This is a genomic window from Maribacter sp. (assembly GCF_016744255.1).
GTDB lineage: Bacteria > Bacteroidota > Bacteroidia > Flavobacteriales > Flavobacteriaceae > Maribacter_B.
Window position 1 is genome coordinate 21,073 of record NZ_JADGES010000005.1, and the last position, 47,981, is coordinate 69,053.

A 47,981-nucleotide genomic window follows, 5' to 3' on the forward strand; every position below is an offset into this window, starting at 1 on the left:
GTTGTAGCCCATTTAAAAAAACGAACTTAATGAGTCTTTACAGAACATTTAAAACAGATAGACTAATAATTAGACCGACTTCAGAAAAAGATGCCGAATTAATTTATCAATTACTAAATACTCCAAAGTTCATCAAATTTGTTGGCGATAGAAAAATTAATTCAATTAAAGATGCTGAAAAATATATTCAAATTAAAATACTACCACAATTGAAGACTCTTGGATATTCAAGTTATTCTATAATTACAAAGGCTGACGGTTTAAAAATCGGCATTTGTGGGCTTTACAACAGAGATGGTGTAGATGGAATCGATATCGGATTTGGCCTCTTACCTCAATATGAAGGATTGGGATATGCTTATGAGTCAGTACACAGATTAATGAGAGCTGCATTTGAAGAATTCAAAATTAAGGAAATTAAAGCTATTACAGCTAAAGAGAACATCTCTTCCCAACGTCTTTTAGAAAAGTTAGGGTTAGAAATAACAGGTACAACACAACTTCCAAATGATCCTGAGGAATTACTTTTGTATAAAATTGAACATAAAAACTGATTACAACAATAGATATAATTAATACGCGGCTTATTATTTAAGCTAAATTTTCTGTATATTAATAAGGTAATCAAATCTTTAAGGTTTAACATTTTAAAAATAAAACGCAAACAAAAAGTTTTGGCTTAGTGCGAAGTCGGAAGCAAAAACTTCCTTGCTCTCCGCACTAACTTTAGCTCGGGCGTTGTGGCACATTATGAGTCGTCCTGAAATATGAAAGCATATAATATTAAAAACTACGGAGAGCCAAACAAAGTTCTTAAGCTTATAGAAACCGAACAACCTAAACCTAAAAATACCGAGGTTCAGGTTATAGTTCGTGCAACAACAATCAATGATTACGATTGGTGTATTACCACTGGAAAACCTTTTGTTTATCGTCTTTTATTTGGAATATTTAGTCCCAAGAAAAAATTAATGATACCAGGAATGGAGGTAGCAGGAATTGTGGTACAGCTCGGCAGTAATGCTACAAAGTTTAAAGTCGGTGATGCCGTTTACGGGGACATCTCACAATTTGGATTTGGCAGCTTTGCTGAGTTTATATGTATAGATGAGAAGGCACTTGCCCCAAAGCCAGATAACATGAGTTTTGAAGAGGCCACTAGTATTCCACACGCTGCAATGCTTGCTCTACAAGGCCTACGGGATGTAGGAGAGATTAAAAATCATCAAAAAATATTGATCAATGGCGGCGGCGGCGGCGTTGGTTCATTTGGAATTCAAATAGCAAAATTGTACAACACAGATGTTACTGGTGTCGATACGGGTGAAAAATTAAAAGCGATGAAAACTCAAGGGTTTAACAACGTAATTGATTATAAAATAGAAGATTTTACTAAGAGTAATCAACAATATGATCTAATCCTTGATTGCAAGACCAATCGATCGCTATGGAAATTTTTAAAAGTTCTTAAACCAGAAGGAAAATACGTTTCAATAGGTGGCAGATCTAGCAATCTGTTACAAATGCTTTATATGAGTCCGATACTAAAATTATTTAGTAACAAACGTATGCACATGGTTATGTTAAAAGCTAATGAGGACTTAGAATACATCAATGAGCTTTATGAGAACAACAAGATAAATTGTGTTATAGATGGACCTTATACTTTCGACAAAATACCTTGGGCAATTCAACGATTTGGGGATGGCCTACACAATGGTAAAATTGTAATTTCGGTAAACCAACAGCGCCAAAACAAAGAACTGAAATAAACTACCTCGGGGCAATCTCACGAGGTATTCGTAAGAAAACAACCTTAAAATTTCGAGGTAAGCCTCGGAGCATTTAAATCTCAATTATCGAGTAAAAGCAAACAAATTCTTATTTAAGCTGAAAAATGACCATAGAGAGAACCATAAAAACAGATGCTAAAGATGTAACGGAATTAACTATTCGGTCTAAATCTCATTGGAATTATAGCAAAAAGCAAATTGAAGAATGGAGAGAAGAATTAACGATTACAGAAAAGTATATAGACGAAAATCAAATTTTTAAACTAGTTATAGATAAATGTCTTATTGGGTTCTACGCATATCAACCAGAAAGTGAAACCGACATAAAACTCAATTATCTTTTTGTGGACTCCAAATTTATTGGAAAAGGTTATGGAAAAGCCCTAATGGTGGACTTTTTACAACGGATTAAAAATTCTGAATTTAAAAGAGTAATTCTTGATGCTGACCCTCATGCTGAAAAGTTTTATAGTAGATTAGGTTTTCGTGTAATTGGAAAACTAAAAAGCTCCATTAAGGACAGGTTTTTACCAATCATGGAATTGGAAATAAAGCCAACCCGAAACAAAATCTATAAGTAATTCTGAGTTTGGTGTTAAACCCCAAGATTTGTGTACTTTTATAAAGTTGCCAAATTGAAAACTACGCGCGATAGCGAAATATTCAAGATTTGACATTTTAATAACAAAAAAAGAAAACACAAACAAAAAGCTTTGGCTTAGTACGGAGTCGGAAACCAAAATATTTCCTTGCTATCCGTACTAAATTTAGCTCGGGTGTTGGGCATAAACAAAAAATAATGAAAATAATAAACAATACATTTATGCTGCGATTTTCGGTAGCAATTATTTTATTGGCTCATAGTATTCCTGGAATATTTGACAATGGAATAAATAATTTTGGTGATTTATATTTAAACCAAATTGGTTTTGCTCCATTAGGAATACTCTTGGCTTGGTTAATTAAATTATCTCATTTAGTTGCCGCTTTTTGCTTGATCTTTGATAAATATGTAAAATGGGCAAGTATTGTAACAATATTTATATTGATGGCAGGAATTATTTTGATTCATTTAAAAGAAGGGTGGTTTGTAGTGGGAGCTGGAAGAAATGGTGTAGAGTTTAATTTTTTATTAATTTTTGTATTATTGACCATAATGTTTCCTTATGGACTGAACAAAAGAAAATTAAAAGAATAAGTAAATGCCTATGCTCTACAATGATTATAAGTAATTGCTAATTCTCGTCTCTTCTGAAAATTCTTGCCAAATTTTCAGCTCGGTGCGTACTTGTAAATTTAGTATTAACCCACGCAACTACTCATAGCATACATTATGAACCTACTAAAAAATATCAAATAATACGTATGAGAATTATATTAATATTCCCCTTATTGTTAGCAATGGCTTGTTCTAACAAGAACAAATCGAAAGAAATTCCGGCATCTGTTAAAGTCAACGAAAATCTTATTGCAGTTTTAGATACTATTTGGCAAACAGAACAAACACCAATAAGGCTAAGGATTCTTTGATAACTATTTATGGTGCAGAATCAATGAAAGTTAATGAACAACAAGAAGTCTATGAGAAGAACCACACCATTAATGAAAAAAAAGTGACGGATATTCTTGATAAATATGGATGGCCAACAAATAAGAGGATTGGAGAACAAGGTAATTGGACAATTTGTAATGTAATACAACATGCTGACAATGAAATACGACTGAAGTATCTTCCATTAATGAAACAAGCAGTAATAGAAAAAAAGTTAGAACCTAGGTTTTTGGTAAGAGCAGAAGACAGAATTGCAACCGAGGCAGGTGAACCTCAAATTTATGGTGGTCAAATGAAATATTATCCTGAAACTAAAAGCTTTAATGTTTGGCCAGTATATGACCCCGTAAATATTGACAAAAGAAGAGCCGAAATTGGACTTGAGCCAATCGCGAAATTCCTAAAAAATCGATTTAATTTTGAATGGAATTTGAAGGAGCAAATAAAAAGAACCGTAGAGTTTGAAAAACAAAGGCAACATAAAAATAAATAACGAAATACATGTAAAGGCTATATTTCACAAAGTTTTTAGGCTAAATAGTAAGGCTTATGCATATCTATAAAGCCCGTAAAACCTGTTGGATTTTATATTGATAAAAAAGAAAAAATTGCATGGCATGGAAGAAAGCAAACGCTAGTTTCCTCCCATACTGTTCATAGCTAAAGTGAAGCATTAACACCTAAAAAATAATGAAACATTTAACAATTATTTTATTTTTGATTTTAATTAGCTGTAAAAGCAAAACGGAAACAGAAACGGAAAACGGAATTGACAAAACCGTTTATCAAATGTGGAATAACTATACCATATTAAACCCCAAATTTAAAAATAACGAAATCCCAGAATCTTGGTATTTTCATAATAATAAAGAAGATGCAAATCGGCTAGCCGAATTAACTTTAAATGGAAAAAAGAAAGCTTCTTCTGGTTTATATTCTTGGTATAAGGAAGCTAACTCTGATTTACCAAAAATCGGAACAAAACATATTATAACCGATTTTAACGGAAAAGCACGAGCCATAATTGAAATTAAAAAAGTAGATACAATTCCTTTCAATCAAATATCCAAAGGTTATGCAGAAATAGATATGGGAACAAAAATTGAACCGCTCAAAAAATGGAAAAAAGCACATTGGAACTTTTTTGCGTCCGTAATGGAAGAAAACGGAGAGAAACCGACAGAAGAAATGCTAATAGTTTGCGAAAGGTTTGAAACAATTTGGACAGAAAGTACTAATAGCAATAATACCTATAAGTAATATAGAGATTAAATCTTAAAACCAAAGTTTTGCGTATTTTTATGAAGTCCGCAAAATCAGTTTGATTTGACATTTTAGCAGAAAAAAACGCAAAAAAAATCGAGTTATTACGGAGCTGGAAACCAAAATATTCCCTTGTTCTCCGCACTAACTTTAGCTTGGGCGTTATCATTTAAATACTACTATGAAAAAAACATTTAGCATTACTATTCTACTTTTTACCATTTTTCAAGTTTGTGGACAGAATAACAGACTTTTGATAAAAAATGTAAACATCATTCCTTTACACATCAATCAACAACAAAGCAATAGAGACGTTATCATAGAAAATGGGGTAATCAGTCAAATCAGGGAACACGCAGAGAATGACACGACCGATTATGATTTAGGAATAATCGAGGGAAACGGAAAATATCTTATTCCATCCTTCGCAGATGCCCATTCTCATTTTCCCGAAGAAGAAAATTTACAGACATACTTCTTAATGAACTTAATGAACGGGGTTACCACTCTGCGCTCTATGCGCGGCCAAGATTGGCATTTAGAAATAGATAAGAACACTGAATGGACACCTAATTTAATACTCTCCTCGCCCCCAATCTCACGGAGGGATAGTTTAACGGAGAAAATGGCAGACGGATTAATTTCGGGTTACAAAAAATCTGGCTTTGATTTCATAAAGATTCTTTCCGTAAAAGACGAAAACACATTTGACTATTTGGTAAAATTCGCTAAAAACAACAATATAAAGTTAGCGGGCCATTGTCCATCGAATGTCGGAATATTCAAAATATGTGATAGTAACATATACCAAAGTATCGAGCATTTAGGCGGTTTTTTTCAACTTCAAAACAATGCAGAAATCAATTTGGCTATCGACAGATCCATTTCCGCCAATTTATATCACTGCCCGACATTGGACTGGTATTTTACCAGACAAGTTCCCGAGGAACAATTGAGAAAACGAAACGGAACCGAATATTTACCCAAAGAATTGATAAGAGAATGGGAAGATAAAATAACCGCGTACTTTGACAAAACCAAAGAAAAAGAACGAGCAGGCAACAGAGAAGAAAATAAAGATAAATTTCAAAACCGCTTAGATTATTTGGGGCATATTTATCGACAGGGTGGAAAATTACTATTAAGTCCCGACGCATCTGGTATCTACGGTATCCCAGGGTTTGGAGTTCATACCGAAATGGAACATTTCGCCAATGCCGGTATTTCTAATTTTGACATTTTAAAAGCAGCCAGCTATAACTTATCCGAAATGCTGAATTCTGAAAATGACTGGGGTACAATTAAAATTGGGGCAAGTTCGGATTTGGTCTTGCTAAATACCAACCCATTAGAGAACATAAAAAATGCAAAGGACATTAACGGAGTAGTGTTTAAAGGAGTATTTTACTCAAAAAGCAACTTAAAGAAACAATTAGACAGATAAAAAACGATAGTTGACAATGGCTATAGCAGTCATTTACTTAGTAGAAAAGCAGCTTCGGTACTTCCCTTTTTTGTTGCTTATTCTAAAATTAGACGAGTCTGTTCGTAAATAGAACGTTTATCAACGTAACAAAAAAACCATAATTTTTAAAGGTATGGTTTGTCTTTATTAAAGTGGTTTACCTATAAAAAACAAAGCAACTCTCGGGCTTTTTCCTTTTGCCGTCAACACGCAAGAAATTTGCAATATGCGGGTTTGGTGCTTAAACCCCAAGTTTTGTCTATTTTTATAAAGTCAGCAAAATCAATTTGATTTGACATTTTAACAGAATAAAAAAAATAGGCTTAGTGTAAAATCGGAAACCAAAATATCTCCTTGCTATCTGCACTACTTATAGCTAAAAAACGTTATCTCTTATTTAAAAAAAGTATTTTCCCTTAAATCTAAAATGTAAATATTGCAGAAGCATATAAAGTTTTTACTACCATTATTAATTGCGTTGACTTCTTTTACAGGGTTTAGTCAAAAAAACACAACGCTATTAAATGGAAAAGTTAAAAGCATTAAAAATGATGTTTCCAATATATTAATTGTTAACCTAAATTCTAAAAAATCAACGATTACTGATTCTCTAGGAGGTTTTACTATTGAGGTTAAACGGAGAGATTCACTCCAATTTACTGCGGTTCAATATCTAACAAAAAATGTTTTTATTACCGATACAATTTTTAATAAAAATTTAGTTACCATAAACCTTTTAGATAACGTTATTAATTTAAATGAAGTTACCGTAACACCGTATAATCTAACAGGGAAGATTGCCCTAGATATTGAAAGACTTGGCATTAAACCCGCTGTTACTTCGTCATCATTAGAGTTGCCAAATGCAGATATCGAAGTAATGACACAAAGCGAACGATTACTCTTAGAGGCAGATAGAGGTAAATATATACGGCTACAAACATCTGAAGACTATGGAAAAGTAGCTCAGATTCTTGGCTATGCTTCATTATCTGTAATTATAAATACCCACAAAATAATGAACCGTGTTTCTGGTAGAACTAAATCATTCGAAGAAATGGTTGCTCGTGATGAAAATATGGAATTAGAGAAAGAAATCATCACTAAATTCTCAAAGAAAACAATGTCCCAAAATTTTAATATCCCCGAAACTAGCATGGATGCATTTCTTACTTATTGCATGTCGCAAAAGGATTTTACAGAATTATCCAAAGCAAGGAATACAATGGAAATTTGGGAATATCTAAAAGCTAAAAGTATTGACTTTAAAAAGACTGGCACCCCAAATAAGTAGTAACGTTATAAAAAAACAACTCTGTGTTACATCTAAAATAGCACCCTTTCTCTTATTAGTTCGTCTTACAACAACATAATAATTTTAAGATATATATAGAAGAAATAATAAAATTTATTAAACCCTAAAAAAGAAAAACTACACGCAACAATATATAAAACTAATTACTTATTTTAGATTACTTACGAAACAATAAGCCAAAATTTCTTTGCCCCCTCACTACTTATAACTTAAGAGTTGGCACAATTTAAAAACAACTTATGATTAAATATTTGACATTCGGAATATCTATATCATTTATATCTTGGATAATCGGAATGATATTTAATAGTATTCTTATGAAAACTGAATACTACAAAAAATTATCAAACCTGAATTTTATTGAGAGTAAAACTCTGAATAAAAATATTGGGCTTAAATACTTTAAATGGATTGTAAGTAACACCTTTTTCAAATTCTTCAATCAGAAAATTAAGTTGAAAAATAAAAAAACGAAATTGACTGAAATACGAAGAGAAATGACAATTGCTGAAATAAGCCATCTAATCGGATTTATTTTCGTGACTTTTATTGCTGTCTATAAGAGTCTTTCTCACCACTATTTATTCGGGTTGACAATAATGATTGTGAATATTTTAATGAATTTATATCCTTCATTATTACAACAAGAAAACAAAAGACGAATTGACCCGTTGATTAAAAGGCAAGTAAAAAATGTGGGTAACAAAGAACTGATATAAAAGCAAAATATTTATATTTAGCCTAGTAATAAACAGAAATGAGGTGCTTATTAAATCTCCCTACGTTTCTTATACTAATTGTTGGCAGTAATAGCACATGAATCATAAACCTTTATTAGATTACATAAATAAATATATCAACTTAACTGTTGAAGAAGAAGCCATTCTTCTTGCTAAAATTGTTCACAGAAATTACCTCAAAGATCAATATATTGTGCAACAAGGAGATATCTGCAAAAGTGCCAATTTTATTATTTCGGGATGTACAAAAACATTTTATACGAATCTAGAAGGCCAAGAACATATAGTGATGTTCTCCATAGAAGATTGGTGGACATCCGATTTGGGAAGTTTTATTACTCAAAAACCTGCAGATTTTAACGTTCAATGTATAGAGAGAACCCAACTAATTCAATTTACCTACGATAATCTTGAAGAGTTATATATAGAAATTCCGAAGCTCGAACGACTTTTTAGAAAGATTGTAGAGCGTGCTTTTGTAGCCTCGCAAAAAAGAATCATTAGAAATTTTAGTCTTACAGCGAAAGAGCGTTATCTTATTTTCAAAGAGAATTATCCAAAAATTGAACAACGTATTCCTCAATATATGATTGCTTCTTACCTTGGTATCACTAAAGAGTTTTTAAGTAAAATTAAAAACCAACTCATTCACAACCAATAGATGTTAATCTAGTTTAACTTCATTTAATAATCTACTTCATTTTCTGAAATTTTAATGTTTAGGACATTTGTCCTATAATATTTAAAGCTAAAAAAATGAATACATTATTAGAAAAAATTAGCACAATTAATGACATGGTTCTTCAAGGGAAAGCCTTAGAAGCTTTTGACCAATTCTATCATGAAGATGTTGTTATGCAAGAAAATGACAATCCAGTTGTTGAAGGAAAAATAGCTAATAGACAGCGTGAAGAAGTTTTTTTTGCGTCTATTACAGAATTTAGAGGCGCTAATCCTTTAAAAGTAACAATTGGTGAAAATACCACAATGGTAGAGTGGCATTTTGATTACACCCACAAAGATTGGGGCGTTAGAAACTATACACAAGTAGCGGTTCAAAATTGGAAAGATGGAAAAATAATCAAAGAAAAGTTCTATTACGGAGCATAAATTAAATCATTAAACAGATAAAATGAAAAATTCAATTAAAAATATAGCAATAGTTGCAATAGTTGCACTCATAACGTTCTCTTTCAGAACAATAGAGGAAAATAAAAAAGGAATTAAAGTAGAAAAAAGTAGAGTTGTTTGGAAAGGGTATAAAGTTACGGGATCAGAACAAGGAACAATCGCAATTAAATCTGGATTTCTAAACTTTAACGATGGTAAACTGACGGGTGGAGAATTTACTATAAACATGTCTACAATTACCAGTACAGATCAAGAAGGAGAATATAAAGGTAAATTGGAAGGGCATTTAAAATCTGATGATTTCTTTGGAGTTAAAAAATTTCCTACTTCGTCTTTAGTATTTAAGAAAGTTAAATCTACGGGTAAAAACTCGTACAAAGTAACAGGGAACGTAACTATAAAAGGAATAACAAATACTGTTACAATTAATCTTTCCGTTTATGGAAATAAAGCAACTGCTTCGCTAAAAATTGATAGAACAAAATTCGATGTTAAATATGGCTCTGCAAATTTCTTTGACGGACTAAAGGATAAAGCTATTTACGATGAGTTTGATTTAATTGCTGATTTAGAATTTTAAAAATCATGACACACATTACAAGTATATTCGACTTTACAAAGTCTTCAAGTGCAACCAAAACAATTTTATGGTCTGGCTTTATTGCAGGAAACTTAGATGCTATTGCTGGTGCGGTAGTTTACTTTATATTCTTTGGGATGAACCCTATACAAGTTGTTCAATTTATTGGCAGCGGCATTCATGGTCCAACAGCAATAGGTGGAGGTTTATCCATGTTTATTGCAGGTCTTCTTTATCATTTTCTAATCTCTTATGTTGTGGCTGGTATTTATTTCTTGGCCTACTCAAAAATTAAAATACTAAGAGATTATAAAATTGTAATGGGGCTCATTTTTGGTTTAGGAATTTGGCTGATAATGAACTTAATAATACTGCCACAATCAAACATTCCAAAAAGTCCTTTTGATGTAAACTTGGCTATAGTAGGCATTATTTGGCATATGGCTTTAGTCGGTTTGCCTATTGCCCTTATTACATCTTTATATTTTGATAAGAAGGCCTAACCATTATTAGGCAATTCAATTTATAAAATTGAATTTAAATACCCATTCAGTCTATTGATACTTGTACTGATAGACTGAATTTTGAAATAAACAAAGGTGATTTTTAAAAGAAATTTAGTCATTTTTTTTAAACCTCTAACTAAACGAGTATTTAGCTCTTAATAATTAAAAAAATAAAACTTACACAATTGAAACTGCTCCAGAAGCATTGAAAACGTATCAGGAGCATGAACCGTTTTCAAATTCATCTTTCAATACAGAGGAACGTACAATTGTTTGGCTAAACACTAATGTAGAGTAGGAATGTCATTACCGTGCCCCTGCACATATAGGAATCGCTATTTATTCTGCTTTAATTGAAGCTTTAAGAAACAGTCTAACAGTGAAGCAGTGCCAAACGAGAAATAACAAGTTTTAAAAAACACTACGTTAAGCTCCCTTAGAAATCATAGGAGAATTTCTGACTCATGAAAACGTTCCTGCCTAATGAAAGCCTTATTTCATATGTAAAACCTTCATAGCTATAAAAAAATCATAATTCATAAACGGTAGAATCCTTTACAGAGTTCATTACAAACGAGCTATGTATTGTTGAGATCTCTTCAACTACGGAAAGCTTTCCATTTACAAATTCATGAAATTCATTAATGTCATCTGTAACAACTTTTAATAGAAAATCATAATTTCCCGAAACATGATGGCACTCCATTATTTCGGGAAACAAAAATGTTTTATTTTTAAAACTGTCTATAAGCTTCTTTTGGTGTTTTAACAAAGTAACTTGACAATATGCCACTACTTGTTTTCCTATTTTGGTTCTATCCAGGATAGCAACATAAGACTCTATTACCTGTTGTTGTTCTAATTTTTTAATCCTTTCATAAGTAGGCGTGAGACTCAAACCTACCTTACTTGCTATTTCCTTTGTATTTTGTTTCGCATCTCCTTGAAGTTGCATTAAAATTCTTCTATCAATTTTATCCATACTAGATTATTTTTCTATAGCACCATTCACAAAACCATAGAACAGTTTTTTAATACTGTAAAATACCATTTTAAAGTTTTATATTCTATTATTTAAAATTAAATAAATACAAAAAATTAATTAAACTAATTTTACAGTGATATTTAACTTATCCAAAAAATTAATCTTTGACTATGATAGTACCAGATACCCATCAAGATTCGCAAATAGATAAACTTTCACAAAAAATAAAAGAGGCAAGTGATTTATTTTTAGGATATCCTGTATCAAAGGATTTTAACTATTCCAAATTATATGAATTTTTAAAATACCCTATCAATAATCTAGGAGACCCTTTTGAAGATAGTACTTACAGAGTTCAGACGCATGAAATAGAGAGACAAGTTGTTGAATTTTTTGCAAAAATGTTTAGAGCAAACCCTAAAGACTATTGGGGTTATGTGACTAACGGTGGGTCAGAAAGTAATCTTTATGGGTTGTATGTTGCAAGAGAATTATACCCTAAAGCAATGGTCTATTTTTCTGAGTCTACCCATTATAGTGTAAAGAAAAACATCCATTTATTGAACATTCCAAGTATCATTATTCGGTCACAAGAAAATGGAGAGATGGATTATGAAGACCTTGAAAATACACTTCAATTTAATCGACATAAACCAGCTATTATTCTTACAAATTTTGGTACAACAATGAAAGAAGCAAAAGATGATGTTTCCAAAGTTAAAGGAATATTGAAAAAACTAGCTATACAGGACCATTATATACATTGCGATGCGGCCTTATCTGGACCATATGGAGCTTTTATAGAACCTCGCATCCCTTTTGACCTTAAGGATGGAGCAGATAGCATTTCTATAAGTGGTCATAAATTTATTGGTTCTCCAATTCCGTCGGGTATTATCATTACTAGGCGTTCTTTAAGGGATAGAATCGCAAAAGGAATTTCATATATAGGTTCTTTAGACACCACAATTACAGGTTCTCGAAATGGACATAGTCCCATGTTTTTATGGTCTGCTATAAAAAGTATGGGAGAGGAAGGGCTAAAAGCACGCTACCTACATAGTGTAGAGGTGGCTCAATATTGTAAAAATGAATTAATTAAATTGGGGATAGATGCTTGGACAAATAAAGGAGCTATTACCGTTATTTTTCCACAGGTTTCAGAAACCCTAAAAGAAAAATGGCAATTGGCTACTGAAGATGTAACACATATAATATGTATGCCAAATGTAACCAAAAAACAAATTGACGAATTTATAAAAGATATAGTCCAAGAAAAAGAAGCCAACCGCTAACAAGGGGTATAAATAATCGCTCCTACCTACCAACTCTTTAAATTCCGTAGTAATTTTTAGCTTGGGGTATCCTTGCGTTTTTTTTGCTAATTTTAAGCTATTACTAATAGCCAAAGGTACTAGCCAGCACTAAAAACAACTAGGAAAGAATAATGAAAATAGAAACACTTAAAGACCAAATTATTTTAGCAAAAGAAAAAAAGGATTTCAACAGTTTACATATAAAATATTAGAGGTCAGTAGTTTGTTTCTTATTAATCCTGTTTGATAAATTTTATTTCGGTTGACCATTTTTACGATAAAGGTCATTAAAAATGGTATTCTTTCTCTGTAATCGGTTTATTCTAAAATAAAATTCAGTCCGCCATTGCTTTCTACCTGTGTTATGTCATAAGCCTTTGAAACAGGTCTACAGCCCCTCCATTTATCTGTTTTAACCTTGGCTTCTAGACTGATATGATTAACAAAAATAAGTAACTAAAGTTCCTATTTTTAACTACTTATGAGACCAATAAATGGTAAAATTATTGATATAATGGCAATTGTCGGTAGACAAGATTTGAGTAATATCCTTTAAACTTTCGGAATAAAATACTGTTACCACAAAACCCAAAATTAATGCGGTGGTTGGGTGCTAAATTCCAAATTTTACGTATTTTTATAAGGTAGCCAAATCTGTTTGATTTGACATTTTAATAAACCAAAAAATAAAATACAAACAAAAAGCTTCGGCTTAGTGCGAAATCGGAAGCCAAAAAGCTTCCTTGTTCTACTCACTAACTTTAGCTCGGGCGTTGTGTAATAGAACATACAATGAGAAATCTATTTAAAAATTTTGGTATTATAATTATGATATCTCTTTTTTTGAGTTGTAATAAACCCAATGGTAATAACAATCAAAATGATAATGGGCTTTTTACTAAAAACATCGTAGTCGATGGAGTAGCAAGACGATATGCAATTTATATTCCAAAGAATATAGGAACATCACCTGTTCCGTTAATTTTTGAACTTCATGGAGGTGGGGTGTATATTGAAGATATGACTGGCGAAAGTGGACATAAAACGCCTTATAAATTGTGGATGGATCTTGCTGAAACTAAAAAATTTATTATTGTTTATCCAGAAGGAAGGAATGGCACATATAATAAACCGGCCTGGAATGACTGTCGTGGAGACTGTATTGTTAGCTCAAACGCAGACGACGTACATTTTATTGACAGTCTGATTAGTGTAATTTCAACAAATCATAACATTGACCAAGACAGAGTTTATGCATCCGGAACTTCAAATGGTGGTTTTTTGGCTTTAAGACTTGCATCTGAACTTTCAAACAAAATTGCAGCGGTTGCATCGACTGTAGCTGCAATGCCAGCAGTATCGGATTGTAATCAGCCAAGTAATCCCATTTCGATTTTATTTATGAATGGGACAAACGATAATTATATGCCTTATGATGGGGGGTATTTATCAAATCCCCCTAATCCTGACCACGGATCTGCTTTATCAACAGCAGCTTCTGTAAATTATTGGATTAATTTTAACCATACAAACACTATTCCAACAACATATACTTATCCCGACTTAGATAATTCGGACGGAGGAATTATTGAAAAATTTATTTATAATGATGGTAATCAAGGAACGGAAGTTGTTTTTTATAAAATTAATGGCGGCGGTCATTCAGCACCAAGTATTAAAGAAAAATATTCTGCTTTATTCGAACAATATTTTAACAAACAAAATCACGATATTGAAATGACAACAGAAGTTTGGGATTTTTTTAAGAATAAAACATTAAATTAATGGTTACTACACACAACTAAGACTATACGTAATGCGGGTTTTAGAGTAGTTAAATATCCATACAAGTAATAAAATCTAATCGTAAATTAAAAAATAAGTACTATAAAATTCTGCGCTACACATAGCTAAGACGATTTACAACACACTGAACCACAATAAATTATGATATAAAATCTTTCAAAAAGACCATGTTTTATTCAATCTAAATTTACAACAATATAAGAACATGTTGGAGCCTCGATTTAAAAACACCCGAACAGGCACCCTTAAATTAAAACGTTCCATACAAATTGTATCAAAAAATAAACTAGAAGTATTAACCTTTTAAACGCTAAAAAAGGACAACCTATTTTAGGACAATACATGAACATAAAAATTTTAATTGCCTCTTTTATTTATTTTCTATCCTTTAATTCTTACGCACAAAATAGTGGAAAGGACAATATTGTTGGCTCTTTGTTCTCAATGGAATCTAAAATATTGAATGATGAGAGAGAGATTCAAATTTTCTTGCCCGATGGCTATTCAGATTCTAATGTAAGATATCCTGTCCTTTATGTTTTAGACGGACAACGATATTTTTTACACGCTGTGAGCCTTCAAAAATCATTTATAGAATTTAAACAAACGCCTGAATTTATAATAGTTGGAATTTCAAAAAAAAAATCTGATAGAAATAGAAACTTTAGTATTAATTCCAAAAAGTACTTAGACTTCATTAAAGAGGAAGTCATCAAATATGTTGATACCCAATACAGAACGTCTGAAAAACGGATGCTATTCGGTTGGGCCTATGGTGGAGGTTTTGTTATAGAAACGATGACAATCGAACCAGACTTATTTGATGTTTACATTTCAGCAAGTCCATTTCCACTAAAAGAAAAAATAAACAAAATAGATAGCTTTCTTACGAAAAAACCAAATTTTAATAAACTATTATTTTTTAGTTCTGGAACAAATGAAGGTGTAGTAAAAGATGGAACGAATGAACTAAATATACTTTTAACAGACAAAGCTCCAAAAACAATGAATTGGGTTTTTAAAGAATTAGAAGGAGAAGAACATAGGTCTACACCATTCACTACGCTATATCACGGAATTAAGAAACACTTCAACTATTATCCTGAATTACAATTTAATAGCCTTGAAGAATTTTCTAAAACTGGTGGATTATCTTATGTATATAATTATTATCAAAAAAGAGCTACTCAATTTGGGTTTTCAACTGATTTGTCTGATTGGACTATGTTTAGCATAACAAGAAACGCAATAAGGGCAAATGATTTTAAGGAATTTCAAAAATTAATAAATGAATTTAAACCGACAGGATTTATCAGCAGATTAAGAATAACGAGAGCCTGCTCAATTGCCGAATTTTATTTAAAACACAAACGATATGACAAAGCAATTAACTTGTTCTTGTTTTTGGTAGAAAAACATCCGAACTCTGAAAGAGCTCTGAACGGATTAGGAGATACTTACAAAGAGTTAGAAAAAGAAAGCTTAAAAGAAAAACAAAAATAAAACCCACAACAACATATAAAAGGCTTTAAAATACCTTTATGCGCAGCGTTGACATTAATTTTAATAAAAATGAGAACTATTTCTATAAAAAAAATTGCTAGTCTTATCTGTATACCCTTAACTGTAATAGCTTGTCATTCTCCAGCAGATATATCTGGAAAATTAGAAGGCGTAGAAAAGAAAAACATAAAAGTATACCTCATTGAGCCAGAAACTTTACGAGAGGTAGCAGCCTCCTATTTTGCAAAAGCTATAGATTCTGCTGTTGTAAACCCCGATGGTAGCTTTGCATTCTACAATTTACCAAAAATAAAAGAACCTGTATTGTTCCAATTAACCGTACAACCGTCTGGAAAAGCTCCTAATCATTTACTAACAGATGACCCCACAAAGTCTAACTATATGCCTATTTTATGGCAATTAGGAGAGCCACTACAAATCACTGCCAAATGGAGTGAATTTCAAAAAAGCTTTTCTATGGAACACCCATCAGAAAATAATAAAGCATTGTTAAGCTTAAGAGATATTAACGTAAAAGCTTACCAAACCTATCTTGCAGAAAAACATTGGCAAATAGAAGATGGTAGTCAATTATTAGAAAAAGAACACGCTATATTACAATATAAGACCAAACTAATAAATTTTGCAGATAGCACACAGCACCTTATACCAGCATTGGTGGCATTAAGATGGGTAAGTCCTGAGAGTAATTATGAACGCGTGCCCGAATTTTTAGTGAATCAATGTAACAAATGGAAGAAAAAACAACCAAACCATTCCTGGGTAAAACAGCTTTGCAAAGAAAGTAACCCCTCTAATCTACCAGTTTTAATAGGAGATGTTTTTCCTAATCTTAAACTTCCCATGCTAACAAAAGATACACTTACTATTAACAATCTATTAGGAAACAAACTTACTATTATAGACTTGTGGGCATCTTGGTGTGCTCCTTGCCGAAAGGAAAATCGTAACGTTTTAGCACCTATTTGGAATGATTACCATGACCAAGGTGTACAAATTGTTGCTTATGGTCTAGAAAGTAATGAGGCTAGTTGGAGAGCTGCTGTGAAGCGCGATGGTGCTAATCGGTGGTATCATGCATCCGATTTGCAAGGAGATGATGCCTTCTTCTTAAAAAAAATACGCGTTAAGACCATTCCGTCCAATTTTATTCTAGATGATAAGGGCGTGGTTATCGCTAAAAATGTTCATGGAAAAGCTTTAATAGAATTAGTAAAAAATTATATCACAAAGAAATAATAAATTACTACCTATAACATCCCTCTTGGCAACAAGCTCTGAAAATCCAACACTCAGTAAAGCACATTTCATTTTGCTCGTGCCTCACAAATTTAAAAGAGCTTTCATTCCAACGCTAGCAAGTTTTTGGAATAAAGACAGTAGCTAATAGCGTGTATAAAACATAGAGAATATGTACTCTTCGAGAGGTTTTTGTATATTTACAAAGTACGCCAAATTAATAAATGACAATACAAAAAATATTAAATACAACTAAACACAGACCTTGGAAAATGCCCACTGAAAAATGGAAATTTTATCAAGAGTGGAATAATGCAATATTTCTTCATTGGCAAGTAGAATTATCCGAATTAAAAAAGTTTGTTCCCAAGGAACTTGAAATTGACCTTTTTGACGGAAAACCTTGGATTTCGGTTGTTGCTTTTACAATGGAAAAAATAAGACCCAAAAACATACCTTCTTTTCCTCTAATTTCGAATTTTGATGAAATTAATATCCGAACATATGTAAAATCAAATAACAAAACTGGCGTATATTTTTTGAGCATCGAAGGCGGAAAAAGTTTGTCTTGTAAAGTTGCAAAAGGAGTGTCTGAACTTCCATATAGATTTTCAAAAATTAAACGAACTAAAAACCAATACGAATCCAATAACTCAGAATTTAATGACAAATTGAATATTCAGTTTACCATTGGAAAAGGAATTACGGAAAAAATAGAATTAGAAAAATGGCTGACTGAAAGATATGCTCTTTTTCAAGATACACAAAGGTCAATTAACGAATTTGAAATTCATCATTTGGAATGGCCAATTAATGAAATTGACTTGAAAAATTTAAAATTTAATTATTCAAGATTTAACAAACTAATTAAAAACGAACCGAACAAAATTCAATACTCAAAAGGAGTAAAAGTTATTGCATGGGGAAAGAATAAAAAAGAAAAAACGAGCTACAATACCATATAAAATTAATTACTTAAAACACCTTATCATAAATTCCTAATTGACGTAAATGGCAGGCCTAAACCCAACTTAAATTATAAAATAGCACAATCTTACAGATTAATAAAGTGCATAATAGGGACCTTTGAAATATTAAAAAAAGGGTATTGGGTAATTATTACCAGAATATTTTTAGTACCATAAAAGAAGGTCTTAATATACTATTAATTAACCCTGTATTTAACACTCCAGAGCTGAAAGGAATAACAGTAAACCATTCAAATTTTGGTTCGGAATAGATACAACTAGATTTAGATTCTTTTACCCATAAAAAATCTATTAAAACTGCAACATAATAATATTCAACTAATAATGTGGAAAAAAAATCTAAGAAGCTTAAAAATAATTCCTAAAAAGTCTCTTTATATTTCTCTATAATATACTGGGCTGCTTTTACAGGTGAAATCTTAGAAGAAATAATAGCTTTTTCTAACTCTTTTAATTGCTTCGCAATAGCGTCTGAGCCATAGAATAAGTTTTTTAATTCCTCATTAATATTATTATACATCCATTGGATTTGCTGTTGGTTTCTGTTTTTTAAGAAATAACCATTTTCATCTACCAACTCTTTAAACTTTAAAACGGTTTCCCAAACTTTATCAATCCCTATATTTTTAATGGCAGAGGCTGTACTTACTTCTGGGCTCCATCCAGATTCTGACAAAGGAAAAATATGTAAGGCATTCTGGTATTGCCTTTTTGCCAACTCGCTCATTCTTACATTATCGCCATCGGCTTTATTAATGACCACCATATCTGCCATTTCCATGATTCCCTTCTTAATTCCTTGCAGCTCATCTCCTGCTCCTGCTAACATTAAGAGTAAAAAGAAATCTGTCATACCATGTACTGCAGTTTCAGATTGCCCAACTCCTACGGTTTCAATTAAAATAACATCATAACCACCAGCTTCACAAAGAAACATCGCTTCGCCGGTTTTATTAGCTACACCTCCCAGAGTATCGCCAGAAGCAGAAGGGCGTATATAGGCTTCTTCTAAAGTAGCTAATTCTTCCATTCTTGTTTTATCGCCAAGAATACTACCTCTAGAACGCTGACTACTAGGGTCTATAGATAAAATGGCCACTTTATGCCCTAGTGTAACCAAATGCTTTCCAAAAACTTCAATAAACGTACTCTTCCCTACGCCAGGAACACCCGTAATACCAATCCGTATAGAATTACCAGAACTCGGTAAAACTCCTTGTATAATATCTTTTGCTAAAATCTTATCGCTCTCTAAATTACTTTCTATTACGGTAATAGCTCTAGATAAAATAACACGACTTCCCTCTAAAATTCCTTCAATATATTGTTCGGCAGTTAATCTGCTTTTAGCTTTATAATTTTTCATCCTAATGTATGCTCTATTGCATATTTTATACATTTTACACTTAAAAATTCTATTTTAAAAGATTAAATCACTAAAAAACAATCGGTTATAAATCCCTTAAAAAGAACCTTAATTACCTATTAAAGATACCTAAAAATTAAAAGAATATCTTTCTTTTCCCTTTCCGATTTATTAAAAAATAACCACCATAAATTACGATATAAAAAACAAGAAGCAACAACAGAATAAGAGTAAGCTACCTCGAGACAATCTCAAAAGGCATTCATAGGAAAACAACCTTAAAATTTCGAGGCAAGCCTCGGAGCATTTAAATCTCGATTATCGAGTAAACCCAATACAACAAACCCATTGTCTTTCTATTTTGCTTTATCTTTACCGCCTATCTACTTAAAAACAAAATAGGCTTTTGAAAGATATTTTACTTATTACTCCCCCATTTACACAATTAAATACGCCCTACCCTGCAACTGCCTATTTAAAAGGGTTTTTAAACACTAAAAATAAGAGTGTCTACCAAATGGATTTAGGCATGGAGGTTATCTTACAACTCTTCACCAAAGAAAAATTGCAGCTTGTTTTTAATACTGCCTTTGAAAATAAGACTATAGTTTCCGATAACGCACAACGTATCTATGCGCTTAGAGATTCGTATTTAAAGTACATAGCAGATATTATTCGTTTTTTACAAGGGAAAAATCAAACTTTTGCTAGGCTCATATGTACCGACCATTTTCTTCCCAGAGCTTCTCGTTTTAACCAACTCGATGATTTAGACTGGGCCTTTGGAACCATGGGTTTACAAGATAAAGCCAAACATTTATGTACGCTGCTTTTAGAAGATTTATCGGACTTTATAATTGAATGCGTCGATGGTAATTTTGGATTTAGTAGATATGCTGAAAGTCTTGGCCGTAGTGCCAATGATTTTAACGAATTGTATGATGAATTACAAGAAGAAATCACCTTTATAGATGCTATTACTTTAGACCTTCTAGAAGATATTCTGGAAGAAACTAAACCACGAATAGTATGTTTCTCGGTTCCTTTTCCTGGGAATTTATACAGCGCTTTTCGTTGTGCCCAATATATAAAAGCTCACTTTCCTAATATTAAGGTTGCTATGGGCGGCGGTTTTCCGAATACCGAATTACGCCAAGTTACAGACACGAGAGTATTTTCTTTTTTCGACTTTATTACTTTAGATGATGGAGAGCTACCTATAGAATTACTCCTTAAAAACATACTTTTAGAAGGCAATGGTGAAAAAGAATACAAACGCACTTTAGTAGTAGAAAACGGAAAGATTACATACAAAAACTGTAGCCTTCCTGACTATAAACAAAATCAATTAGGAACTCCCGATTATTCTGATCTACTACTAGACCAATATCTTTCTGTTATTGAAATTGCTAATCCAATGCACAGTCTTTGGAGCGATGGCAGATGGAATAAACTAACCATGGCACACGGTTGTTATTGGGGTAAATGCACATTTTGCGATATTTCTCTAGATTATATTAAGCTTTATGAACCTATTACTGCCAATATATTGGTAGACCGTATGGAAGAAATTATTGCCCAAACGGGAGAAACAGGATTTCATTTTGTAGACGAAGCGGCACCTCCGGCATTAATGAAAAGTCTTGCTATTGAAATTATTAAAAGAAAGCTAACCGTAACCTGGTGGACCAATATTCGTTTTGAGAAAAACTTTACCAAAGACCTTTGCCTATTGCTACAAGCATCTGGTTGTATTGCCGTCTCTGGTGGTTTAGAAGTAGCATCGGACAGATTACTTAAACTCATTGATAAAGGGGTTACTGTAGAACAAGTAGCTAGAGTTACGCGTAATTTTACAGAAGCCAACATTATGGTGCATTGCTATTTAATGTACGGCTACCCCACCCAGACCATTCAAGAAACGGTAGACAGTTTAGAAATGGTACGGCAGTTATTTAAAATTGGTGTATTACAATCTGGTTTTTGGCATCAATTTGCCCTAACAGCACACAGCCCAGTTGGTATAAACCCTAAGGATTATGCCATTACACCACATCATAAAAATATTACCTTTGCTAATAACGATGTAGAATTTACAGACCACACAGGCATAGACCATACACAATTTAGCTATGGATTAAAAAAGTCGTTATTTAATTTTATGTATGGAGTAAGCTTTGAATTGCCTTTACAAGATTGGTTCAATTTTAAAATTCCAAAAACTTCCATTCATCCAGATTATATTTATAATGCCTTGGAAAACGAGCTACCAAAAGCTCCTAAACCCCAACAAAAAGTATATTGGTTAGGTACTATACCACAACTTAGTTACCTATCTAAATCTAAAAGAGGAATTACCAGAGAATCGGCGGTATTACATTTTCATGAACACAGAGAATCCTTCTCTATTTCTTTAGAAAAAGAACATGGGGAATGGTTGGTTAACAAATTAGCAGAACTTCAAATCTCTGAAAACAAAGCCATTTCATTCGCTAACCTAAAGACCAACTTTGAGGTTCATTTTGAACATTTTGAGCTTTTTTGGTCTTCTAAAGCCATACAAAAGCTACGTAACAAAGGCTTATTATTGTTTTAATTGTGCTTAAAACAAGGGTATAGCATTTTTAAATTACTCCAAAAATAATTAAATTATCTGCAAAATATTTCTTAATATTATAGTAGACTATTAAAATTTTAACATTAATATTCTTACAAAATTAAATGCTTAATATTTTCTTTAGATGACTACCAAAACACAACTCTACTTTAAAAATGATGAAGAATGGCGTCAATGGCTTTTCAATAATCATCATAACGAAGAGGGGGTTTATTTAATTTTCTATAAAATAGACCATCCTATGGAAAGCATGCGCTGGGAAGAAGCTGTAAAAGTGGCATTGTGCTATGGATGGATTGACAGTACCGTTAAAAGCCTTGGCGATGGAAAAAGACAGCAATATTTTTGTCCAAGAAAACAAAAAAGTGTCTGGAGCAAGCTTAATAAAACCTACATAAAGCAGCTTATTAAAAATGAATTAATGCACGAAAGTGGATTAATAAAAATGAAACAAGCTAAGAAAGACGGCTCCTGGACTGTTTTAGATAATGTTGAAAATGGCATAATTCCTAAAGATTTACGAATAGCCTTTAATCAAAACGAAAGTGCTTTCGTTAATTACTCTAACTTCAGCCGCAGTTATAGAAAGAGTTATCTATACTGGCTCAATCAGGCCAAAAGAGAGGTTACTAGGCAAAAAAGAATTACGGAAATAATTAAACTTTGCTCTCAGAATATAAAATCTAGAGGAAACTGGTAGAACTAACAAAATTGGCTCTTCCTATTATTTTTCCAAGCAACCCAATAGTACATCTTGTAATTTCGTTTTCTTACCTCCTTTTTTTCTTTTGTTTTTGCTATATTTAAGCGACTAATTAATGAAAAAAAATAAATGAAAAAATTATTACTCTTCTCCATGCTTTTTGCATCCTTCTCTCTTCTTTCACAAGAGTTTAAAATGGATCTAGTACAAGACTTAAAACCAAGGAATATAGGCCCTGGCGGAATGAGTGGTCGTGTTACTACTATTGATGTTGTTCATAGTAACCCAGACATTATGTATGTAGGTACTGCTTCTGGTGGTATTTGGAAATCTACCTCGGGCGGTATTAAATGGGCTCCTATTTTCGAAAAAGAGCTCACCAGTTCCATAGGTGCAATTGCCATTCAACAATCTAACCCATCTATTTTATGGGCTGGTACAGGAGAAGGAAACCCTAGAAACAGTTTAAACGGTGGATTCGGAATCTATAAATCTTTAGATGGTGGTAAAACATGGAAATCCATGGGATTAGAAAAAACACGCCATATTCATAGAATAAAAATAGACCCTATGAACCCCAACACCGTATATGTTGGTGCTATTGGTTCTCCTTGGGGAGAGCATGCAGAAAGAGGCGTTTATAAAACTACAGACGGTGGTAAATCTTGGAAAAAAATCCTATTCGTAAATAATAAAACTGGAGCTGCAGATTTGGTTATGGACCCTAACAATCCTAACAAACTAATCGCAGCCATGTGGGAACACAAAAGAGATCCCTGGTTTTTTAAATCTGGAGGAAAAGGCAGCGGACTTTATATTACCCATGATGGTGGAGAAAACTGGAAAAAAATATCCGAAGAAGACGGATTACCAAAAGGAGAGCTAGGCCGTATTGGTGTTGCCATAGCTCCAGGAAAAACAGATGTTATTTATGCTCTTATTGAAGCAAAAAAGAATGCCCTTTATAAATCTGTAGATGGCGGTGTTAAATGGAAAAAAATAAATGACAAAGCAGATATTGGCAATAGACCATTTTACTATTCTGAAATTTATGTAGACCCGCAGAATGAAAACAGGGTCTATTCTGTATTTACCTACATAAACGCTTCTGAAGATGGTGGAAAAAACTTTACCCAACTTATGCCTGCATACGGCGTAGCGAATGGCGTTCACCCAGACCACCACGCTTGGTGGATTCACCCTACAAATGGCCAGTTTATGATGGATGGCAATGATGGTGGATTAAACATTACTAAAGACGGCGGAAAAACATGGCGATTTATAGGAAACTTACCTGTAGCACAATTCTACCATATTAATGTAGATAACGAATACCCATACAATGTGTATGGCGGAATGCAAGATAATGGTTCTTGGAGAGGCCCCGCCTATGTTTGGAAAGCACAGGGAATACGTAACAGCTATTGGCAAGAAATTGCTTTTGGCGATGGTTTTGATGTAGTCCCAGATAAAGACGATTCTCAATTTGGTTATGCCATGAGTCAGCAAGGATATGTCTCTAGATACGATTGGAAAACAGGTAATAATTATACGGTTCGCCCTACGCCACCAGACGCAAAAACTAAGTTACGTTTTAATTGGAATGCTGCTATTGGGCAAGACCCTTTTGATAATAGCACCGTATATTTTGGAAGTCAGTTTGTACACAAAAGTACAGACAAAGGTCTTACTTGGAAAGTAATTTCTGGAGACTTAACTACCAATGACCCAGAAAAGCAAAAACAAAGTGAAAGTGGTGGTTTAACTATGGATGCTACTGGAGCAGAAAATCATTGCACCATATTAGTAATAGAACCATCTACGCTAGAGAAAGGTATGTTATGGACTGCATCGGATGATGGCCGTGTGCACTATACCCAAAACGGTGGCGCATCTTGGATAGAGGTCACCAAAAATATAAAAGGACTGCCAAAAGGAGGTTGGATTCCCCAAATAAAAGCATCTAACAAAAACAAAGGAGAAGCGCTATTAATAGCGAACGATTACCGAAGATTTAACTATACTCCATATGCCTATAGAACTAAAAACTATGGAAAAACATGGGAACGCATAGTAGACAACACAGATGTGGAAAGTTACACGCTTTCTATTGTGGAAGATATAGAAAACCCAAACTTGTTATTTCTTGGTACCGATGATGGACTGTATATCTCTTTTAATGCTGGAGAAAAATGGCTAAAATGGACGGAAGGCTTCCCAACGGTCTCTACCAAAGATTTGGTAATTCACCCTAGAGAACAAGACTTGATTATTGGTACTTTTGGTCGTGCAGCATGGGTATTAGATGATATTCGCCCTTTACGAGCAATTGCTAAAAACCCTTCTGTTCTTCAAAACGATATTGCTTTATTTACACCACCAACTGGCTACCAAGCAGCATACCAGCAACCAACAGGCAGTAGATTTGGCGGTGATGCACTTTACAATGCTGAAAATAAAAAGGAAGGTGCTATGATTACCTATTTTCTTAAAAAAGGAAAAAAGAAAGAGGCTCCTAAAACAGATGAAAAGGAAGAAAGCATTACAAAGGATAAAGACTCTATTATAGAAAAGAAGAAAAAGCAAAATGGGGTTCAGAAAAAAGATTCTATACGTTTCACTTTTTACAAGGACACAGAGTTAATACGCACTTTAAAATACAAAACTCCCGAAAAAGCAGGTTTTCATAGAATTTATTGGGGTATGAATGAAAAAGGCCCAGATAGACCTTCTAGGAAAATAGCAAAAAAGGAAAAAGAGCGTGGTGGTCTCAGTGTAAAACCTGGAACATATAATGTAAAAATGGAATATGGAGACCAAATGGCCGAAACACAAATAGAAATAAAAGCAGACCCGAGGCTCAACGTTTCTACCGCTTCTACGAATGAAATATACTCGTATTCCAAAAAAATACAAACGTATACCCAAACAGCAGCTGATGCAGTAAAGCAGTTAGTAGAAAATAAAGAAATAGCTGCTAAATTTCAAAAAGAATTAAAGGCTTTAGATAAAGACAAATACGATGCTCAAATAAAAGCATCTAAGGACATTATAAAAGAAATAGATTCTACTATAGCACTTTATATTGGCAAAGAAGATAAGAGACAAGGTATTACCCGCAACCCTAAAATAAATGTTATGCAACGCATAGGGAGTGCCAGTTATTATGTGGCTACGAGACAAACAGGGGTTACAGAAACTGAAAAAAACCTGATTCAGTTTGCGGAAGAAGATTTATCCTCTGCCTTAAAAAAAACAAACTCCTTTTTTCAAGAAAAATGGATGCCTTATAAAGAAAGTATCGAAAAAACAGAGGCCTCCCCTTTTAAAGAAATTAAAACATTCTCTTTAAATTAAAACACACGGATAAAACATAACATAGAATACAGAAAAAGTTGTTTTGTCAACCGCTTAAATAATATGTACTTTTAGCATAAAAAATTACACTTCATGAAAAAATTAGCCTTTATTACCCTAAGTCTATTAGTATTTGCAGGATACAGTTGCAAAGATGCTAAAAAAGAAAAAGAACAAACGGAAGAAGCTGCATCAACTGTAGAAACAGAACAATATAGCATTGTAAATGATTCTACTAAAGTGAGTTTTGTTGGATACAAAACCACAGAAAAAAAAGCAGTTGGTGGTACATTTACCAAAATAAACATTACCAAAAATAATACTGGAGCTACTGCTATGGAAGCTCTTAATGGAACTACTTTTAGTATTCCCGTAAGTAGCTTATTTACCAATGATGCTACTGGCACAAGAGACCCTAAATTATTAGAGTTCTTTTTTGGTGTAATGAAAGATACAGAACTTATTTCTGGTGTTTTTAAAACCGGAGCAGACAATACTTGCTCTATAGATATAACCTTAAATGGAGAAACTGCGAATATTCCTTTAACTTATGAAACCACAACAGATAACGTCTATACTTTCAATGGTGTTATGGATTTAAAAAACTGGAACGCTTTAGATGCCGTAGCTTCTATCAATAAAGCTTGTGAAGTATTGCATACTGGTGCAGACGGGGTAAGTAAAACCTGGAGTGAGGTAGCCGTAAAAGCAGAAGTTCTTTTAGAAAAAAAATAATATTATAATGTACTCATAGAACAAAAGGCTGCTAATTAGCAGCCTTTTATCTACTACCCTATTTTTATCGAAACTAGTACTATGCAAAGACTTATTGCTCTAAAAAAACATATTGTATTTCTATTTATCGTTTTAGCAGCTATTTCTACTGTTTTACTAGGCTTTCTTAAATTTACTTTTGATTTTGACCAATTTTTTCCGATTGGTGACCCCGATTTAATTTTTTATGAAGAGTTTATAAAAGAATTTGGCACAGATGACAACTTCTTACTTATTGCCATAGAAAACAAAGAAACCGTTTTTGAAAAGGATTTTTTAGAACGCTTTCATCAATTCTCTTTAGATGCTGAAAAGTTTACGTATACTAAAAATAGCTCTTCTTTAACCACGTTATTTTATCCTTTAAAAACCTCTTTTGGATACACTAAAATACCTGTGGTTAACATTCAAGATTCTACCAGATACCTTAAGGATTGGAAAAAAATTAAGCAAGACAGTCTGTTTACCAATACTTTTATTGACACCAAAGGAACCTCTTTGGTAGTGGCTATTGAAACTGAAGATAATTTAGATTACAACAACTGCTTGCTATTTTTAGAGGAAGTCCGCGCTGCCTTAAACAAACACCAATTAAATGAATACCATCTCTTAGGAAGAGCCTATTTTTATGAAGCTTTTGTAGCTATGCAAAAAAGAGAGCTTCTGGTAACTAGTGCCCTTTCTGCTTTATTAGTTCTCTTTGTTTTATTTTTTGTCTACAGAAAAATAGCTGTAGTTGCGCTAGCCTTTTCTTCTATTATAATGGCTCTACTTTTATTCTTAGGGTTACTCTCTATCTTAGGAAAAGAGCTCAACACATTATCTTCCTTTTATCCTATTTTACTTTTAATTGTAGGTTCTGCCGATGTTATTCATATTATGGATAGTTATTTAGAAAAATTACACTTAAACATAGATAAAAATGAAGCAATAATCAGCACTTTAAAAGAAGTAGGCCTTACTACTCTTTTAACCTCTGTTACAACTGCCATTGGGTTCTTATCCCTCATTACATCTAAATTACAACCCATAAAAGATTTTGGTCTAAACTCTGCTATTGGTGTAATGGTAGCCTATGTAACGGTAATCTTTTTTACGAGCGCCCTACTCTTAATCATTAACAAAAAGCATCTTCTGTCTAATAAAAATTCCATGGAGAATTGGAATTTTTACTTACTTAAAGTAAATATATTCACCAAAAAAAATCCACGAGCCATTTTGTATAGCGCTCTTTTATTTGCTGCTATTTGCTATTGGGGTGTTTCTAAAATAAATACCAATTACGAATTTCAGGCTAGTTTTCCAAAAAATAGTGTGCTAGCCGATGACTTTTCTTTTTTCCAAACCAAGTACTCAGGCTTTAGACCTCTTGAAGTCGCGGTGATTGCAAAAGGAGACAACAAAATAACCGATTTTAAAATGCTCCAAGAAATAGACCAAATGGAAGCTAAATTAAAGTCTCTTAAAGATATTCGCGAAGTAACCTCTATAAACCTCTTATTTAAAGGAATTAACAAAGCACACCATCTTAATAAAAAGGAGTTCTTTACACTTCCTACAGACGAAAAAACCTATGCTTTATACAAAAAAGATGTAAATAAAATAGCTCGTAAACAACTGCAAAAATTTGTCAATAACGATAATACAAAAGGCCGTATTTCTGCCAAAGTACTAGATATTGGTACCGATAGCCTTATAAAAGTATATGAGAATTTAAATCGCTATATCACCACAAAAACAGATACTTCTATAGTACATTTTAGACTTACAGGGAAAGGAATGCTATTAGACAAAAACTCTGTATACATAAGGAACAGCCTGCTTCAAGGTCTGGGTTTAGGTTTAATTCTTGTTGGTTTTATTATGGTTATACTCTTTAAAGATATTAAATTGCTAGCCATTTCTTTGATACCTAATATTCTTCCCCTATTATTCGCTGGGGCGCTTTTAGGCTTCTTAGGAATACCTTTAGAGGCTACTATATCCATAGTTTTTGCAATAGTATTTGGTATTGCCGTAGACGATACCATTCATTTTCTTGGGAGATACAAACTATGCCGTTTTAATGGCTTAGATAAAGAAGAAGCTATTGAAAAAACCTTTAAAGAAACGGGTAGAGCTCTTGTAATTACAACACTGCTACTCTTTTTTGGTTTTATGGTGCTAGTATTCTCTATTCATCTTCCAAGTATTACTATCGGACTCTTACTAAGTGCAACCTTACTAACAGCTTTAGTGCTAGATTTACTACTACTCCCCGTTTTAATACGTAAATGGATTAAAAAATAATCTCTTAAAACCCTACAAACACACGCCATAATGACAACAAAAGTGTTAATAAATTTAGATATAATAGGTTTTTACTGCAATAGCTCGAAAAGGAACTAAAACATAAGAAAAGCCTTATATTTTATCTTAATTTGGCAACTTTAAAAAGTTAATTAATATGAACCCTTCATCTGTAGGCTGGATTGGAAAATATTTTCATCTTATAAAAGATGACACTATCCCATTCGCTGGCTTTAGAGACTTATATGGAGAGCTTAAAAAAACGGGGTTCGTATACGGTATAAACATACGAATACCCAGAAAAATAGAAGCAGAACACAAGTTAACAGAAGATGAATGCGCAAAAATAAACCTACTAAATGCATTGTACTACACCTATGTATTAGAAGAAAAAGATGCATCCATTGAAGAATTCATCAGCACTGTAAACCAATTTTACACTTCTTTAGAAATTAACCATGTTTCTTTTTTTGAAAAATTATTAACCACAAATAAGGGCTCCGCTAAGCTCGAAAAGATTATAGAATCCAGAGTTTATTTAGGAGATAATGTTATTAGCAAAACCTTTAATAGCATTATTACTAATTCGTTTTTATACATTGATGTATTAACTTTTAAACATTATTTAAATGACAAAAACAACATTAGAGCTTATGCTCAAAACATAGAATTTATAGCAATAAACATAATTTACCATGCTTTAAATTCTAAAGAAAAGAACAAATCTGATAAAAAATTAGCGCAATTATTTGAAAGTTCTTTGACCTTTATAGATGCTGATAAGCAAAATTTTGATGGTTCTTACAGGGATAGAATTCGTGTAAATCCTGAAGAATGGGAGAACAGATACTATCTAGAAATGGCTTGTTTAACGGTATGGGAAGACAAATCTTTAGACTATAAAGAGTCCGATTTTATTTTCGGAATCGGACAAGATTTAGGTTTTAATGCCAAACAAATCTCTAGATCTATAGAAGAAATAACCTATTTTTTTGATAAGAATTCAGAGGTAATTCCTTTCTTAAAAGACAATAATTTAGCCGTTCAATTTTACGATAGCATGTCTAAAATTGTAAATAAATTAATAATTAGGAACAGTAAAAGGCTGCAAAAAGAGCTTTCTGAAAGTAAAGAATTAGTTGCCTTATTATCTAAATCTACAGTTAAAGATTTAAGTTCTGACGAGAAAAAAAAGGTACAAAATCAGCTCTTAGACATTTGTAAAAGCGTGCCTTCTTTAGCCATATTTATGTTGCCAGGCGGAGCTGTTTTATTACCTATCCTTATTAAACTAATTCCAAAATTACTGCCTTCTTCTTTCGATGAAAATCGTGTAGAATAACACTAAAATACATTTTATTTTTTTTTACTTTTCACAATCTATTCTAACAAATAAAAACAACCAAATTAAATTCTAAAAACAAATAATAAAAGGCATTTTTTTAAAGCACAATGACAAAAAAAAGCTACAAATATGCGCTAGTTTCATGTCATAAATAATTGTATATTTAAATGTACTAAAAAAAGAGATTTTCCTCTCGAAACAGTGTAAAAAAGGCATTATAAGAAAAATCTATAGCTAAATCTAAAATACACTATTCCAGAAGATTAAATACCATTACTCTAACCAAAGCTTAAAGTCTTTTACTTTTTCTCTGCTAACTATAATTTCTTGCTCATTATAGCGATTTACCTTAATCTGAAGCCTAGAATTTGTATACGAAACAATATCTTTTATGTGATTTATATTCACATAAAACTTTCTACTAACTCTAAAAAATGTTTTTGGTTCTAGTTCATTTTCAAGATTCTCTAAGGTAATATCCAAGAGGTAATTTCTGCCATCTGAAGTTGCTGCATAGGTGCCTTTATTTTCACTATAAAAACACTCCACTTCTTCTCCATTTACAATCTTTAAATGCTGCCCTACTCTAGCGGTAAATCGTTTTTTATATTCCCGCTCTAATGGATTTACCAAAAGCTTTTTTATATCCTCAAAATTCAGGGCTAATTTTTCTGGTTCTGGTTTTAAGTCTTTGTATTTTTTTACTGCAACTCCTAACTCTTCATCATCGATTGGTTTTAACAAATAATCTATACTATTTAACTTAAAGGCTTGTAATGCATATTCATCATAAGCCGTTGTAAAAATAATAGCACTTTTAATTTCGATGGTTTCAAAAATCTCAAAAGACAACCCGTCTGATAATTGAATATCTAAAAAAATTAAATCTGGATGTTCGTTATTTTGAAACCATAAAATAGATTCCTCTACCGAATGCAACATTGTAGATACGGCAACTCCCAAATCGTTTAACAATCGAGACAAACGTCTTGCTGCTGGTTTTTCATCTTCAATTATAATTATATTCATGCCTTTATTTTATTTTACTCGAAAGAATCTTCTTCTTTCATTATTTTTTCAATTTGACGGTCTTCCCAATTTTTAATAGAATTGTTTTTAAAAATAAACAACTTAAGTCCTTTAATCAACATTATAAAAGCAATTGTTACAGGCACACTCCATAAGGTCCAATTTACCCAATACAAAATATGTTCATTGTCTAAACCGTGCTCTATGAATATTTGTATAATCCTTCCATTAAAAAGAAATAATAAGACCGTAAAGATGATTAAACGCACTAGACCTACATAAAATTTTCGTAGTTTAACAACCCTCTCTTGGGCTTGAATAAATTTTTCTCGGGTCCTTTTTTTTTCCTCCATTACCTGTATTTTTCGGTCTTTATCTCTTCCTCCTTTATAAACCTCCTAATTTTTCGTTCTTCCCATCCTCGTAACGGCTTCGCTAACTTATTGTTTATATTAAATCCCTGAACAACAACTATTACCCACCAAGCGAAGGCTGTTCCTCTAAAAATCCAACTTACAGATTCTGGTGCTCCTTGTGATTTTACATAAAATGAAAACCACACCATCAATACTGTCGCAAAGGAAACCATAAGGGTAAAAAGGTGCCAATTCTTCAATACCTTTATTTTCTTTTTAACTAATTGTAGTTTTTGATTGTTCATTATCTAAATTTTTCAGATCTACGTTTGTCTTCTTCCATGAATTTTTGAATCTGCTTTTCTTCCCAGCTTTTAAAAAACTTAGGAAATTTATTATGGATACTTAGGCCTTTAAAAAGTACAATTACCCACCAAATTACTGGGCCTATCATTACTGCAAGACTTCCAAATACGGGAGTCCCAATACTTCTTAAATAGGAATTAAACCAAATCATAAAAATAGTTCCCACTACCGCAAAAATTATAAGGATATACCAATGCTTAATAGCTTTTACTTTCTTTTTAGCTAATTGTAGTTTTTGATTGTTCATTATCTAAATTTTTCAGATTCTCGCTTATCTTCTTCCATGAATTTTTGAATCTGTTTTTCTTCCCAATCTCTACCAAAAAATGGGTTTAATGAAAATACTTTTATCGTATGGAAAAACAATCCTATTCCCCAGAAAACCCAAATTGCAAATGTTCCGAAATCAAAAAAAGCTTCACTAAATGATTCTCCATTGTTTATGTTTCCTATAATCTTTGATACTGATATAAAGGTATTAACAGCTAAATAAGCAGTTAAATGCCCGTAATACCCTTTTAAATCGGCTACACGCTTTTTTGCTTTACGTAGCTTTTCTCTCTGACTTTCTTCTTTTATTTCCATAAGTCATTTTTTTTATCCTCGTTCATGTATTCCTTAATCTTACGTTCTTCCCAGTTACTACTAAAAAAGGTTCCGTAACCAAAAACTTTAACAGCCTGAAAAACGAGTCCTATTCCCCAACCAAAAGCTGCCCATAAAAACCAAGGGTGGCGCCATTCATCTGTCCAATAATTTACTCCTGCTAAAAAAAGAACAAACACAAAATAAGAGATTAAACTGGTGTAAAATTTCTTTTCCTCTGCAACTCTCTCCTTTGCTTTTAAATACCTATTTTCTTTATCTAAGTTATTCATACGATTGCTTTTTTATTTACTTCAAACTTCCTAAAAAACACCGCGATATTTAAATATAAGTTTCTGAATTGTTGTGTTTTAGGCATGAGTTGTAAATAATCTAATCTTCATTACCCATATACTCTCTAAGCTTTCTTTCTTCCCAACTTTTCCCCCATAAAGGGTTGTATCCAAAAACCTCCATACCATGTACTACAACTCCAAACCCCCAACCTGCTGTTGGGAAAATTGCCCATGGAAAACTCGTTGTATTGTAATTTAATATAGTAAGCATTGGTATTATGATACAATACGCTATTAGGTTGCCATAAAAACCTTTAATTGCTTCTACTTTTTCTTTCGCTTTCTGGTACCGTTTATCTTCCATATAGGATTCTTGAACTTCCATAACCGTAACTTTCTTAGTAAGCATAGGTAGTTGCACACTAAAAACAGATGCCTCGTTATCTATTCTCACCCTTCTATCTGTTAAAATTGCGTAGCGTTCCTGAATATTTTTAAGTCCCACTCCGCTACTTTTTTTAACCACTCTTTTTTCTTGTATATTATTTGTAACACACAAGTCCCCATCCTCCTCAAACACCTTAATTCGCAAAGGTTTTTCTGCAGTAACCACATTGTGTTTTACTGCATTTTCTAGTAATAATTGTAATGATAATGGCACAATTTTGGCTTCGGGGTCCGTGCAACAGTCGGGAATTTCTAGAATAATACTATCTTCAAATCGCATTTTTAACAACTTTATGTAGGTATTAGCAAAATTCAATTCCTCGTCTACAGGTACCAAATCTTTGTTTTTTTGTTCTAGAACATAGCGATACACTTTAGAAAGTGAGGTGGTAAACTTTTGCGCCTGGTATGGATCTTCTTCTATTAGGCTTGTTAAAACATTTAAGCTATTGAATAAAAAATGAGGATCTAGTTGGTTCTTTAAAGCATCAAACTTTGCGGAGGCCGTTCCTGCAATTATCTTTTGCTCTTTAACTTTATTCTCCTGCCTGTACTTATAAAACCATATAGCATAAAAAATTAATGCGATAGCAGTAGAAATAAGCATAGAAATCTTATAACTGTTAATACTCTGTTCATTTAAAAAATCTAAAAAAGACATCTCATAAACAAAAACAGCTAAAATAAGCTTAGACAAAAAGATACCTAGTATAGAGAACACTATATTCCCTGTAATTACTGTTGCAAATTTTTTAATGGTAAACAATCTACTTTTATAACTCCTTAGAACATACTCTATCCAATAGGCGTTACTAAAGTAAAGTATTACCGAAAAAATCATGTTTTGCCAATATTTTAACCAAGCCTTTTCTATATTGAATTGGCTCCCCAAATCACCAGAAAAATAATATATAGCCATAAAAGCAATATAAATTATAGTCCCAATAAAAAATGCTCTTACCAGATGTTTTAAAAATCGTTGCATGTAATTGTTTTATTTCCCGCAGTTCTTTGCTGTTGCCTCTGCCCTGTCTTTTCCCCAATTCGGGTGAAATTCTGACTCTGGTTTAAAGTTAGTAAAAAGTTCTATGGAACGCTCTATCTCTTTACAATACGGTGTAGTATCTTGTCCAAAATATTTTGCCGAACCCATATCCCATTCTGCCTTAGAAAAAACAACCCTCGGGTTATTAGGAGAAATCGCTAATGCTTTTTGATACAACGTAACTACTTCACCTGATAGTGTCATACCATACGTTGCTCCATCAAAAGCTACATAAGCCGTATGTATCATGGCTTGTTGTACTAATATCTCTGGGTTATTAGGAGAAATTGCTTTTGCAATATCAACAAATTCTTGTGCTTTTTCTAATTGTTTTACAAGCTTCTCTTTATCTTTTTCTCCAAAGGACGCTACTGTATTTACCTGCGCGCCATAATATGCTGGTAACCAATTATCCTTTTCTGCCGTAGAAATTCGCTCAAAAAGATTAGATGCTTCCGTGGTTTTACCTTCTCCCCAAAACTGAAAAGCCTTTTGCATTCCAGTAGTGTATTGGTCTTGTGCTGTAGCTATTGTAGCTACTAAAAATAATGCGATGGTAATAATTTGTTTCATAATTTCTGTTTTTTGATTTATACTCCAAAGGTGCAGTAATCCTATACGCTAGGATAAAAAGAAGTGCTGAATTGTAATTATTCTGGATTGGACTGTAACTATTATAAAAAAAACAGAAGCTAATCTTATAAAACCAGTAATTTTGCAATATGGTAAGGAATATACAATTACGACTATCTTTAAAAGAAGAAGGACAAACAGGAATGCTTTTAAAAAAAGTAGCCAAATATCTTAGAGAGGATGAAAAAGATATTGTTGTAAAAGTACTACGGAAGTCTGTAGATGCTCGCAAACCTTCTATTTACTTCAATTATAAAATGGAGGTTTATATTCGCCAAAAACCATCCGAACAACCAGATTATACTTTCGATTACAAAGACGTTTCTAAGGCCAAAGAAATACATATTATTGGTTTTGGCCCTGCAGGAATGTGGGCTGCTTTACGTTGTTTAGAGCTTGGTTACAAACCTATTATATTAGAACGCGGCAATAAAGTACAAGAGCGTAGACGCGATTTAAAAGCGATAAACCAAGACCATTTAGTAAATGAAGACAGTAACTACTGTTTTGGGGAAGGTGGAGCAGGAACCTATTCCGATGGTAAGTTATATACCCGTAGCCTTAAAAGAGGGGATGTTCGTAGAATTTTTGAGAGTCTAGTACACCATGGTGCTACAGAACAAATACTGGTAGATGCGCATCCACATATTGGCACTAATAAGCTACCAAAAATTGTGCAGAATATTAGAGAGAAAATTATAGAGCACGGAGGAGAAATACATTTTAATACCCGTGTAACAGATTTCACTGTTAAAAACAATAAAATAACTGCAATTCAATTACAAAATGGTATTGAAATGCAAGCTAATAGAGTCATTCTTGCTACAGGCCATTCTGCTCGTGATATTTACTATTTACTACATGATAAAAAAATTAGCTTAAAAGCAAAGTCTTTTGCTATGGGTGTACGCGTAGAACATCCGCAACATATTATAGATTCTATTCAATACCATTGTAGAGGCGAACGTAATGAGCTTTTACCTGCCGCATCCTATAGTTTAGTTGAGCAAGTAAAAAATAGGGGTGTTTACTCCTTTTGTATGTGCCCAGGCGGATTTATTGTTCCTGCTGCCACAGCTCCTGGAGAAGTGGTTGTTAATGGTATGTCTCCATCTAAAAGAAATAATTTATATGCTAATTCTGGAATTGTAGTAGAGATTAATGCGGACGAAGACCTACGTAAGTTCGAAAAATTCGGCGTTTTAAAGGGTTTAGAATATCAAAAAAGTATCGAAAGACTGGCTTTTACAGCAGGTGGTCGTAGCCAGGTAGCTCCCGCTCAAAGACTTACCGATTTTGTAGAAGGAAACCTTTCTGCAGATTTAAACCCAACGTCTTACCAACCAGGATTAAAATCTGCTCCCCTACACTCTCTTTTACCAAAAGCTATAGGTAGTAGACTGCGTGGTGGTTTCAAAGTTTTTGGCGAAAAAATGAGAGGATACTATACTGCTGAAGCTAATATTGTTGGTGTAGAATCGAGAACCTCATCACCCGTAAACATTCCTAGAAACGAAAAATTAGAGCACCCTGAAATAGAAGGTTTATTCCCTTGTGGTGAAGGTGGTGGTTATGCCGGTGGTATTGTTTCTGCTGCTATGGATGGAGAACGTTGTGCAGAATCGGCAATTGCTGGTCTATAACACAATCTTTTTATTCAAACATTAACTGTATCTTCGCGGCATATATTAAAAATACATGACATTTAAAGATTTAGGTATAGCTTTACCTATATTAAAAGCTATTGACGAACAAGGGTATACGAACCCTACACCTATACAAGAACAAGCAATTCCGATTTTATTAAATCATAAAGACCTTTTAGGTGTTGCACAAACTGGTACCGGAAAAACAGCAGCATTTAGTATTCCTATTATTCACCATTTACATACAAATGAGCAACATACTCAAGGAAAAAAACGCATAAAAGCACTTATTGTTACTCCTACTAGAGAACTTGCTATTCAAATAGGCGAAAATTTTACTGCATATAGTAAACATACTAATATTAGAAATACAGTTATTTTTGGTGGCGTAAAACAACAAAGACAAGTAAATGCAATGCGTCCTGGTGTAGATGCTCTAATTGCAACTCCTGGGAGATTGCTAGATTTAATGAATCAAGGTATAATATCTCTTAGAGATGTTCAATATGTTGTTTTAGATGAAGCTGACCAAATGCTAGACATGGGCTTTATTCATGATATTAAAAAGATAATAGCCAAATTACCTCCTAAAAGACAGTCTTTATTTTTCTCTGCTACCATGCCAAAAGACATTGTAACACTATCTAGAAAAATATTAGGAGATTTTGAGCGTGTTACTATACAACCAAAGCAAGCTACCGCAGAGAAAGTAGAACAAGGAATTTATTTTGTTAGTAAACTCAACAAACCAAAATTACTAATCCATTTAATAGAAGAAAACCCTGAAGCTTCGGTTTTAGTATTTTCTAGGACCAAACATGGAGCCAATAAGATTGTAAAAAAATTAGCCCAAGCAGATATTAACTCTGCAGCTATACACGGAAATAAATCACAAACCGCAAGACAAAAGGCATTAGGCGCTTTTAAAGAAGGTAAACTAAATGTATTAGTTGCCACAGATATTGCTGCTCGCGGTATAGACGTAGAAGACCTTTCATTGGTTGTTAACTACGACTTACCTAATGTTCCAGAAACGTATGTACACCGTATTGGTAGAACTGGTAGAGCTAGTGCTAGTGGAATCGCTTTATCTTTTTGCGATAAAGAAGAACGCGCTTATTTACGAGACATTGAAAAGTTAATTAAACAGGAAGTGCCTAGAATGCCAGAGCATCAATTTGTAGATGACGGAGATTCGCAAACAGAATCTGAGGAAGAAAAACAGCATCAAAAACCACGTAGCTCTAGCAGACCCAAAAGTCGTCATGGTAGTTCTAATTTTAGAGGTAAAAACAATAGAAACACCAATAAACCTAGACCAAAGAAAAGAGACTAATTAATTTAGCACCTAATAAAAAAGCCTATCATTTTTTAAAATGATAGGCTTTTTTATTAAAATGATGCAACCTTCCATTTTTTTGATTGTCTATAGTAGAAGTAAATCAAAAAACAACAGTCAAACAACAACAATCAAAAAATGAAAAAATTAGGATTACTATTTTTATTTTTCACCACACTTCTAAGTGCGCAGGAAAATTTTACGGTCAATGGTTCCATTACCGATGCTACTAATGGGGAAACTCTTTTTGGTGCCTCTGTATTTTTAGAAGGAACTACTATTGGAGCTATAACTAATGAGTATGGATTCTACTCTATTACTGCTCCAAAGGAAACATACACTTTAATCATTTCGTATGTTGGGTATTCAGACATCAAAAAAGAAATCACATTAAACCAAAATCAAAAATTAGATTTTGAAATTAAAGAGTATGCAACACAACTAGAAGAAGTAGTTCTTACCGCAGATGAAAAAGAACATGTAAATATTAGAAAACCAGAAATGAGCGTTAATAAGCTCAACATTAAAACGGTGAAGCAAATGCCTGTTGTTTTTGGTGAGGTAGATATTATTAAATCGCTACAGATGCTTCCTGGGGTTACCAATAGTGGTGAAGGTTCCAGCGGTTTTAATGTTCGTGGTGGTGCGGTAGACCAAAACTTAGTTTTATTAGACGAAGCTATAATATATAATACCTCTCACCTACTTGGGTTTTTCTCGGTCTTTAATGCAGATGCCATTAAAGACATTAAACTTCATAAAGGTGGAATACCTGCTAAATATGGCGGCAGAACTTCTTCTGTTTTAGATGTAAGGCAAAAAGACGGTAACAGCAAAAGATTTGGTGTTTCTGGAGGAATAGGATTAATCTCTAGTAGGTTGGCTCTAGAAGGCCCCGCATTTAATAAAAAAGGCTCTTTTCTAGTTGCCGGTAGATCCTCTTACGTAAACGTATTCTTGGCAGCAGCCAAAAACAAAAATCGTGTTGGATTTTACGATTTAAACCTAAAAACTAACTACAAATTAAACGAGAATAACAAACTTTATCTTTCTGGTTACTTCGGAAGAGATACGTTTAAACTTGGAAGTAGTTTTGAAACTACCTACGGGAATGCTTCCGGAAATTTAAGATGGAATCATATTTTTAACGAACGCCTTTTTTCTAACTTATCCTTGATTTATAGTCGTTATGACTATGACCTAGGAATTAAAATTGCAGATTTCAACTGGATATCTTCTATTGACAATTACAATGCTAAATACGATTTAAAATACTATCTGAGTGATGCTTTTAAATTAGATTTTGGTGCAAGTGGAATCTATTACGATTTTAATCCTGGACAAATACTACCCACATCAGAAGAATCTTCTGTTAATCCAATGAAGCTTGACCAGAAAAAAGCTCTCGAAACTGGTGTATATATAAATGCAGAACATAAACTAACGGATAAGTTAACAGCCATGTACGGTCTTCGTTACAGCTACTTTAATCGTTTAGGAGGGCAACCTTTAACGGATTATGCCAACGATCAACCGGTTGCTTATAATTCTGTTTTAGGTATATATGAGCGCGGAGAGGCTATTAGCGAAACCAATTATGAAAAAGGAAAATCAATTGCGAACTATGGAAATCTAGAGCCTAGAGTCTCTATGGCCTATGAGCTTAACGATAACTCTTCCATTAAGCTTGGATATTCGCGTGCTGCACAATACATTCATTTACTATCCAATACTTCTTCCGTAACTCCATTAGATGTATGGACTCCTAGTGGAAAATATGTTAAACCTCAATTGTCTGACCAATTTGCCTTGGGTTACTTTAGAAACTTTAAGGAGGAGACTTACTCTCTAGAGATAGAAACATACTATAAAACAACGGACAACCGTATTGATTATATTGATGGGTCCGATTTAATTGGAACTAATACTATTGAAACTGAAATTTTAAATGGCGAATCTAGAGCATATGGTTTGGAAGTGTTATTCCGAAAAAATACAGGAAAATTCACAGGTTGGATTGCATATACTCTTGCTAAATCGGAACAAAGGACAAAAGATGCTATTGCCGGTGGTCCAGGCATCAGTAATGGAGAATGGTATAACACGGCTTATGACAGAACACATGACTTATCCGTAACAGCATCTTACAAAATGAATCCAAAATGGACTCTTAGTGCTAATGGTGCATTACAAACAGGTAGACCGGTAACCTACCCTAATGGGCAGTACCAATACGAAGGACTCTCTATTGCTAGTTACTCTGACAGAAATTCGGACCGATTACCATTATACAACAGATTTGACATTTCTGCGACCTATACCCCTAACAGAAAACCGAATAGAAGATGGAAAGGAGAATGGGTTTTTGGAATTTATAATGTGTTAAATAAAAAAAATGCGGCTTCCATCTCTTTTGGCCAAAACACGGACACAGGAGCTAACGAAGCTACAAGAACAGCCATTTTTGGGATAATGCCATCAGCTACCTATAACTTTAAATTTTAAGAAAATGAAATCCTATATAAAAATTATAACCTTATTTACTATATCTATATTTTTCTCTTGTGAAGATGTAATCGATGTAGATTTACAAACAGCCCCAGAACGATTAACCGTTGAAGCCTCTTTAGATTGGGAAAAAGGAACCACGGGAAATAACCAAACCATAAAACTATCGACCTCATCTGCTTATTTTGCAGAAAACCAGAATACCCCTGTAACAAGTGCTACGGTAAAGGTTACCAATACAAATACTCTAGAGGAATTCATTTTTACCAACGAAAATAACGGTAATTACACTACCGCCTCTTTTAACCCCATTGTAGATAATACCTATAATTTAGAAATTGTTTACAATAGTGAAACATACATTGCTACTGAAAATTTAAAATCCGTAACCAATATTACTAGAGTAAAACAATCCGCCGAAAAAGGGTTCAATGATGAAGCATTAGAAGTAAATGTATATTTTAATGACCCAGAGGAGGAAGAAAACTATTACCTCTTTAAATATAAAGAAGAAGGCGATTTATTTTTTGAACTAGAAGATGTAGATGATGAATTCATTAACGGAAATGAAGTTAGTTGGTGGTATGAAAAAGATGAAGATGATGACCAAGGCGAATTTGTTGCTGGTGATAAAGTAGAAATAGAAATGTATGGAATTTCCAAGGCTTATTTTAACTACATAAGAACCTTAATAGAACAATCTGAAGGCGTTGGTTTATTTGGTGCTACTCCGGTTGCTCTAAAAGGCAACTGTATTAACCAAACAAAAACTGAAAATTACGCCCATGGTTTTTTTAGACTTACACAAGTGGTAAAAACAAACTATACGTTTGAATGATTGATTTCCTTTTTTGGTTTAAAGGGAGTAGTTTTCATTACTACTCCCTTTAAATTTTATAAATTATCTAATTGATTGCTCTTTTTATCTGTACTAATAGTCCAAAAGAATCCTACAAAAAAGAACGTATCTGCCGTTGGCCGTATAGAACGCCTATTAAATGTTCCGTTTACATCTGGAGCATCAGTATACTGGTACCCGCTAACGTTATTGAATCCTAAAGCATTATTTACAGACAGATATAAGATTTTCTGAGGTGATATTAAGTATGCCCAATTGACACTTAGATTGTTATAACTTTTTGTTTTCTCTCCTAAAAATTCGGTAGAATTGGGATTATCATACGGCCTACCCGCAGCAAAAGTGTAAGATGCTCCTACTTGCGAGCGCCAATCGTTTATCCAATATTTAGTGACTAGAGAAAAATTATGCTTTGGAGCAAAATTAGGTGTTGCTCTGTTTTCAAAATTTAAATAATCGCGCTCCGTATTTAGGTAAGAATAAGAGACCCAATAGTCTAAATTTTTAATACTCTTATTATCTCTCCAAAAAATATCAATCCCAGAAGCGTATCCACTACCCAAATTGTTATAGCTACTAGCAAACAACGCTTCTTCCGTATCATATTTTACTAAGTTTTTATAATCTTTATAATACGCTTCTGCTCTAAAGGTTTTTCCATCATTTATAAATTGATAGTTTAGAATATAATGTGCTGTTTTTTCTGATTTTAAACTATTATCAAACTTTAAATAGTTCGTCTGTGGGTTTTGGTGAAAATCGCCATAAGCAAAAGAAAACTGCCCTTTATCACTACTCTTAAATGCCAATGAAGCCCTTGGTGATATGGTAAAATCATTTAAAACCTTAGAATATTCGCCTCGCACTCCTACTTTCATTGCCAATCGGTTGCTAAAAAAGACATCCGCTTCCGAGAACACTCCAGATAAGTTTTCTTTTAATTCACTATTAAAGCTAGTACCATTTTCTTCTATAAAAGTATCGGCATAGTTGGTTATAAAATGTTCCGCTCCAAAATGTAATTGAAACCTACTACTGAAGTTCTTTTTAACCTTCACTTTTAAATGCGAAGCCGTTTCTTCCGTATCTATATCATCATTTAAAATTCCAATATTGTTTTTATCCAAAGAAATACTTGCACCCGTGGTAAGTGTCCATTCATTTTCTAAAAAATGTTTATAGGATGCATTCACATACAAGTTGTTGTTTTTTAATTGAAAAGGAAGGTAATCGTCATAATTAATATCCTCTTGTTCAATATCTAAATTACTATGGTTAAAGCCCGTGTATAGTTTAAACATACTCTTTTCTGCTTTGCTTCTAAAAACTGCTTCTCCAGAAATAGATTCGTATGGTTTATTCCAACGTGCTCCTTGGTTATTAGGAATTAAACTTTGGTATGGTGCTAAATTTATATACGACGTATTTATACTTAGAGATTGGTTTCCCCATATTTCGGTATGCCCTACTCCTCCACCAACAGACATAATAGAAATATCTGTTTTTTCTTGTTTGGGCATATCTTCCGTATTCAATAATAAAACACTGGATAATGCTTGTCCATATTCCGCAGAATACCCTCCAGTACTAAAAGTAATTCCTTTAAACAAAAATGGCGAAAATCTTCCTCTGGTTGGCATATTATTCGCTGTTGCATTAAAAGGCTGAAAAACCCGTATACCATCTATAAAAACCTGTGTTTCTCCTGCTGCTCCACCACGAACAAATAAACGTCCGTCTTCACTAACCGTGCTTGTCCCTGGTAATGTTTGTAATGCAGCAACAAAATCTCCTGCAGCACCTGCAGTGGTTACAATATCTAAAGGTTTTAAGACTGCTACTTTAGAATTGTCTCCTGCTTTAAATGTGCCGGCTGTTAAAGTAACTCCTGTAAGCTCATTAATAGCTTCTCGCAACTTTATGGTACGGTTGTTTAAATAAGATATCTCTCCCGTTTCATAATGCGTTTCATAAGAAAGCATAGATACTACAAGAGTTTGTGTTCCCTTTTCTGTTGTTTCAAAAGAAAAATTTCCGTCATTTCCTGTAGAAGCTCCGTCGTATGTCCCCTCTAAATACACATTGGCTCCTGCTATTGGGTTTCCTTTTTCATTAGCTACTTTTCCCGAAATTAGGGTTTGGCTAAAAGCAACCGAAGTAGTAAAAATTAAAATAAATGTAGATACTAGTTTTAACATGACTGTTCGTTTTTTGATGTTGATACTTCAAAAATGCGAACTACATACATGCTCTACTAAAAGGGTTTACCCAATTGACAATTTCTGCTACCGAAATGAGAAAGATCATATATAAACCAAAAATGCCTCACTAATAAAGCGAGGCATTTTCATTTTAAAAAATTTTAGAATTTAGATTTCTTCCGCCAACCAAGCTTTCATCATCCAAACGGTTTTTTCTTGTTCCGAAATAAAACCACTCATCATGGAATTGGTTCCTTCGTCATTAGCATCGTCTGCTTGATCCAAAATTTGTCTTTCCAATACTAATAACTGGGTTAATGAGCCTACTATTAAACGGATAGCTTCTTCATCTTTAGTAATGTTTTTTCCAACAGGTACAGTTCCTTTAGACATGTAATCTTCAAACGTGTGCAATGGCACTCCACCTAGAGTAAGAATACGTTCTGCTATCTCATCGACCTTCATATTAGCGTCATCATACAGCTCCTCGAACTTTACATGTAAGTCGAAAAAACGTTTCCCTTTAATATTCCAATGAATACCTCTTAAATTCTGATAATATCTTTGGAAATTGGCCAAAAGAACATTTAAATCATCACTTAATCCTTTCGATTTTTCTGCGTTTAATCCTATACTATTTAATTTCATAATTGTATGTAAATTTTATTCATTCTCCTTTTGATAGTATAAAGGTATTGCATAAAAAATGTATTTAATAATAAATTTTATTGATAGTTTTAATACCTTTATAGCTTAAAATTATAACGCATGACCATTACACAATTACAGTATGTTTTAGCTGTAGCAGAGCACCAAAACTTTACACTTGCAGCTCAAAAAAGCTTTGTAACACAGCCTACTTTAAGTATGCAAGTACAAAAACTTGAAGATGAGTTAGATATACTTATTTTTGACCGAAGTAAAAAGCCTATAACAATTACAGAAGTTGGTAAAAAAATAGTAGCCCAAGCCAAAAATATAGTCAATGAATCGGAAAGAATAAAAGATATTGTAGACCAAGAAAAAGGATTCATCGGTGGCGATTTTACACTTGGTATAATACCCACCATTATGCCTACTCTTTTACCTATGTTCTTAAAAGCTTTTATAAGTAAGTACCCTAAGGTAAATCTTATTATTAAAGAACAAAGTACGGAGAACCTTATACGCAATATTCAAGACGGGCATATAGATGCCGCCATTGCAGCAACACCTCTGGAGGTAGAATTTATTAAAGAACGGCCATTGTATTATGAGCCTTTTGTTGGCTACGTACCTGCCAATCACAGACTAAAAGATTATGAAGTCTTAAAACCAGAAGATTTAAATATATCGGACATACTACTTTTACAAGATGGTCATTGTTTTAGAGACGGTGTAATAAATTTATGTAAGGCACCTAGGAACTATGATGATGCCCATTTTCAATTACAGAGCGGAAGTTTTGAGACGCTTGTAAACCTTGCCAATGAAGGTTTAGGAATGACTCTTTTGCCTTATTTAAATACTTTAGAGTTAGATGAAAGAAAAAAGAAGCACTTAAAGTATTTTAGCCCGCCTTCTCCTGCCAGAGAGGTAAGTTTAATATACCATAAGAGTGAACTAAAAATACAAATTACAGAAGCCTTAAGAGATGTAATATCTGGAATAGTAAGAGGTGCTATTGCTTTTCAAGATGTAAAAATTATTAGCCCTATTTCTAAATAGGGCTAAATTAAAAAGGTCACCTTCTCAGGTGACCTTTTATTCTTTATGCTTTTAAGAAAAGTAAACTTGGTTGTAATTCTGGTTTATCATTAATAAACTGTTCTAACCAATATTTTAATTCTTCTATTTCGTTTGGTAATAATCTTGTTAAACTTTTTTCTAGTTCTTTACAAAAAAGCTTCGTATCAAAACTAACTTTTTTTAGGACTGTCTTAGTATATTCAAGCATAGCTCTTGCCATATTGTATATATATTTAAATTATGTTGGTCTCTTCTGTAAAGTTAACCAAAAATTCAATATGTTTATTGCTTGTATTACGTTAAATATTAGATAAATTCTTGTTAAAACAAGGTAAGCTCTTACAAATTCATTACCACCCTTAACCTCATCTTTATGAAAAAAATTCTTATCCTTACCTCCTTTATAATTTTATTTTTTAGTTGTGGTGGAATTAAAATGAATTATTCCAAAGTCACTAAAGCAATACTCGATTCTAATCTGCGTAAAAATCAATTCACTGGTTTATTAGTAATAGACCCCAGCACAAAAGACACGCTATACAATTATAACGGCTCCAAATATTTTACTCCCGCAAGTAATACTAAAATTTTTACGCTATACAGTGCTCTAAAAGTGTTACCTAAAAATATACCTGCACTTACATATAGTATACAAAAAGATACCTTGTATGCTCAAGGAACTGGCAACCCCACATTGCTTCACCCTTACTTTAAAGATAGTATTGTTATACAATTCTTAAAAAAATATAAAAACATCGCCTTTAATTTCTCTAATTATAGCGACACCCAATATGGTCCAGGTTGGGCTTGGGAAGATTATGATACTTATTTTTCTCCAGAGCGTAGTGCTTTGCCGATACACGCCAATGTATTAACCATACACCATACAGATTCCCTAATTGCAAATCCTACCTATTTTAAGGATTGTATTATATATGCTGATATTTCTAAGCATAGAGAATTAAATAAAAATCTTTTTTATTATAACAAAATCCAAAAAGACACCCTAGAAGTCCCTTTTATTACGAACACTAGCGTATCTAAGAAACTATTAGAAAGTGCATTAAACAAAGAGATTAGTGTAGTCTCTAAATTACCCGAGGGTCCTAAAAATATACTTTATAGTATCGCAACAGATTCTGTCTATAAAAGAATGATGCACGAAAGTGATAATTTTTTAGCAGAACAACTAGTAATAATGAGTTCTGGTATTCTTAAAGATACACTAAACTTTAAAATTACAAGAGATTACATCTTAGATACACACCTTAGTAGTTTAAGACAACAACCCAGATGGGTAGATGCTTCTGGTTTATCTAGATATAATTTATTTACACCAGAATCTATGGTGCATGTACTTTATAAACTTTACAAAGAAGTGCCATTAAAGAGATTATTTACTTTGTTTCCTGTAGAGACAAATTCGGATTCTGATAAAAACAAAGTAGTAGAGCAACCCTATATCTATGCTAAATCTGGTAGTTTAGGTAATAATTATTGTCTTAGTGGCTATTTACAAACGCGTTCAGGGAAAATTTTAATTTTTAGCTTTATGAACAACCATTATAGGGTACCTACCAAGGAAGTTAAGAACCAAATGCATACCATATTTAAAGAAATAAGAGATACATATTAAGCTTTTAACAATTGTTCTATTTTGGCATGTTGTAAGAGCATTATGGATTTTCCATCTTTAATTTCACCTTTGCTTATCATATCAAAAGCTGTATTAAAATCAACTTCTAATACTTCTATATTTTCGGTCTCGTATTCTGCACCGCCCCCTTTTCCTATTTTTTGATTTTCCTCATATGCGGCTACAAAAAAATGCACCTTTTGCATCACCGTACCAGGAACCATAAAACTCTCGAACACCTTAGTAACTGAATCTATTTTATAACCCGTTTCTTCTAACGTTTCTTTTTTTATACAAACCTCCGGAGTATCGCCATCTAAAAGACCAGCGCATACCTCAACCATCTTCCCATCGCCAGATTCTGATTCGTTCTGAAAAACAGGCATTCTAAACTGTTTGGTTAAAATAACGGTTTGTTTCTGTAGGTTATACAGTAATATCGCTGCTGCATCACCACAATCGTACACTTCTCGCTCTTGCTTTTCCCAGGTACCATCTTCTCTTTGGTAATCGAATATAAACTTGTTTAGAGTATACCAATTATCTGACAACAGATTTTTGACTATATTTTTTATTTTTCCGTATTTCATCTTATGAATCTATTACACTTAAAACTGGCCTGTTTTAACTAATGCAAATATCACTATAATAG

The 47,981-nt window shown here is 33.0% G+C and carries 44 protein-coding genes and 1 pseudogene; 30 read left to right on the forward strand and 15 right to left on the reverse strand.

The genetic code is table 11. From position 1 onward, the window contains the following. The 13 genes from QZZ51_RS01935 to QZZ51_RS01995 form a co-directional block, all read left to right on the forward strand. On the forward strand, positions 1–554 hold a 554-nt coding region (locus tag QZZ51_RS01935), incomplete at its 5' end, for a GNAT family N-acetyltransferase (RefSeq protein ID WP_366511937.1). 213 nt (positions 555–767) lie between these two features. Next, entirely contained in the window at positions 768–1,772 is a 1,005-nt protein-coding gene (locus QZZ51_RS01940; protein WP_291865112.1) for an NAD(P)-dependent alcohol dehydrogenase, read from the forward strand. Between the two features lie 125 nt (positions 1,773–1,897). After that, positions 1,898–2,374 carry a GNAT family N-acetyltransferase gene (locus QZZ51_RS01945; RefSeq protein ID WP_291865115.1) on the forward strand — a complete coding sequence of 159 codons (477 nt, stop codon included), beginning with the start codon at positions 1,898–1,900 and terminating at the stop codon, positions 2,372–2,374. Positions 2,375–2,592: 218 nt separating this feature from the next. Then, the gene (locus QZZ51_RS01950) at positions 2,593–2,991 is read left to right on the forward strand and encodes a DoxX family protein (RefSeq protein ID WP_291865118.1); all 399 of its coding nucleotides are present in this window, start codon (positions 2,593–2,595) and stop codon (positions 2,989–2,991) included. Positions 2,992–3,280: 289 nt separating this feature from the next. Continuing rightward, positions 3,281–3,838: a DUF6624 domain-containing protein gene (locus tag QZZ51_RS01955; RefSeq protein ID WP_291865121.1), complete on the forward strand. Its 558-nt coding sequence runs from the start codon at positions 3,281–3,283 to the stop codon at positions 3,836–3,838. A gap of 197 nt (positions 3,839–4,035) precedes the next feature. After that, a complete protein-coding gene (locus tag QZZ51_RS01960) occupies positions 4,036–4,605 on the forward strand; it encodes an ASCH domain-containing protein (RefSeq protein WP_291865124.1) in 570 nt (189 codons plus the stop codon). Between the two features lie 184 nt (positions 4,606–4,789). Next, positions 4,790–6,052, forward strand: a complete 1,263-nt coding sequence (locus QZZ51_RS01965; RefSeq protein ID WP_291865127.1) for an amidohydrolase family protein — start codon at positions 4,790–4,792, stop codon at positions 6,050–6,052. A 457-nt stretch (positions 6,053–6,509) separates the two neighbouring features. Then, the gene (locus QZZ51_RS01970; protein WP_291865130.1) at positions 6,510–7,367 is read left to right on the forward strand and encodes a hypothetical protein; all 858 of its coding nucleotides are present in this window, start codon (positions 6,510–6,512) and stop codon (positions 7,365–7,367) included. 338 nt (positions 7,368–7,705) lie between these two features. After that, positions 7,706–8,107 (forward strand): hypothetical protein, encoded by a 402-nt coding sequence (locus QZZ51_RS01975; protein WP_291865132.1) that lies wholly within the window; start codon positions 7,706–7,708, stop codon positions 8,105–8,107. Between the two features lie 97 nt (positions 8,108–8,204). Beyond that, on the forward strand, positions 8,205–8,789 hold the full coding sequence (locus QZZ51_RS01980; RefSeq protein WP_291865134.1) for a Crp/Fnr family transcriptional regulator: 585 nt from the start codon (positions 8,205–8,207) through the stop codon (positions 8,787–8,789). 95 nt (positions 8,790–8,884) lie between these two features. After that, positions 8,885–9,238 (forward strand): nuclear transport factor 2 family protein, encoded by a 354-nt coding sequence (locus QZZ51_RS01985; RefSeq protein WP_291865137.1) that lies wholly within the window; start codon positions 8,885–8,887, stop codon positions 9,236–9,238. Between the two features lie 22 nt (positions 9,239–9,260). Beyond that, on the forward strand, positions 9,261–9,839 hold the full coding sequence (locus QZZ51_RS01990; RefSeq protein WP_291865139.1) for a YceI family protein: 579 nt from the start codon (positions 9,261–9,263) through the stop codon (positions 9,837–9,839). Positions 9,840–9,844: 5 nt separating this feature from the next. Further along, positions 9,845–10,342 carry a hypothetical protein gene (locus tag QZZ51_RS01995; RefSeq protein WP_291865142.1) on the forward strand — a complete coding sequence of 166 codons (498 nt, stop codon included), beginning with the start codon at positions 9,845–9,847 and terminating at the stop codon, positions 10,340–10,342. 532 nt (positions 10,343–10,874) lie between these two features. Here QZZ51_RS01995 and QZZ51_RS02000 read toward each other — a convergent pair. Beyond that, entirely contained in the window at positions 10,875–11,327 is a 453-nt protein-coding gene (locus QZZ51_RS02000; protein WP_291865145.1) for an Lrp/AsnC family transcriptional regulator, read from the reverse strand. A 173-nt stretch (positions 11,328–11,500) separates the two neighbouring features. Here QZZ51_RS02000 and QZZ51_RS02005 point away from each other — a divergent pair, with 173 nt between their 5' ends. After that, positions 11,501–12,625, forward strand: a complete 1,125-nt coding sequence (locus QZZ51_RS02005; protein WP_291865148.1) for a histidine decarboxylase — start codon at positions 11,501–11,503, stop codon at positions 12,623–12,625. Positions 12,626–12,832: 207 nt separating this feature from the next. Here the strand turns inward: QZZ51_RS02005 and QZZ51_RS02010 are convergent. Further along, positions 12,833–13,096 (reverse strand): annotated as a pseudogene (locus tag QZZ51_RS02010) (hypothetical protein); the annotation flags it as partial. Between the two features lie 342 nt (positions 13,097–13,438). Here QZZ51_RS02010 and QZZ51_RS02015 point away from each other — a divergent pair. From QZZ51_RS02015 to QZZ51_RS02030, 4 genes are all read left to right on the forward strand, one after another. Continuing rightward, the gene (locus tag QZZ51_RS02015; protein ID WP_291865151.1) at positions 13,439–14,431 is read left to right on the forward strand and encodes a PHB depolymerase family esterase; all 993 of its coding nucleotides are present in this window, start codon (positions 13,439–13,441) and stop codon (positions 14,429–14,431) included. A 363-nt stretch (positions 14,432–14,794) separates the two neighbouring features. Beyond that, positions 14,795–15,955 (forward strand): alpha/beta hydrolase-fold protein, encoded by a 1,161-nt coding sequence (locus QZZ51_RS02020; protein WP_291865154.1) that lies wholly within the window; start codon positions 14,795–14,797, stop codon positions 15,953–15,955. A 69-nt stretch (positions 15,956–16,024) separates the two neighbouring features. Next, on the forward strand, positions 16,025–17,215 hold the full coding sequence (locus QZZ51_RS02025) for a TlpA disulfide reductase family protein (RefSeq protein WP_291865156.1): 1,191 nt from the start codon (positions 16,025–16,027) through the stop codon (positions 17,213–17,215). Between the two features lie 224 nt (positions 17,216–17,439). Then, complete coding sequence (locus QZZ51_RS02030) at positions 17,440–18,180, forward strand: DUF2071 domain-containing protein (RefSeq protein ID WP_291865160.1); 741 nt, start codon at positions 17,440–17,442, stop codon at positions 18,178–18,180. A 385-nt stretch (positions 18,181–18,565) separates the two neighbouring features. Here QZZ51_RS02030 and meaB read toward each other — a convergent pair whose 3' ends face one another. Next, positions 18,566–19,570, reverse strand: a complete 1,005-nt coding sequence (gene meaB / locus QZZ51_RS02035) for a methylmalonyl Co-A mutase-associated GTPase MeaB (protein ID WP_291865162.1) — start codon at positions 19,568–19,570, stop codon at positions 18,566–18,568. 406 nt (positions 19,571–19,976) lie between these two features. Here meaB and QZZ51_RS02040 point away from each other — a divergent pair, with 406 nt between their 5' ends. The 6 genes from QZZ51_RS02040 to QZZ51_RS02065 all read left to right on the forward strand — a co-directional run bounded on the left by QZZ51_RS02040 (position 19,977) and on the right by QZZ51_RS02065 (position 30,652). After that, entirely contained in the window at positions 19,977–22,166 is a 2,190-nt protein-coding gene (locus QZZ51_RS02040) for a radical SAM protein (protein ID WP_291865164.1), read from the forward strand. 145 nt (positions 22,167–22,311) lie between these two features. Further along, positions 22,312–22,887 (forward strand): YdeI/OmpD-associated family protein, encoded by a 576-nt coding sequence (locus QZZ51_RS02045; protein ID WP_291865168.1) that lies wholly within the window; start codon positions 22,312–22,314, stop codon positions 22,885–22,887. A gap of 132 nt (positions 22,888–23,019) precedes the next feature. Next, entirely contained in the window at positions 23,020–26,247 is a 3,228-nt protein-coding gene (locus QZZ51_RS02050) for a hypothetical protein (protein WP_291865170.1), read from the forward strand. 93 nt (positions 26,248–26,340) lie between these two features. After that, complete coding sequence (locus tag QZZ51_RS02055; protein ID WP_291865174.1) at positions 26,341–26,982, forward strand: YceI family protein; 642 nt, start codon at positions 26,341–26,343, stop codon at positions 26,980–26,982. 81 nt (positions 26,983–27,063) lie between these two features. Continuing rightward, positions 27,064–29,310 (forward strand): MMPL family transporter, encoded by a 2,247-nt coding sequence (locus tag QZZ51_RS02060; protein WP_291865176.1) that lies wholly within the window; start codon positions 27,064–27,066, stop codon positions 29,308–29,310. Positions 29,311–29,467: 157 nt separating this feature from the next. Next, the gene (locus tag QZZ51_RS02065) at positions 29,468–30,652 is read left to right on the forward strand and encodes an LETM1-related biofilm-associated protein (protein ID WP_291865179.1); all 1,185 of its coding nucleotides are present in this window, start codon (positions 29,468–29,470) and stop codon (positions 30,650–30,652) included. Positions 30,653–30,928: 276 nt separating this feature from the next. Here the strand turns inward: QZZ51_RS02065 and QZZ51_RS02070 are convergent, their stop codons facing one another. The 8 genes from QZZ51_RS02070 to QZZ51_RS02105 all read right to left on the reverse strand — a co-directional run bounded on the left by QZZ51_RS02070 (position 30,929) and on the right by QZZ51_RS02105 (position 35,352). Further along, positions 30,929–31,684, reverse strand: a complete 756-nt coding sequence (locus tag QZZ51_RS02070; protein ID WP_291865182.1) for a LytTR family DNA-binding domain-containing protein — start codon at positions 31,682–31,684, stop codon at positions 30,929–30,931. Positions 31,685–31,698: 14 nt separating this feature from the next. Further along, entirely contained in the window at positions 31,699–32,037 is a 339-nt protein-coding gene (locus QZZ51_RS02075; protein ID WP_291865185.1) for a 2TM domain-containing protein, read from the reverse strand. Further along, positions 32,037–32,345 (reverse strand): hypothetical protein, encoded by a 309-nt coding sequence (locus QZZ51_RS02080; RefSeq protein ID WP_291865188.1) that lies wholly within the window; start codon positions 32,343–32,345, stop codon positions 32,037–32,039. The genes QZZ51_RS02075 and QZZ51_RS02080 overlap by 1 nt, the downstream gene beginning before the upstream one ends. Next, positions 32,345–32,653, reverse strand: a complete 309-nt coding sequence (locus tag QZZ51_RS02085; RefSeq protein WP_291865192.1) for a 2TM domain-containing protein — start codon at positions 32,651–32,653, stop codon at positions 32,345–32,347. Before QZZ51_RS02085 ends, QZZ51_RS02080 begins: the two co-directional genes overlap by 1 nt. Next, positions 32,653–32,991 (reverse strand): 2TM domain-containing protein, encoded by a 339-nt coding sequence (locus tag QZZ51_RS02090; protein WP_291865194.1) that lies wholly within the window; start codon positions 32,989–32,991, stop codon positions 32,653–32,655. Before QZZ51_RS02090 ends, QZZ51_RS02085 begins: the two co-directional genes overlap by 1 nt. Continuing rightward, positions 32,982–33,284, reverse strand: coding sequence for a 2TM domain-containing protein (locus QZZ51_RS02095; RefSeq protein WP_291865197.1), 303 nt, complete (start codon positions 33,282–33,284; stop codon positions 32,982–32,984). Before QZZ51_RS02095 ends, QZZ51_RS02090 begins: the two co-directional genes overlap by 10 nt. A 100-nt stretch (positions 33,285–33,384) precedes the next feature. Continuing rightward, positions 33,385–34,719 (reverse strand): 2TM domain-containing protein, encoded by a 1,335-nt coding sequence (locus tag QZZ51_RS02100; protein ID WP_291865198.1) that lies wholly within the window; start codon positions 34,717–34,719, stop codon positions 33,385–33,387. A gap of 9 nt (positions 34,720–34,728) precedes the next feature. After that, positions 34,729–35,352, reverse strand: a complete 624-nt coding sequence (locus QZZ51_RS02105; RefSeq protein ID WP_291865200.1) for a hypothetical protein — start codon at positions 35,350–35,352, stop codon at positions 34,729–34,731. Positions 35,353–35,501: 149 nt separating this feature from the next. Between QZZ51_RS02105 and QZZ51_RS02110 the strand changes: the two genes are divergently transcribed. The 4 genes from QZZ51_RS02110 (at position 35,502) to QZZ51_RS02125 (ending at position 41,743) form a co-directional block, all read left to right on the forward strand. Then, positions 35,502–37,055, forward strand: coding sequence for an FAD-dependent oxidoreductase (locus QZZ51_RS02110; RefSeq protein WP_291865202.1), 1,554 nt, complete (start codon positions 35,502–35,504; stop codon positions 37,053–37,055). A 55-nt stretch (positions 37,056–37,110) separates the two neighbouring features. Continuing rightward, positions 37,111–38,394 (forward strand): DEAD/DEAH box helicase, encoded by a 1,284-nt coding sequence (locus QZZ51_RS02115; RefSeq protein WP_291865205.1) that lies wholly within the window; start codon positions 37,111–37,113, stop codon positions 38,392–38,394. Positions 38,395–38,535: 141 nt separating this feature from the next. Beyond that, complete coding sequence (locus tag QZZ51_RS02120; RefSeq protein WP_291865207.1) at positions 38,536–40,902, forward strand: TonB-dependent receptor; 2,367 nt, start codon at positions 38,536–38,538, stop codon at positions 40,900–40,902. Positions 40,903–40,906: 4 nt separating this feature from the next. Further along, complete coding sequence (locus QZZ51_RS02125) at positions 40,907–41,743, forward strand: DUF4249 domain-containing protein (protein WP_291865210.1); 837 nt, start codon at positions 40,907–40,909, stop codon at positions 41,741–41,743. Positions 41,744–41,799: 56 nt separating this feature from the next. Here the strand turns inward: QZZ51_RS02125 and QZZ51_RS02130 are convergent, their stop codons facing one another. After that, complete coding sequence (locus QZZ51_RS02130; RefSeq protein WP_291865213.1) at positions 41,800–43,962, reverse strand: TonB-dependent receptor; 2,163 nt, start codon at positions 43,960–43,962, stop codon at positions 41,800–41,802. A gap of 171 nt (positions 43,963–44,133) precedes the next feature. After that, positions 44,134–44,613 (reverse strand): Dps family protein, encoded by a 480-nt coding sequence (locus QZZ51_RS02135; protein WP_291865215.1) that lies wholly within the window; start codon positions 44,611–44,613, stop codon positions 44,134–44,136. Positions 44,614–44,733: 120 nt separating this feature from the next. Here QZZ51_RS02135 and QZZ51_RS02140 point away from each other — a divergent pair, with 120 nt between their 5' ends. Further along, the gene (locus QZZ51_RS02140; RefSeq protein WP_291865217.1) at positions 44,734–45,672 is read left to right on the forward strand and encodes a LysR substrate-binding domain-containing protein; all 939 of its coding nucleotides are present in this window, start codon (positions 44,734–44,736) and stop codon (positions 45,670–45,672) included. Positions 45,673–45,715: 43 nt separating this feature from the next. Here QZZ51_RS02140 and QZZ51_RS02145 read toward each other — a convergent pair whose 3' ends face one another. After that, positions 45,716–45,913, reverse strand: coding sequence for a hypothetical protein (locus QZZ51_RS02145; protein WP_291865219.1), 198 nt, complete (start codon positions 45,911–45,913; stop codon positions 45,716–45,718). A 153-nt stretch (positions 45,914–46,066) separates the two neighbouring features. Here QZZ51_RS02145 and QZZ51_RS02150 point away from each other — a divergent pair, with 153 nt between their 5' ends. Further along, entirely contained in the window at positions 46,067–47,329 is a 1,263-nt protein-coding gene (locus QZZ51_RS02150; protein WP_291865221.1) for a D-alanyl-D-alanine carboxypeptidase, read from the forward strand. On the opposite strand, the gene QZZ51_RS02155 is transcribed toward QZZ51_RS02150, so the two are convergent. After that, the gene (locus QZZ51_RS02155; RefSeq protein WP_291865224.1) at positions 47,326–47,919 is read right to left on the reverse strand and encodes an NUDIX domain-containing protein; all 594 of its coding nucleotides are present in this window, start codon (positions 47,917–47,919) and stop codon (positions 47,326–47,328) included. The two genes, QZZ51_RS02150 and QZZ51_RS02155, sit on opposite strands and share 4 nt — an antisense overlap. Between the last annotated feature and the right edge of the window lie 62 nt (positions 47,920–47,981).

Excerpts from the sequence above, each read along its gene's own strand:
- QZZ51_RS02145 (WP_291865219.1), bottom strand. The coding sequence starts at position 45,913 with ATGGCAAGAGCTATGCTTGAATATACTAAGACAGTCCTAAAAAAAGTT.
- QZZ51_RS01995 (WP_291865142.1), top strand. The coding sequence starts at position 9,845 with ATGACACACATTACAAGTATATTCGACTTTACAAAGTCTTCAAGTGCA.
- QZZ51_RS02000 (WP_291865145.1), bottom strand. The coding sequence starts at position 11,327 with ATGGATAAAATTGATAGAAGAATTTTAATGCAACTTCAAGGAGATGCG.
- QZZ51_RS02135 (WP_291865215.1), bottom strand. The coding sequence starts at position 44,613 with ATGAAATTAAATAGTATAGGATTAAACGCAGAAAAATCGAAAGGATTA.
- QZZ51_RS01980 (WP_291865134.1), top strand. The coding sequence starts at position 8,205 with ATGAATCATAAACCTTTATTAGATTACATAAATAAATATATCAACTTA.
- QZZ51_RS01960 (WP_291865124.1), top strand. The coding sequence starts at position 4,036 with ATGAAACATTTAACAATTATTTTATTTTTGATTTTAATTAGCTGTAAA.
- QZZ51_RS02060 (WP_291865176.1), top strand. The coding sequence starts at position 27,064 with ATGCAAAGACTTATTGCTCTAAAAAAACATATTGTATTTCTATTTATC.
- QZZ51_RS02075 (WP_291865185.1), bottom strand. The coding sequence starts at position 32,037 with ATGGAGGAAAAAAAAAGGACCCGAGAAAAATTTATTCAAGCCCAAGAG.
- QZZ51_RS01945 (WP_291865115.1), top strand. The coding sequence starts at position 1,898 with ATGACCATAGAGAGAACCATAAAAACAGATGCTAAAGATGTAACGGAA.
- QZZ51_RS02080 (WP_291865188.1), bottom strand. The coding sequence starts at position 32,345 with ATGAACAATCAAAAACTACAATTAGTTAAAAAGAAAATAAAGGTATTG.
- QZZ51_RS02025 (WP_291865156.1), top strand. The coding sequence starts at position 16,025 with ATGAGAACTATTTCTATAAAAAAAATTGCTAGTCTTATCTGTATACCC.
- QZZ51_RS02045 (WP_291865168.1), top strand. The coding sequence starts at position 22,312 with ATGACTACCAAAACACAACTCTACTTTAAAAATGATGAAGAATGGCGT.
- QZZ51_RS02100 (WP_291865198.1), bottom strand. The coding sequence starts at position 34,719 with ATGCAACGATTTTTAAAACATCTGGTAAGAGCATTTTTTATTGGGACT.
- QZZ51_RS02115 (WP_291865205.1), top strand. The coding sequence starts at position 37,111 with ATGACATTTAAAGATTTAGGTATAGCTTTACCTATATTAAAAGCTATT.
- QZZ51_RS02125 (WP_291865210.1), top strand. The coding sequence starts at position 40,907 with ATGAAATCCTATATAAAAATTATAACCTTATTTACTATATCTATATTT.
- QZZ51_RS02070 (WP_291865182.1), bottom strand. The coding sequence starts at position 31,684 with ATGAATATAATTATAATTGAAGATGAAAAACCAGCAGCAAGACGTTTG.
- QZZ51_RS02105 (WP_291865200.1), bottom strand. The coding sequence starts at position 35,352 with ATGAAACAAATTATTACCATCGCATTATTTTTAGTAGCTACAATAGCT.
- QZZ51_RS02005 (WP_291865148.1), top strand. The coding sequence starts at position 11,501 with ATGATAGTACCAGATACCCATCAAGATTCGCAAATAGATAAACTTTCA.
- QZZ51_RS02085 (WP_291865192.1), bottom strand. The coding sequence starts at position 32,653 with ATGAACAATCAAAAACTACAATTAGCTAAAAAGAAAGTAAAAGCTATT.
- QZZ51_RS02015 (WP_291865151.1), top strand. The coding sequence starts at position 13,439 with ATGAGAAATCTATTTAAAAATTTTGGTATTATAATTATGATATCTCTT.
- QZZ51_RS02020 (WP_291865154.1), top strand. The coding sequence starts at position 14,795 with ATGAACATAAAAATTTTAATTGCCTCTTTTATTTATTTTCTATCCTTT.
- QZZ51_RS02090 (WP_291865194.1), bottom strand. The coding sequence starts at position 32,991 with ATGGAAATAAAAGAAGAAAGTCAGAGAGAAAAGCTACGTAAAGCAAAA.
- QZZ51_RS01965 (WP_291865127.1), top strand. The coding sequence starts at position 4,790 with ATGAAAAAAACATTTAGCATTACTATTCTACTTTTTACCATTTTTCAA.
- QZZ51_RS01975 (WP_291865132.1), top strand. The coding sequence starts at position 7,706 with ATGAAAACTGAATACTACAAAAAATTATCAAACCTGAATTTTATTGAG.
- QZZ51_RS02030 (WP_291865160.1), top strand. The coding sequence starts at position 17,440 with ATGACAATACAAAAAATATTAAATACAACTAAACACAGACCTTGGAAA.
- QZZ51_RS01990 (WP_291865139.1), top strand. The coding sequence starts at position 9,261 with ATGAAAAATTCAATTAAAAATATAGCAATAGTTGCAATAGTTGCACTC.
- meaB (WP_291865162.1), bottom strand. The coding sequence starts at position 19,570 with ATGAAAAATTATAAAGCTAAAAGCAGATTAACTGCCGAACAATATATT.
- QZZ51_RS02155 (WP_291865224.1), bottom strand. The coding sequence starts at position 47,919 with ATGAAATACGGAAAAATAAAAAATATAGTCAAAAATCTGTTGTCAGAT.
- QZZ51_RS02050 (WP_291865170.1), top strand. The coding sequence starts at position 23,020 with ATGAAAAAATTATTACTCTTCTCCATGCTTTTTGCATCCTTCTCTCTT.
- QZZ51_RS02065 (WP_291865179.1), top strand. The coding sequence starts at position 29,468 with ATGAACCCTTCATCTGTAGGCTGGATTGGAAAATATTTTCATCTTATA.
- QZZ51_RS02095 (WP_291865197.1), bottom strand. The coding sequence starts at position 33,284 with ATGAATAACTTAGATAAAGAAAATAGGTATTTAAAAGCAAAGGAGAGA.
- QZZ51_RS02110 (WP_291865202.1), top strand. The coding sequence starts at position 35,502 with ATGGTAAGGAATATACAATTACGACTATCTTTAAAAGAAGAAGGACAA.
- QZZ51_RS01940 (WP_291865112.1), top strand. The coding sequence starts at position 768 with ATGAAAGCATATAATATTAAAAACTACGGAGAGCCAAACAAAGTTCTT.
- QZZ51_RS02150 (WP_291865221.1), top strand. The coding sequence starts at position 46,067 with ATGAAAAAAATTCTTATCCTTACCTCCTTTATAATTTTATTTTTTAGT.
- QZZ51_RS02140 (WP_291865217.1), top strand. The coding sequence starts at position 44,734 with ATGACCATTACACAATTACAGTATGTTTTAGCTGTAGCAGAGCACCAA.
- QZZ51_RS01985 (WP_291865137.1), top strand. The coding sequence starts at position 8,885 with ATGAATACATTATTAGAAAAAATTAGCACAATTAATGACATGGTTCTT.
- QZZ51_RS02120 (WP_291865207.1), top strand. The coding sequence starts at position 38,536 with ATGAAAAAATTAGGATTACTATTTTTATTTTTCACCACACTTCTAAGT.
- QZZ51_RS02055 (WP_291865174.1), top strand. The coding sequence starts at position 26,341 with ATGAAAAAATTAGCCTTTATTACCCTAAGTCTATTAGTATTTGCAGGA.
- QZZ51_RS02130 (WP_291865213.1), bottom strand. The coding sequence starts at position 43,962 with ATGTTAAAACTAGTATCTACATTTATTTTAATTTTTACTACTTCGGTT.
- QZZ51_RS01950 (WP_291865118.1), top strand. The coding sequence starts at position 2,593 with ATGAAAATAATAAACAATACATTTATGCTGCGATTTTCGGTAGCAATT.